The sequence below is a fragment of the Cupriavidus basilensis genome (assembly GCF_029335485.1).
Lineage (GTDB): Bacteria > Pseudomonadota > Gammaproteobacteria > Burkholderiales > Burkholderiaceae > Cupriavidus > Cupriavidus basilensis_E.
Map to the genome: position 1 here is coordinate 1 of NZ_JARJLM010000532.1, position 49,590 is coordinate 49,590.

Below are 49,590 nucleotides of genomic sequence, written 5' to 3' on the forward strand. Positions count from 1 at the left end.
GGCATGCCGATCCTGGAGGCCTACAAGGCCAAGACCATCATCGTCAACAAGCGTTCGATGGCGGCGGGCTACGCCGGGCTGGACAACGAGCTGTTCTACATGGACAAGACCATGATGGTGTTCGGCGACGCCAAGAAGGTGGTCGAGGACATGGGCAAGGCGGTCGACTAGACACGGTGCAGGCCGCGGACGTTATCCGCCTTGGCGGGATTTACGCGGCTCGTAGAAGGTGATACAGCCTGGGACTGTCAGTCGACGGTCGTCCAACCGGCGGCCGAGAGACCAACCGGTGGTGCCCCTTGCAGGCTAGCGGTGCACCGCACGTGGGACAAACGCGCTTTCGCCTCCGCCAGATGCGGCTCTAGTGATCCGGCATCAAAGGCTGTTCATTCGATCGGGAGATCTCCGTGGCGGTGGCGGGCGCGTCCCCTTCGTCCTGCACTACGACTTGCAAGCGCTGATACGCACGGCCGCCCTCCTTCCCTGAACATGCTGCGGCGACCAGTCTACGCCTGGAGCTGTCGCAGCCAATCATTGACGAGGTACGACTCAGCCAGGTAATCAGTGCGCCTCGGATGCGCTGAACCGTCGCCTGTAGTAACCCGGGCTGGTTCCAAGCCGAGTCCTGAAATGATTGCGCAAGGTGGCTGCAGCACCAAAACCGACTTGCACCGCGATTTCATCCACGGACAAACCGGTCTCTTCGAGCAATGCCCTGGCGCGGCCGAGGCGCTCGGAAAGCAGCCACTCCCCTGGCGGCATCCCCATCGTACTGACAAAGTGCCGCTGAAAGGTTCGGGCACTCATCGCCGTTTGCTTTGCCATTTTGACAATCGACCAGCCTTCGTCCAGTGTTGCGCGCACCGCGTCCACCAAGGGTGCCAGCGAAGAGCCGCTACGCTTTGAGACCGGCTCGTCGATATATTGGGCCTGCCCGCCTTCGCGGTGGGGTGGCATGACAAGCCGGCGTGCGACCTGATTGGCTGCGCGCGGCCCAAGGTCCCGGCGAATCAGGTGGAGGCACAAGTCGATTCCCGCCGCACTACCGGCAGACGTGAGGACATCGCCGGCATCGACGTAGAGCACGTCCGCTTCCACTTGGACGTCCGGATATCGCGCCGCGAGCGCTGCGGCATGACGCCAGTGCGTAGTCGCACGCTTTCCGTCGAGCAACCCCGCTGCCGCCAAGACAAAGGCGCCCGTGCAGATCGACATGACGCGCGCCCCGCGTTTGTTCGCCTTCCTCAACGCGCGGCAGAGTTCCGGCGGGACGTCCGCTTCGATACCGCGCCACCCCGGGATAATGATGGTCTTCGCTTTGGCCAGGAGTTCGAGGCCGCCGTCAGCCTGTACCTGGATGCCACCCGAACCGCGCAACCGTCCCGACTCGGCGGAACAGGTCGTGAAGCGATACCAGCTGTCGCCCATTTCAGGTCTTGGCAGACCGAACACTTCAACGGCGCAGCCATATTCAAAGAGGCTCAGGCCGTCATACACGACGACGGCAACCAGTCCGGCGTTGACAGACGATTGTGATTTGGTCTTTGGCACGATAGGGACGGAAACTGGCATTGATGCCACTAGCGATTGATTTTGCTCCATCTGCACTACGTCTCGCAAGACTCTCCCCCATGTCTGTTGCGGGTGCTGCGATCCGGGTCGCCGCCACTCCCCCCCAAGTTGGCACGATCTTAACGCAAATTGTCGTTCGTGCCACTGGTGAGTTTGATTTGCACTGCTTATCCTGTGGTCGGTGGTTCGCGGTACGGCAAGCGACACGCGTCCGCCAGCAAGTTCAACCCACAGAGAGAGTGAAAGTGAAAGACAAACTATTCATGCTTCGCCCCGGCTTTTTTTCAGGCTCGGAAGGTCCGTTCTATTGCGGAGATTCCGTTGCCGTTGAAGGCCTGCTCGGCTTCTTCCCGCAGTTGCGCAATGAAGTTGATGTCGAATACATCGATGCGCCCCGCCCTCGCATGGCAATTGTCGAACTGATTGGCGAGGCGAACCAGTCCGCCCCCGTCCTGGTGCTCGGCGCCGGGCGCGCGCCGGTCGATGACGGTGTGGAGATTCACGTACACGGCCAGGCGCGTTTTATCGACTCGCCCGACCATATCCGTCGATACCTGTCGTCGCAGTACGGTGTGGCGCGTCCCGCCTCCTGACTACAGCCCAACCCGGCTCATGCGTGAAGAGGCCTTCCATGCACCCCCGGCGGGCCATCGCAACCATTGCGATCGGCGGCATCGTCTACCGCAACATTGCGGCACCCATGCGTGGCGGGCCTCGACTTCGGCTCTGCTCGGTAATCGCTTCAGGCAATCGCCCGAAGTCCCTTGAATAAGCTATGGATTCTCCAATGTCTTCGCCCAAGCACGCCAAGGTCCTGATTCTCGGCTCCGGCCCTGCCGGCTATACCGCCGCCGTCTATGCGGCGCGCGCCAACTTGTCGCCGGTGCTCGTCACGGGCCTGGCGCAAGGCGGCCAGCTGATGACCACGACCGATGTCGAAAACTGGCCGGCGGACGCTACGGGGGTGCAGGGCCCAGAGCTGATGCAGCGCTTTCTCGACCATGCGGAGCGCTTCAACACCGAGATCGTGTTCGACCACATCCACACGGCAAAGCTCGACGGCAAGCCGATTCGCCTGATCGGCGAATCCGGCGAGTACACCTGCGACGCGCTGATCATCGCGACCGGCGCATCCGCACAGTATCTCGGCCTGCCGTCCGAGGACGCCTTCATGGGCCGCGGCGTGTCCGCCTGCGCGACCTGCGATGGCTTCTTCTACCAGCAGCAGCATGTGGCCGTGGTTGGCGGGGGCAATACGGCAGTCGAGGAAGCACTGTATCTGGCCGGCATCGCGAAAAAAGTCACGGTGATCCATCGCCGCGACAAGTTCCGTGCCGAGCCGATCCTGGTCGACCGTCTGCTCGAGAAGGAGAGGCAAGGCGCCATCGAGATCAAATGGAACCACGTGCTCGACGAAGTGAATGGCGACGCGGCCGGCGTGACCGGCCTGCGCCTCAGGCATGCGCAAACCGGCGAGATCGCTGACCTCGCGGTGCAAGGCGTCTTCATCGCCATCGGCCACAAGCCGAACACCGATCTCTTCAAGGGCCAGCTCGAGATGGCGAACGGCTACATCATCACCAACGGCGGCCTCTGCGGCAACGCCACGGGCACGAGTGTGCCGGGCGTGTTCGCGGCAGGCGACGTGCAGGACCATATCTATCGGCAGGCGATCACCAGCGCCGGCACGGGCTGCATGGCCGCGCTCGATGCGCAGCGCTATCTGGATCTCGCGGCTGCATGAGCATGGTCACCCATCGCAACAGCATGGCGTCGCGTCACCGATAAGCAAGCTCCCCTTCGACAACAACATGACAAGCTCACTAGCCTCTTCCCTGCTACGCCCGGTCCCCTACATGGGCGTGATCCACGTCGTTCACGAAGCCGTCAAGCTCGGCTTCCGGAACGGTCATCCCGACTGGTGCAATCTCGGCCAGGGGCAGCCTGAAATCGGGCCCATGGCAGGCGCGCCGGAACGGCTGGCTTCGCTGCAGTTCGACGTGGCCGATTGCGCCTACGGGCCGGTCGGCGGCATCGATGCGCTGCGTCAGGCGGTTGCGGACGATTACAACCGTCGCTATCGTCGCGGCAAGGCATCGCAGTACACGAAGGACAATGTCGCAATCGCCTCCGGTGGGCGGCTTGCGCTGTCGCGCCTGCTCGCCACCCTGGGAGAAATTCGTCTGGGCCACGTCGTGCCCGACTACACCGCCTACGAAGATCTGATCGCTTACCACCGCCACCGCTTCACGCCGGTCACGCTGCCGGTGGGGCCCGAAGACGGCTTTGCCATCCCGGCGCAGGCGCTCGAGGGATTGATCGCCAGGGAAAAACTGAACGCGCTGCTGTGGAGCAATCCCAACAACCCCACGGGCGCCGTGGTGCGTGGTGAAGCACTGGCGCAGTATGTGGCGGCGGCGCGCAACACGGGCTGCTGGATGCTGCTCGACGAATTCTATTCGCACTTCGTGTTCGAAGATGGCCACGCCCCCGCTGACCAGCCGGTCTCTGCCGCCGAATTCGTCGAGGACGTGGAGACGGACCCGGTCGTCATCGTCGACGGCCTGACGAAGAATCACCGTTACCCCGGCCTGCGCGTAGGCTGGGTGGTGGGGCCGACCGACGTGATCGACATGATCAGCCGTGCGGCAAGCGCCATCGACGGCGGCCCGCCGACGATCGTGCAACGGCTTGCCGTGCAGGCGCTGCAACACGACCGTGCGGATCAGGAAACGTCCGCATTGCGGGAAATGTTCGCCAGGAAGCGCCGCATCATGCTCGACGCGCTGACCGAAATGGGCGTCGAAATCCCCTGCCCCGGCAACGGCACGTTCTATCTGTGGGGCCGGGTGCATCGGCTGCCCGCGCCGCTGAACACCGCGGACACCTTCTTTACCGAGGGTCTCAAGCGCAAGGTCATGACCGTGCCCGGCAGGTTCTTCGACGTCAATCCGGGCAAGCAGCGAACGACCGGGTATATCGACGCAAGCTGGGTGCGCTTCTCGTTCGGCCCGCCCGAGCCCAATCTCCGCATGGGACTGGAGCGCCTGGGCGACATGGTCAACAGCGCCAGACGAGGGTAATCCAGATGTCCCCCGATACCTACCTCTCGCACGGCGTCATCGATCCCGACGATTTCGGCGGCGCCGTCAATCCGCCGGTCTTCCACGCGTCGACCGTGACGTTTCGCAATCTCGACGACATGGAAGCGCGCGGGCGCGCCATGTCGGTCGCCGACACGGATGTCATGTGGTACGGCCGCAAAGGCACGCCGACCACCTTCGCGTTGCAGAATGCCTTGGCCCAACTCGAAGGCGGGCACCGCTCGCTGCTGGTGTCGTCGGGCCTGGCGGCGTGTACGAGCGCGATCATGGCGTTCGTCAAAGCCGGCGATCACATCCTGGTGAGCGACAGCGTCTATGGCCCGACGCGCCACTATGTCGAAACGGTACTGGCCCGCTGCAACGTGTCTGCGACGTTCTACGACCCCACGCTTGGGCCCGACATCGCGGCCTTGTTCCGTCCGACCACGACCCTCGTGTTCGCCGAGTCACCGGGTTCGCAAACGTTCGAAATGCAGGACATTCCTGCCATTGCGAAGGTCGCACACCGGCATGGCGCGGTCGTCGTCATCGACAACACGTGGGCCACGCCCTTGTTCTTCAAGCCATTCGAGCACGGCGTGGATGTCTCCGTGCATGCGGGAACGAAATACATCGTTGGGCATTCGGACGCTTTGATGGGTGTGATCACGACCAACCGCGAGTCATGGAACACGGTGCGTGAATATGTCTTCGCCACTGGCCAGCACGCGGGCCCGGACGACGTTTATCTCGCGCAGCGGGGCTTGCGGACGATGGCCGTGCGCCTTGAGCGGCATCAGCGTAGCGGACTGGCCATTGCCGATTGGCTGGCGGGCCGCCCGGAGGTGGCCCAGGTGTTGCACCCCGGGCTCCCAGGTGCGCCGGGCCATGCACTCTGGCGTCGGGATTTCACCGGGGCTTCAGGATTGTTCAGCGTCGTACTCAAGCCTGGATATGGGCGCGAGGCGTTCCGCGCCTTCATCGACGACCTGAAGTTGTTCCGCCTGGGCTTTTCCTGGGGCGGATTCGAGAGCCTGGTGATGCCCTTCGATCCCAGCGAGAAGCGTCCCGCAGCCGCCTGGCCGTATGCCGGCCAGGCATTCCGATTGCACGTGGGCCTTGAGGCCAAGGAGGACTTGATCGCCGATCTGGAAGCCGCGTTCCGCCGACTTGTCGGGCAATAGCGTTGCCCTTCAAAAAAAATATCTATTCCTACATTGGAGACAAGGCATGAAATCCCTGAAGTTGCTGTTGCAAAGCGCGTGCATCGCGACCCTCCTGAATGTCATGGCGCCTGCCGTGCACGCTGAAGATCTGCTGGATTCGGTCAAAGCCAGCGGTGTCCTGAAAGTCGGCATGGAGGGCACTTACCCACCCTTTGGCTATCGCAATGGCGACGGTCAGCTCGACGGCTTTGACGTGGCCGTAGCCAAAGCCGTGGCCGACAAGATGGGGCTCAAGATCCAGTTCATCACCACCGAGTGGAGTGGCATCATTGCCGGCCTGCAAGCCGGCAAGTTCGACGTCATCGTCAACCAGGTGAGCATCACGCCGGCGCGCCGCCAGGCTCTGGATTTCACCCAGCCATACGTCTATTCCGCGGTCCAGGTACTTCAGCGCAGCGATGACAAGCGCGAGTTCCAATCGCTGGAAGAACTGAAGGGGAAATCCGTCGGCGTCACCCTGGGCAGCAATTATGCCGAACTGGCGAAATCTGTGCCGGGTATCCTGGTGCAAACCTATCCGGGTACGTCGGAAAACCTGCGTGACCTGGCGGCCGGGCGCATCGATGCCGCCCTCAATGACCGCCTGATGCTGCCGTACCTGATCAAGAACTCCAAGATGCCGCTACGCACCGGCGCGCTGCTCGCTGGCACGAAGCTAGAGATGGGCATCCCGTTCCGCAAGGGCAATCCCAAGTTTGCCAAAGCCATTGACGACGCGCTGAACGCGTTGCAGCAGGATGGCACATTGCGCAAGCTGTCCATCCAGTGGCTGGCTACCGACGCCAGCAGACCCATCGCCCAGTAATCGCTGCCACGCCGGCCGGCTCGTTCCATTGCTGCAGGCATGGGCCTGGCCGGCCACGCGGCCACTGCTACGGATTGAATCATGGAATCTCTTGATCTAGTTATTCATGCATCGCCTGTACTCCTGCACGGAGCGGCGATCACCGTGAAATTTGCCTTGGCGTCGATGGTGTTCGGCCTGCTGGTCGGGATCGTGGTCGCCATCATGGGTATCAGCACCAGTCCAATCCTGGGCGGCATTGCTCGCACCTATGTCAGTGTCATGCGCGGCACGCCCCTGCTGGTGCAGATGTTCGTCGTCTACTATGGCCTGCCAGACCTCGGCATTTCCCTGGATCCCACCAGCGCCGGCATTCTTACCCTTACGGCCAATGCCGGCGCGTACCTGTCGGAGAGCATGCGCGGCGCGATTCTCGGTATCGGCAGAGGGCAATGGAGCGCAGCGCACAGCCTCGGGCTGAGCCATCTGCAGACACTGCGCTACATCGTCTGCCCGCAGGCCTTGCGGCTTGCCGTGCCAAGTCTCGGCAACACGCTCATCAGCCTGATCAAGGATACGTCGCTGGTGTCAGTCATCACCGTGACAGAGTTGCTCAGGTCGTCCCAGGAGATCATCGCATCCACGTTCCAGCCGCTTCCCCTGTATCTGTCGGTAGCGGCGATCTACTGGCTGCTCAGCACCGGATTGTCATGGGTGCAGCGTCGCCTCGAGGCGCGTCTGACACTGCCCGTGACGCGTTGATTTAACGGGTCGGAACCCCGAAGAAAGCAATCTGCAAGTAGGAGACAAAACAATGATCGCGCTCGAAGGCGTATCGAAGTGGTACGGTCAGTTCAAGGTGCTTGATGCGTGCAGCACCCAGGTAGAAAAAGGCGAGGTCGTGGTCATCTGCGGCCCTTCCGGATCAGGAAAATCCACGCTGATCAAAACGGTCAACGGCCTCGAGCCGTTTCAGCAGGGCCGGATCAGTGTGGACGGTGTGATGCTCGGCGATCCGAAGATCAAACTCGCCCAGTTGCGTGCGCGGGTTGGCATGGTGTTTCAGCATTTTGAGCTGTTCCCGCATCTGTCCATTCTCGACAACCTGTCCCTGGCGCAGGTCAAAGTGTTGAAACGCCGCAAGGAGGAGGCACAGGAGAACGGCATGCGGCTGCTCGAACGCGTCGGCCTGAAAGCGCATGCGCGGAAATACCCCGGGCAACTTTCGGGCGGGCAACAGCAGCGCGTTGCGATTGCGCGCGCGCTGTCGATGGATCCGATCGCCATGCTGTTCGACGAACCGACATCGGCGCTCGATCCCGAAATGATCAATGAGGTGCTGGACGTCATGGTCGAACTGGCACGCGAGGGCATGACGATGATCTGCGTCACCCATGAAATGGGGTTCGCGAAGAAGGTCGCCAGCCGCGTGATTTTCATGGATGGCGGCGCCATCGTCGAAGATGCCGGCAAGGAAGCCTTCTTTGGCGACCCGAAGTCGGCCCGTGCGAAGGAATTCCTCGCAAAGATTCTGCATTGACTCACACCAGCTTGCATGAAGGCGGGGGAAGTCGAGGGCGATCAAGGTCCCCGCTGACAACACCCGCCGCCTCCCCATCTTGGTCCACCTCCCCAAAACTCGAAATCATGAAGATCACGGATCGCCTTGCCTCTTTCTCCCGCCTCGATCTGGTCGGCGCGGCCACGCCCCTGCAAAAGCTTGATCGCCTGTCCGGGATGCTCGGGCGCGACATCTACATCAAGCGGGATGACACCACGCCACTTGCGTTTGGCGGAAACAAACTGCGCAAGCTTGAGTTCCTGGCGGCTGACGCCTTGCGCCAGGGCGCCGATACGCTGGTAACGGCCGGAGCCATACAGTCGAATCATGTCCGGCAGACGGCCGCGCTGGCGGCCCTTCTTGGGCTACGCTGCAGCGCTTTGCTGGAAAACCCGACCGGCACGGCAGACAGCGACTACCTGCACAGCGGCAACCGCCTGCTGCTCGATCTGTTCGACGCGCAGGCCGAGCCGGTTGCCAGTCTCGACAACGCCGACGCACAGTTGCAAGCCCTTGCGGAACGGCTGCGTGGCGAGGGGCACAAGCCTTATGTCATCCCAATCGGCGGGTCCAATCCGCTGGGGGCATTGGGGTATGTACGTGCCGGCCTGGAACTGGCCCAGCAAGCCGAAGCGATGGGTCTTGCATTCTCGGCGGTCGTGCTGGCGTCCGGCAGTGCCGGAACCCATGGCGGGCTTGCGTTAGCGCTCGCACACGCGATGCCGGGTACACCGGTCGTCGGCGTTACCGTGTCGCGCAGCGTCGCGGCGCAAACGCCGAAGGTGGCTGGGCTGATCGAGGGTACTGCTGCGCTGCTCGATGTCGAGGTGCCGGCAGGGCTGAAAGTCGAGCTGTGGGACGAGTACTTCGCACCTCGCTATGGTGAACCCAACCAGGCTGGGCTGGAGGCCATCCGCATCCTGGCCGGTACCGAAGGGGTGTTGCTCGATCCCGTTTATACGGGGAAGGCGATGGCCGGCCTGCTCGATGGTGTCGCGCGCCGGCGCTTTACCGGCGATGGCCCGGTGTTGTTCCTGCATACCGGCGGTGCGCCGGCGTTGTTTGCGTATCGCAATGCAATCAACATGGAAATACGGACAGCGGCTACGACGATCCCAACGACGTCCGCGTTCTGACCCATGGCGCATTAGATCTCGTTGGCGTTGCAAACGACCAGAACGACCTTCCTTTCGATACCGAATGGGGGCTCGACTGGGCGTACATCGGGCGAATGTTGCGACACGTCGATCAAGCTATGACGCCTCTGGCGTATGGGCGGCTCACGGCCAACCGATCGGCATTCGAACCGTGGGATCCGTTCGTCCGCTTTTGACGATCAGCAAGGGGAAAAAGGCCCCGTCACCAAGATGGGTGAGGCCTTTGCGTTGCAGGCCGCCGAGGCAGCTCAAAGAGCATGTGATGGATGCATGCGAGCATTCTGCAAGACTGCCTGCACCACTGCGCAAGAAGGCCTTTGTTACATACCGTTGGACTGTCTTTAGAACTTGTGGCGAATACCTGCGGCGACACCAAGCATATTGCTTTGACCGCTGGCAAGCGTGTAGCTATTGCCAAGGGACAGGCAGATGGCAAAGCCGATCATCGCAGAATCCAGTCCCAGACCCGCATTCTTTGAATATGCCATGATCAGGTAGACATCAGTCCGCTGGTCGACGCCGGCAACCCGCTCTCGCTGGCGCGCAGCCGGCGCGGCGCGGCCACGCCGCGCATCTCGCGCTACCTGAGCCACGACCTGAAGCAACTCACGCAGCACTTGTTTGGCGCCGATACCCGTACCACCACATCCGCGCCAATTTATGGCGCAGTTAGACAAACTGCGCCATAATCGCGCCACCGTTTAAACGAACTGCGCCACAGCCCACATGTCCACCGCCAATGCACTGCTAGAAAGCGTTCGGAAAGCCTCCGCGGGATTGATGCTCGCGGAGTTGCTTGCACAGCATCCCGACGTTGCGCGACGGACAGCACAACGCTGGATCAGCCAATTGATCGATAGTGGACAGATCAGAGCGATCGGCGAAGGGCGCGCCCGCCGTTATCTTCCAGTGAAATCGGCAGCGATTGCCCCGGCTGCCACTGAGGAAGACCGCCTCCCAAGTTACATCCCGCTTTCCGCCGACAGCCGCGATATCGTGGCGTATATCGACCAGCCGCCGGAGGCGCGGAAGCCCGTGGGTTACCAACGCGAATTTCTTGACGTCTATCGGCCCAATGTCACTTGGTATCTGTCGGAATCGCTGCGGCGTCAGCTACACAAGATGGGCAAGACCGCGCAGGCTGATGCACCCGCTGGAACCTATAGCAGGGCAATTCTGAACCGGCTCCTGATCGACCTATCATGGGCATCGAGCCAATTGGAGGGGAACACCTATTCCCGGCTGGACACCCGTGAGTTGATCGAGCACGGGAAAGTCGCGCAAGGCAAGGCGGCCATTGAGACCCAGATGATCCTCAACCACAAGACTGCCATCGAGTTGCTGGTGGAGAACATCGGTACGGTCGGTTTTGACCGCTACACCTTGATGAACCTGCATAGCGCCTTGTCGGAGAACCTGTTGCCTAACCCTGCCGATGAAGGCCGGATTCGCCAGCACGCCGTGGACATTGGCCAAAGTGTTTACCGTCCCCTGTCCGCACCACAACAGATCGACGAGGCGCTGAATGTCCTGCTCGAGAAGGCGAATCAGATTGCCGATCCCTTCGAACAGTCATTCTTCGTGATGGTGCATCTGCCATACCTGCAGCCATTCGCCGATATCAACAAACGCACCTCGCGCCTGGTGGCCAATTTGCCGCTGTTCCGCGCCAACCTTTGTCCGCTCACTTTCCTCGATGTGCCGGAGCACGCTTACAGCCGCGCCATCCTCGGCATGTATGAGATGGCCCGCGTCGAGTTGCTGCGCGATCTCTATGTTTGGGCCTACGAGCGGTCGACGCAAGAGTATCTGGCCATCAAGCAGGATCTGGCGGAACCAGATCCGCTGCGACTTGCCTGGCGTGATCTGATCAAACAAGCGATCCGGGACGTCGTGATGCAACCCAATCAGGATGCACTAACAGTGATTCGGCAGGCGGTCATGGCAAGAGTGCCGGAAGCCGAGCGCGACAATGTGCAAGCGCTGATCGTGGAAGAGCTCCGGCGCCTGCACGAGGGTGTGCTGGCACGCTACGGCTTGCGCCCCTCGGAGCTCACCGTTTGGAAAGCAGTCCAAATGGCGGGGCCGCCCAACTGATCGCATTGCCGCGGCGCGAGATGGGAAGCACTCAGCTTTGTCTCCCCGGCGCATGGCGCAAGATCCTGCCCCGCAACGGGTAGCAATCCGGGCCGAGCACAACTACGAGCCTACGAGCCCAACTACGATGCCCTCCGTTCTCCTACACGCCGTCCCGTCGACCAGCCTTGGGCAGGCACTTTTCCCAGGCACCGACCTGCGTTCTCGGCAACTCGAAGGTAAGCGTTCAGCGAACACATCTTGACCGACGCGTGGAGTAGGTCTCGCATGGTGATGCGCGGAGCCGAGGTTCGGCAGAATTCCCCTACAATACGCCCGTCGCTCGTTGCTGCGGGAGTCGACGAGGCGGCCATCAGGAAACGTGGGCGCTTCGACTACAAGCAAAATATCCGTGATCGCCATATGGAACTTCCGACACAAATTGCTGAGGTGAGTCTCCGCCAAGATTGGCGACACGGCTCGCCCTATCCACCGCTTGGATTCCAACCCTTCGCCGAAGGTGAGTTGGGAAACGGTGACACGTTCGGGTTGTATTGGCCGATCGGCGAAGAAGGATACGAACCTCTCGTTGTGGAAACGTGACATGACAGTTGGCAGATTCAGCCGACCTATTCATCTCTTGCGTCATTCTTGGCCGCGCATGCGAAGGCAGAGGACGAGTATCCAGATCCGCCGACAATCGAGGAAGACCGGCGCTCTCCACGTGCACTGTTTAAAGCACCCGCAGCGTGTATCCTCTGCACTCACTGGACAACAAGGACATAAATACAGTGAACGGGGAAATCACCTTAATGCGCCATGGCCAACCGAATCTGGCCGCGTTCGGCAAGGTTTCAGCACGCGATATGAAGCGCTGGATTGAGCAATATGATCTATCCGAAATCATTGACCGGCCCGCTCCAGAAGCTAGTGTGGGGCTAGCCGCTACCGCCAAAGTGATCGTGTCGAGCAGTGCTCCCCGAGCGCTGACATCCGTTCGGGCGCTGGGTCTTCAGCCCACCCTGGTAGATGAGATGTTCTGCGAGGCGCAACTGCCCTATGGGCGATGGACACTACCGCGGCTTTCACCGTTTACATGGGCATTTATTCTCCGGATCCTATGGCTGTGCGGTTTCTCAGGGAAGGTCGAGTCTGCCCGTAAGGCCAGGATGCGGGCCAATACGGCAGCGCAACGACTTCAATCCCTTGCTGGCGAAGGGCCGGTTCTGCTGCTCGGTCATGGATTCATGAATCGAATGATCGCCAAGCAGTTAAAGGCAGCCGGATGGACTCAGGAGAAAAGCGATGGCAACCGGTACTGGAGCGCCAAGACTTATCGGATGAATCAGAGTTAAGGCTACGCTGAACAAGTCGGGGGAATGGAAGCGTTCGGACTGACAAGAACGTGTTTGCCGGGAAAATGGCTCCGACGATGAGGTTTTGCCCTACCGCGCCTCAATATGGGGGGCGTTGGCGAGGCAAGCGCCCTGCATTCGCCCTTTACGGGCGGACTGCTCTCCTCAGATGGTCTCGACTCAGGCAAAGATTGGCCAGCGCCGTACACTCGCTATGATGGTTTCCTGTATTTCCACGGGCGGTGGCCGCCCCGTGTCGAACATCTGCTTTGCAATTCAGTCGGCATCCATGCCTGCTCTCGCACGGGACGATCTAGAAGAACGCGCCGGTGGGCAGCAGCGTGCCATTCAGGTAGTGGTCCCCGAGCACGCGCTCCTTGTAGAGACGCGGATTATGCGAAGCAATGACCTTGATGTTGCGCCAGTGCCGGTCGAGCGCCGCCTGGGTGGAAACGCCGCTGCCGCTGGACACGTCGATCAGCAGGCTGGCCGGGTTGGCGGCCACCTCGTCGGTGACCACCTTGGCCTCGGAGGCAGCCACCGTGGCGGCCAGCGACAGCCGATGCGCGTCGGCGCCATGAGCGCCCTGCCAGGCAAGGTCCAGCGCTTGCACGGCGCGTTCTGTGATGGCGTGCAGGGCGCTGCGGTAAGCCGCGATACGCCCGATCGTCGCCTGGATTTCCGGTTCGTCGCACGGCCGCTGCGCCAGCGCGTGGTAATAGCTGCGGTGCCGCGCACGCACCAGGACAATGGCATCCGCCAGTATCCGGTTAACGATGCCGGTGATGACGGTGGTCAGGTAGATCTGGTGGAAGGTGAAGCCATACAGCACGGGCCGCCCGTCATTCGCCTGGGCGGGCAGATCGTGAAGGCCCGCCTCGCTCACGTACCCGTTGTCGAACACCGTGGTGCCCGAGCCCGTGAGCCTTTGCCCGAATCCGTCTGAAACCGTCCGCGGCCCGGCTGTCGACCCAGTGCAGGATGTCGCCGGCAACCTGCTCCGGCGTGCCTGCGATGAGCCGGTGTCCGCCGGTGATATTGCAGACCAGCGTCTGGCGCACGGTCCAATCGTTCGCGCGCGCCTCGCTGAGGATTTCCTGCCGATGCCATCGCGAGGCCACGGGCACCCGGCTTTCCGCCTGCCCGATCTTGTCGAAGGGCAGCTTTTCGCCCAGCAGCAGATCGTCTGGATCGAGCGCCAGGTGGTGCGCCAGTTCCTCGCGCAAGAATGCGTGATCGAGTTGCTCGTCCAGTTCCCGCTTGCGCCTGTGCGCCTCGGCCTCGGTGCCGCCCAGAATGGGGAACAGGCCGGGCATCACCAGCAGGTGGTCCGGATTGCGCCCGTAGCCGCGCGCCAGGGACTTCACGTCGGCGTAGAACGCCGCCCCTTTTCGATGCGGCGCTGCCCGGTGAAGAGCGCATCGGCGAAGTGCGCGCCGAAGGCCTTGCTGTCACCGGACTGCCCTGCCTGAAAGATCACGGGGCGGCCCTGCGGGGTGGCCGGGGTGGACAGCGTACCCTCGCTGCGGAAATGCGCTCCCCGGTAGCGGATCGGCCTCAGTTGTGCTGCGTTGGTACTTCCGGTTCAACCTGAGCCTGCGTGACATCAAGGCGTTGCTGTTCAAGCGCGGCGTGATCGTCAGCTACGAGAAGATCCGCCGCTCGTCACACCACGTACGCGGGCACTCGGCGACATCGGACTGTTGCGGCCTGCCAGGCAGGCGAGCCTTGCAGAGGTAATGACGTTTATCGAAGATGAGAAATTGTATGGATTGGTTGCGACCTGGTCGAAGTGGTGCTCCCCGCCCGCGACGGGACTCCAAGATGCCCGAAGATCGATTATCGGCATAGCATTTTGCCCAACATTATTGGCCGGTAGATTGATGGAGCATATAGTTGATGTTGAAAATCAAAGACTTACACTCCACAGGCGGTGCCGGTACGCATGCGCCGGGCGTTCTTAGCGCCGTGAGGTGTACGTCCGGAAGCCGGGCATGGGATCTGTGTTTGCTATTGGTCTGCCGTTCCCCTTGCTGGATTCGGGTTCTTTGGGGGTCCGCGGTAGCCTTCAGGTTTTCGCCCCGCCGTGAATAGTTGCGCCGCGTGGAGAGAATTTGTAGCCAACGGTCCGTGTTGAGCGGCGTGACAAAGGTCGGCAGCATTTGCCGCGGCGAGGCGTATGGAATCCGAATCCACCCAACGATATCCGGTAGCTATCCGATAGCTTTCTCAGCTGCAAATGGAACGCTCCAGATGATCCCTGCTGAAGCCTGTCTCGCGATGCGCTCTGCAGACGCGCTGCACTCTAAATCCACTGACAAGCAGGACTGCCCTGCTCCAATGTGTGCATTCATGGACGGGACGATCGCTCGTCTGGGCCTGCTACGAAAGACGCGCTTCCAGGGCATGCGTTGTCCTGCAAAGGAGTCCTTAAAGGCCCACTCGTCAGGGGATGCCTGGGCATGGCTATCTGGTAGCTAGCTGGTACCATTGTTGCGCATTCTCGCCGCTGGCCGATGGCTATCTAGTAGCTACTCGATAGCTATCGACCAGAACATCGAACAGCAATCACACAATCTGCGGAGGCTAGCTAGTAGCTATCCGATACTGCTACTCCTGGATCAAAATATTAACTGGTAGCTACCATTCACAGAATCGTACGGCACACGGTGTTCTTGCGCTTTCCTAGTGACGCAAGCTAGCTCCCAGCTATCGTGCCTGTGCCATGAACAGCTGATCGCTTGTCTCACGAAGGATATCTGGTAGCTACCAAGCGCCCTATCCTCACGAACGCTAGGATTTTCGCTCCACTGAAATTAGTCAGCAGCCATCTGATAGGTCCGCGAGACATATTCCGGCGGCCACTCCCATTGGATCTTGCCCCCTAGTGATCAGCCCCCCGCCCACCAAAACGTGGCGACGAGCGCGTCCACTATTTTGCATCATGGCGAGCCGGTGCAATTGGTAGCTACCCGCTATAACCAACAAGCCCCTCAAAATGGTAGCTACCAGATAGCCTGATGATAGCTAGTTCAATAGCAAGCGCGTTCCTGTTTCGCCCGGCAGTGCGTTCATTCGAAGTCATCGTCTAGATAGCTATCAGATACCGCCCCGTCGTCTTGGTTACGATAGTAGCACTTTGGTATCCATATAGTACCATTGGCTATCCGGTAGCTATCAGTTACGCTGCCGGGATTCCGATTGGTAGGATATCGGCTAGCTACCAGATAGCCGATGGTTAGAGGGAATCGTGGATGTCGAGAATCGAGTTTGTGAGCCCGTGGGAAGCCACCATCATCCTGGTCCGGACCCAGATTGCAGGACTGCAAAAGCGACGCCACCATCAACGCTGGCTCGAAGCACCCTATGGAGCTCTGCCCCTCCCGCGGTGCACGTCCCAGTTCTATCAAGATCGGAGCCAGCGGCTATCCCGTACCACCGTCACTCGATCCGGCGAACGAATTATTCCAGCGGTTTAGCTAGTAGCTATCCGATAGCCACCTGAGATGCGCTCCGCCTGCCCATCATGCTGTCCTGCCTTATCGGTGAGCGCAGAGAGAGGCTTGCGATACCGCGCTCTGTGGCACGTTGTCTCGATTCATCGCTACGTGGGATTCGCAGCTGAATGGTAGCCGCTAGCTACCATGACGGTAGCTAGTTGATCGCATTGGCCGCAACGAACACGCCTGTATTCTGAGTGGTCGAGTTCGCTCCGTGGCCGCGATGGGATAGCTTTCAGCTAGCCATGAGATAGCTGGAAGCTATCATGAGGCAGTTTGGTGACGTCGGTGACAGGGCATCATCGGCAGCTACCATTCGGGTATCATGGTAGCTATCTAGTAGCTATTGATATCTAGTAGCTATCCGCTATACTTAGGCATCTAGTTAGCCAGGCTATCCGCTAGCTACCAGATATCTAATAGCAAAAAGGAATCTCGATGCCGACTATCGTGTTCGTAAGCCCTAAGGGCGGAGCGGGGAAAACGACATCATCCCTAGTCCTGGCAACCCAAATCGCGGAGCGCGGCAAGAGCGTCACTGTCATCGACGCAGACCCGAATCATCCTGTGAAGACATGGGCCGCCGAAGGTGCGGCTCCGAAGTCCATGGCGGTGATCTCGGATGTCACGGAGGAAGACATCGCCGATAGGATCGATGCAGCGGCGAAAGAGTCCGCCTTTGTGATCGTCGACCTAGAGGGAACCGCCGCAACCATCGTCGCACACGCGATCAGCGAAGCAGACTTTGTTGTAGTGCCGACACAAGGGTCGCAACTGGACGCAGAACAGGCTGGCAGAGCATTCCGCCTCATCCGCGCACACGAGCGCGGCATCCAAAAACACAAGCCCGACTACAAGCTTCCCTATGCTGTCTTGTTCACCAGAACATCCGTAGCCATCCAGAGCCGCGAAACGACTCACATCCGGCGATCCTTCGCGAATGCAGGTATTCCGGTATTCAAGACCGAGTTGAACGAGCGTGCGGCCTTCAAGGCAATGTTCGCATACCGTCAGTCGCTCTCGGGCCTTAGCCGATCTGAGGTGTCAAACGTCGACAAGGCGATCGAGAACGCAGAAATGTTCGCAGGTGAGCTCCTTCAGTTCCTGCGCAAGGGCCATATGGAAGAGAAGAAGGAGGCTGCACAATGAGCAGAGCGAACCCACTTGACGCCGCGCTCGATGATTTCGAGCCGCGGCCGCGAGAAGACAAGCCCCGGCCCGACCGGCAGGCGATTGAGCAAGTCGCCAAGGAAAACGGCTTTGTCAGTCGTGATGCCCGCAAGCTGGAGACGGCGGCGGCCGCGCCACCTTTGCGGCGCCAGCGTCGATTCACTACTGGCCGCAATCAGCAGATCAATATCAAGGCAACGCCCGATACGATTGCACGCTTCAATGCTCTGGCCGAAGCTCTGAATATCCCGGCCGGCGCGCTGCTCGAGCGCGCAGTGGAAGCGCTGGAAGACAAATATAAGCGCTGATAGTTATCTGGTAGCTATCAGATACCATCTGAATCGCAAGAAAAGGGGGCGCGCCCCCTTTTCTTGCGCCTGCCGCGGGTACCGCAATCACTTTGGCGTTGCAGGCTGTCCTCGGGTCCTGCTCATAAAGAGGCCAAGTTCCGTCTTCAGGGCCTTCCGCCCGAGAATGGCTGCTTCATCTGGCTCGGATTTAATCTTTGCGCGCCGTGTGGCCATCTTGAAGGTAGTTTCACGATACAGCGACGCAAGCACTTCGTCTCGTGCCGACTTGTCCAACGTCTGAAAAGACGCCAGGCCTGCGTCGACGTCCCGCTCAAGTGAACTGGCGAACTCGAGTTCGGCAGGGGCGATCAGGATCGGCTGACCAGGCTCCACCTTTTTACCAGCGGCAATCTCTCGCTCGATTTCGCTAAGCTCCCAGCCTTCCTTGATCGCGCGCATCAGGTAGGCGCCAGGCGACTTTACTCCGCCGACACGCACACGATGTTTCACCAACTCAATAGCCTTGCGAATGCGATCGTCCGTGTTGACTTCCCGGTTGCCGATGATTTCATTGAGTTGCCGCTTGCTTAGCCCGAAGCCCTTCACCAGGGTTTCGTAGAGATCCTTAAGCTCGTGCGGATGAGCGAAATCCAGGACCAGTTTGCCCTTCGCGTTATCGCGCAGCTTGAAGCGGAGAGCAGCTACACGACGCGATCCAGGCGTGGTCTTTGTCTCGAACTCTACATACAGGTCAGTCAATTCGTTGATTTGCTCCGTGCTCTTATCAAGCACGAGGCGCTTGAACTGCTTGTACTCCGTGAGCGACTTGACGGAGTCAGCATTGACCCACTTTCGCACCACATCAAGCGGAATCCAATCCGTCGTCCCCATGAAGCGAAGCGAGCTCAACCTCTCGTACAGAATGTAGGCATAGTTGCTCAACGCAGCCGACATGCGCAACGACAGATAGGTGTAGCGCTGTGGGTCCTTGAGTTGACGCCTGATCATCTCGTCGACCTTGAATACCACGCGTCCGCCGGAGATCCCGACCGACCCAAGCAGTGGAACGGAGGCCCACTGCGGATCGCCATCGGTCTCGTCAACAGAGACCTGTACCGATGCACTTTGGCATTCGCGCAATGCCTTCTTTAGGTGCGCCAGGTTGTTAGATGTCTCAAACTTGGCGAGCCATTTGAAATAACCCAGTTCAATATCGTAGTGCGGCAGGTCAGGATTCTCGGAGACGGTCAACCATAGCGCATTGATTGCTCTGCGAGCGAGGAGGGTGAGCGGCGAAACGTCGATCAGAACGTTAGTCTTGCGGTAGCCTATCTCACGGCTCGACTCGGTGATCGCCGTTGCAGCACCCATCTCCCCACGGACTGCGTTGAAAATGTCGAAGCCCAGTTGTTCCTGGAGGTTACGTGGGACGTCAGCCATAGGGGAGGGGTGCACTAGCGATAGTGCCGGTACTATCTATCTAAAGGTGCAATGAGTCAAGTATACGATTGCACCTTGGCGCGGAGGCGATGTCCACGCCGCACCAAAAATCTGCACCTCCGCACCAATGTATTACACCATCCGCGATGGAGCATGGCCTGCGAAGCCTTGCCTGCTAGGCAATCCAAGCGATTCGGGGGCCCATAACCCAATAGTTAACACCATAGGCCAATGAATTGCACTTTGAGGCCAATGAATAACACCATCAAGCACCAATAGTTAACACTTTTGCGGCCCAAGAAATGACACCTTCGAACCAACGAATCACACCTTGCCACCAAAAGATTACACTTTGCTCGTCGCAACCTACTGATTTCAAACAAAAAAAACGGTCTCGTATACGTTAGCTGGTTTACAAACAAAGAAGCTGCTTGCTCTCCGCGCAGAAGTGCGGAAGGTCAAAACCGAACAGGTTATCCACAGCAACTGTGGATGGACAACTAAATCTCCACGCATGCAGAGGCAATCCATTGGTCCGCAACCTAAGTTGCTCTTTAACGTGCAATCTATTGGCCCGCAAATCTAGCAACCTATCTGAAGGTGTACTCCATTGGTCCGCACTTTGAGCGATTCATCCGAAGGTGCAGTCCATTGGTCCGCAACACCATGCACCCAGGCAAAGTGCAATCTATTGGTGCGCAGTCCGCCGAGTTCGTAGAAGGTGCATCCCATTGGTCCGCAACGCCACTCACCCAGGCAAAGTGCAATTTATTGGTGCGCAGTCCTCCGAGCCTGTAGAAGGTGCAGTCCATTGGTCCGCAATACCATGCACCCAGGCAAGGTGCAGTTTATTGGTGCGCAGTCCTCCGAGCCTGTAGAAGGTGCAGTCCATTGGTCCGCAACACCATGCACCCAGGCAAGGTGCAGTTTATTGGTGCGCAGTCCTCCAAACCTGTAGAAGGTGCAGTCCATTGGTCCGCAACACCATGCACCCAGGCAAAGTGCAATTCATTGGTGCGCAATTCTCGTAGCCGAAGCAAAACGGTGTCATTCATTGGTCCGCAATATAGTAAGCGCCCGGCTCAACGTGCAATCTATTGGTCCGCAACTGTAGCCTCGCACTTGCTAGCGGCATGGCCTGCCACCAAGATCCGCTGCACTCACGGACCATATAGTCCATGGGTGTAGCGTATTGGTCCGCAAAAAATGCTGCTTAGACGCCACTTCCGCAAAGGCGCAATCCATTGGTCCGAACAGCATCGGGAGGGGGAGCGGAAAAGCCTATAGAGGCCCTTTCCCTGGCAGTTCAGCTGGAAAGGTGTATCTCTTTGGTCCGCAAAGCCCTCCCGATTTCCAAAACTCAGTGGTTTTAATGATAGGAAGCACTTACTATTTGTTGCTCTTCCTTAAAAGCGGCCCAAAACGATGCACCTTTCACCGGCAACCTTTGATTTGCGGCCCAATTCATTGCACCAAGCCCGAGCGATAGGAAACTGCGGCCCAACCCATTGCACCAGTGAACCGTGCCGGGAAGGCTTCGTGCCGGCGGCCTCCGCTGAAGACCATGGGATCACACCAGACCCTGTGGGTGCCGATCTCGAAGGATATGTCTGGCCAGGCGTAGCTAAGGGCTCACACCAGGACAGATCACGAGGGGCAGGGGTCACTTTTTGGCGAGCGTCCAGCTCTTCCACCTAGAATCGGCCGAAGCGATCCAGCGTGCTCCCTCACGAAGGGAGATCGTGGGGACGATGGTGCGGGTTCGCTGCCGCGGCACGGTTGCAGCACAGTTCGACCCCCGCCCAGGCAAGACTGGGTGCTTGCGTCTGAGCCTATGCGCGCGGTCCCTGCGACCCGCAGCCTGATCGGTCGCGCGGTGCATGACCCGATTGCCCTCGTGGGAGCAACCAGCGAATACGGTAATGACCGATGTTGGAAGGAAAGAGCCGAATCCGTGGCATCTGACGGTATGCTGCAGGCTCCACCCGGAGCGCGTGGCCACGGGATGCCTTGCCCATGTCAGACCCAAGCTCGAGGAGTGGCTATGGGGTCTGGGCAGGACAGTCGCGTCATAGTCACTGCGTCGTCGCGCAGATTTCTCCATTGGAACGGGATTTGGCCTTGACCAGTAAGTGAAGGCTAGTCACGAGGAGCAGCGACGCGACCGCCACCGCGGAGCAACCGCACGCCAGGCCGCAATTGAGATGCTCTCTCGTGTCCGAGAGCAGCGTCACGGGCCAAGGTGCTGGAGTACATCCAAAGACGCTGCGCGACGCTGTCGCGCAACGGCTCGATGGCGAGGCGAGAGGCTGGGTGCCTCAATCTGAATCGAAGCGGGGGGCCACAAGGCTCAGGGCAGAGCGCACGGAGCGCCAGTTCAGCGGCCATCGGTCCGGTAGGTAGGGGCTCCTGAACCAGCAGGCCCGCTCCGGCCAGGTATGGCGAGAATGGCGGCGATTGGACTCAATGTCACAGAGGGCGGCATCGCCACTAGAAGAATTCTCAACTGCCACCGCACACCGCCAGACAACTACGTTTGGAGCAACCCGGCTTCAAAGACGAAGCGTGAGGTGGGATTCTTCTTTGCCGTGCTGATGAAAAGCGAGTCACGTGCTCTTGTCATACCAACGTAAAAGAGCCTTCGCTCTTCAGCTTCGGAAGTCCCTTTCTCGTCAGGCAGCACGGTCTCCTCGACCCGAATTAGAACCACTGCGTCCCATTCCAAGCCTTTGGCAGAGTAAAGGGTGGTAAGAACAACGGCATCGTCAGGGCTTGCCCCGGCTGTTCAGCGCCGTGGGCCTCGCCCGCGAAACCTTGCGTCAGGAAGCGCCAGAACTCGCCAGGCGGGCCGATCACGTCATCATCGACGGCCCGCGCGCATCGCTGCACTGGCGCGCTCCGCGTTGCTGGCGGCCGAGCGCGTGCTGATTCCGGTACAGCCCAGCCCATACGACCTTGGGACCAGTGCCGAGATGGTGGCGCTGATCCGTGAGGCGCAGGTGTTCCAGCCTGCGCTGCGCGCAGCCTTCGTCATCGACCGGCGCGTGAGCACTACCATCATCGGCCGGAAAGCGCGGCAGTCGTTGGCCGAGCAGCCACTGCCGGCACCGCACGCCTGACCCTCGACGTCACGCCCGCCAGACGGGCACGCATCAAGGTGTCGGCCTTCACGCAGGGCGTGACCGTGCCCGACCTGTTGCGCGCGCTGCTGGAGCCCGCCGCATCCGCTGGCAAGCCAACGACTACGGCACGATCCGCCGGCAGCTCATGGCGGTGCAGGCTTGCACGCCGTTGGACCCCGTGCAGCGCATCCCCAGCGTGCAGCCGGGCGCGCGCCTGTTGCTGCACACCGAGGGAGAGAATCAGGTACGCGCCGTGATGGAACGCATCGACGGCATCGAGGCTGCACGTTGCCGTGCGTCTCATCGTGCCATCGGGCATGTCGTCTTGTTGCATGTCGCGGTATGGTTTGCCGCGCTCAGAGACGGCGCTTTTCGAGGCGAATATCGCCCTCACCAACATCTCGCTCATGTCCCCATCCGAGATGGCGATAGAAGCCAGCGGCACGACTTGTCTCGGCAGTTTCGAGCCACGCGAGAGCGTGCTTCGAGAACAAGACTTCCTCAGCCGCTTGCACCAGTTTTTTGCCAATCCCTTTGCCTTCGTGCGATGGCAGCACGAACGCTGCGAACAGCGATCCTTCGTTGGAATCAATCATCGAAAATCCAACGACTTGTGCGTTCTCGCACGCCACCCAGGCGCAGGGAGCACTGCGAATCATGTCCGTCACCGATGCCTCGGTGATTCCCATATCGGCCATCTCGGTTACGCTCAAGACGTTTTCATTGACCGAGGTCCGAACACGAAATATGTCCCCGACATCGGATGGTCGGGCCAATCTGATTTGAATAGGCATAGCAGTCTCCGAAACGCTGATCATAGCAGCGCAATCTCCGCAGAGATTGCGATCACCGTGACTGTCTTCGCCGCCGACTCGCTGTATGTTGCCGTGCATTGCATCGTGCTATCGGGCGTGTGGTGGGATTGCGCATGGCCGTGTCGTCGCGCGTGCAGCCCAGGTGTGTTCACGTTGCCTTCTCCTGTGCAGGCGCTTGCCTCGGACGCGCCCGGCCTGCGCCCGGAGCCACAGCGAAGGGCAAAGGCGGAAGGCAAGACAAAAGGGGGCGGCACCCGGTCGTCCGCAAAGCCAGTCGGCACGTGGGGGTGGTACGGCACGGAGCGGCTTGGCCACTGTGCCGCGTGGGGCGCGAGGCCCGCGCCAATGCAGGCATGTCCGCGTGCTTCGCACGACCGACTACGCTGCAACTTGGGCCAGAGCTTGCAGGGAGCGCAGCGATGATCGACCGCCGCGACGACGAATTCCGCATCCGCCACTGCGCCTCGAAGAACCGAGGCCAGGGCTTTATCTTCAAGGTGCTCAAACAGGCCGGCAAGGCCAGCAGCGGCAAGTCCTCGGTGTGCCGCCCTGCAGTTGCTGGCAGCCAGGGTGCTCCCGGTGGTCAGCGCCCTGGCTCACGCCTGGGGCGCTGCCACTCGGCGGCGCGCTTCGCGGGCGCGAAGCTGACGCCCACGTCGCTGCGCTGGCAAGCGATGGGCTGTACCGCGCCGACCACCACCTGGCCGTGGCGCAAGGCCAAGCCGTACCCGGCCGCGATCTGCAGAAGAAGGTTGTCGCCGCCCATGCCCGCCGACTCGAAGTCCTGCGCCGGGCCGGCATCGTGGAGCGAGTGGCCGAGGGGCTATGGAAGGTGCCGGTCGACCTGCCCGAGCGTGGCCGCCAGTACAACGCGCAGCGCCTGGCCGGTGTGGCCGTGGAGCTGAAATCGCATCTTCCTATCGAGCGGCAGGTCCGTGTGATCGGCGCCACCTGGCTCGACCAGCAGTTGATCGACGGTTGCCCGCTACATGCCTTTCCAGTGCATGGTTCGAGGGGGGACGCGGGGTGTTAATGTTCGAACCATTGACCGCTTCCTTGTTTCCTATTGTGCTTGGTCACAAGGGTGCACTGGTGATTCGTGACATCGCCTCACTTTGGGCTGTCCCTCTAGCTTTTTTTACCTGCCAGCAGCAGCCTTGAGTAGCCGCTGAAAAGTCGGACATTGCGCATGGTTAGCAGCGGGGCATTCTGCGGCATGACGCAAGCCTTGGCTCATGGTCCTTAGGCGCTTGATGGTCGCGTCAATGTTGTCGGCCTTGGCCAACAGCACCTCTCCGTCCACCCGCGGAGCACCATCGGAGGGGGGCATGGCGCGGATCTCGGCCAGCGAGAGGCCGCCGGCCTGCCAGGGTGCAATCAACGCTAACTGATCGAGCACGCCCGATGCAAAGCGCCGCCGCTCGCCCGCGGACCTGGTCGCCGTGATCAAGCCCTTCTTCTCATAGAACCGCACTGTCGCGGATGGCAGGCCCGTGCGTCGGGCAACTTCTGAAATATCCGTGTTGCATCCCTTGACTTGAAGTTGACTTCAACTTCTAGCATGCCTGCAGACGATGCTCTCATCAATGGAAAGGACAGAAAATGATATCGATGGGCGAGTTGATAAGGCTGGTTCTGATCGGGGTCGGCGCGACAGCCGTGATGGACGTGTGGTCAATGATCCAGAAGAGCTTGGGCATTCCTACGCTCGACTACGCAATGGTTGGCCGGTGGGCAGGCCATCTTTGTCGGGGCAGGTTCGCGCACGCCAGCATCGGCAAGGCCGCGCCGATACCGGGCGAGTTGTCCCTGGGGTGGGCGATTCACTACGCCGTTGGCATCGCGTTCGCGGTGTTGCTGGTAGGCATCTATGGCGCGGAATGGCTGCATGATCCCGTGTGGCTGCCCGCCCTGGCCGTGGGCACGGTGACTGTTGTTATCCCCTTCTTCGTGATGCAGCCCGCAATGGGCGCAGGAATTGCGGCATCTCGCACACCAACCCCTTGGAAAAATCGTCTGCGCAGCCTGCTGACGCATGCGATCTTTGGGGGCGGTCTTTATCTATCCGCAGCAGTGCTCAAGCTGGTGTGGGAATGAGTGGGGCACTTGGAAAAATTGTCATGAACGAAAACAAGAACGACGGGATTATTCCTGCTGCCGTCTATCTTCTTGCCCTTAGCCTTTTTGCGATGGGTACCGCCGAATTCTTGATGGGAGGCATTCTCCCAATGATCGCGGCTGATCTGCGCATCACGCTACCCACAGCAGGCACCCTAATTTCCGCGTTTGCGGTTGGCGCACTGATTGGTGGGCCGCCGTTCGCCGTCCTGGCGCTGCGCTGGCCTAGTCGCAGCACACTGTTCATCAGCCAAGTGGCTTTCATCGTCGCGACGGCACTCAGCCTGCTTGCACAAGGGTATTGGTCAATTCTTGTCGCGCGCTTCGCTATGGGTTTGGCGTACGCCTGCTTCTGGGCAGTTGCGGCGGCGACAGCCGTGCAACTCTCGCCTCCTGATCGCCGCGCCAAGGCGCTTTCCATTGTCGTCAGCGGCCTAACCGCTGCCATGGTTCTAGGTGGGCCAGTGGGCACGTTCATTAGCGATTCCACGGGCTGGCGCGGGGGATTCTGGGCTGTCGTGGCGGTGACTGCCGTGTCGGCGGTCTCCGGCCTCCTTGCGCTGCCAAAAAAAACACCTGGGGATGTTGTGGTGCCAGACCTCAAGACCGAGTTACGTGCAATGAAGCGCCCTGTTCTTTGGGTGGCATATGCCACGACGATGGTCACCACGGCCGCCTATATGGGCACGTTCGGCTATCTGGGGGCCTTGCTGCTCGACGTGAGCGGGTTGCCTGCTGAGTGGCTACCTGCCGTGCTGACATTGTTCGGCGTCGGCGCATTCATCGGGCTTACGATCGGCGGTCGAACCGCCGATCGTCATCAGTTCGCCACGCTTGTTACCGGCATCATTTGCCTCATTCTTGCCTCTGCGGCAATAGCGCTCTTGGCCTCACATTGGGTGGCGACAGTCACTTTGGTGCTCGTTCTTGGCTTCGCGGGCTTCCTGCTAAATCCGGCGGTATGGGGCCGCGTCTATGCGGTGGCACCGGATGCGCCAATGCTCGCGGGAGCAACGAATTCATCCGCATTTCAAGCCGGCCTAACGCTTGCCCCGCTGCTTGCGGGGCTTCCTATCAGTTTCGGCTATGGACTGTCGTCAGTTGGCTGGGTGGGGGCGGCAATAGGTGCTATTGCCCTTGGGTTGGCCGCTCTCGACACACGATTGAGCCACGCACATGAATCTGCTGGTGAACTTGCATAGATTTTCAATCAAGCGCGAGTTGGCAGGTCCTGCTTATGAATCCTTCCACGCCGAGTAGGTCAGCTCCTACTTCCTGGGAAGCGAAATCGAACCAGTTAATTAAATTAAACAGAATGCGAACTAGGTCAATATTTCATTACGCCACCCCGAATATATTTCATGTCATATTTGCATTTGCAATCATCTTATTTGGTGGGGTGGCGCGCGCTGATACTCATAAATTACCCGAAACCATCAAGTCGTCAGATACATCAAGGAATGTGGCGATGACTAAAAAGAAAATTGGAATTGTATTATTTAATGAGTTCGAGACACTTGATGTCTTCGGTCCAGTGGAGATGTGGGGTGATCTGCCAGATTATCAGGTCTTCATGGTTTCTCAGAATGGTGGCCTCGTAAAGTCAGCACAAGGCGTCGAAACGAACGCAACTTACTCATTCGACAATGCGCCTCAATTCGACATTCTTATGGTCCCCGGTGGAATGGGTGCCCGTAGAGAGGTTAACAATTCCGCCTTGCTAGAGTTCCTTCGTAGGCAAGACAAAAAAACTGAATGGACTACCTCCGTATGTACAGGATCGGCTATTCTGGCAAAGGCAGGAGTTCTTAAGGGCCGCCGTGCAACATCCAACAAATTGGCATATGAGTTCGCAACAAGCCAAGATCGTAGCGTGCTTTGGCAGGGAAGTGCACGTTGGGTTGTTGATGGAAAATACGTCACATCTTCGGGCGTCTCGGCCGGAACCGACATGGCTCTTGGTCTCGTAGAAATAATATATAACCGCCAGGTTGCCGAGAAAATCGCTCATGAAACTGAGTACATATGGAACGACAACGCGGCCACGGATCTCTTCTCGGTTGGGAAAAGCGATTGACATCCAGGGAGGGCCTCGCCAATGATGTGTTCTATCGTGCTCAATTGCGCGCCGTAGTACTGACGGGGTGCTTATCTAGGAAACATTGATCGAATGAAAGAAAATGACACTATTTGCCGAGTCCGTTCATCGATACTGGCGAGCGCTCTTTGTGGGTCGCACAATCTATCGAGACGACAAGTTGAGCATCGTCATCAACCCGCAGCTGGAGGATGACGAAGGCGTCACTATCCTCCACACGGTGAGCGACATGCACACTGCCGTGGCGTTGCTACCTGAAGCGGCGCAGTCTCTTGGCGCTATCGGAATTCCAGGTGAGGCCGGCGCGTTGACTGAGGCAAGGCTGCGTGAGGGTCTGGTGGAAATCGGCATTGTTATGCATGGCGCCGACAATCTCTACTATCTACCCAACGCAGCTCGTGATGCATGGCTGGCCGAACCGGAGCCCGATGATGTTCGCAGGTTGCGCGCTAACGATGCCTCGCTGTTTGCCGCATTCGAAAGTCGCGCCAGCGAGCAAGATCTTGAAGCTGCGCAGGTTGGCATTGATGACTGGGCTGTGTTTGGAGTGGTCGGCGAGGACAGCCGTCTTCTCAGCGCTGCGAGCATCTACCCCTGGGATGGCGCAGCCCTGGCCGACGTTGGCGTGCTGACCCTTGCTTCGGCACGCGGCAATGGGTATGCCACGCGTGTGCTACGAACCGTGGGCCGTCATGCCATGACCAACCGGCATGAACTTCAGTACCGTAGCCAGCTTGACAACCCGGCTTCCATTGCACTTGCCCAGGCGGCTGGGCTGGAACTGTTCGGGCGCTGGGAAGTACCTTCTCCAGATAGCCAGGAGTGAAAGGGATGAGGAGGGGCAGATGACCTCATCCATCGCGCTGAAACATCGTGTCGCGGTCTCCCCCGAAGTCTGCCTACCGGCGACGATCGCCGGTATTTCTTGGTGCCACGCCCACCGCGACGATATAGCGCTGCTTGTGGAAGTGGCTGCGGCAGATAGCTTTGAGTTCGACTTCGATGAGCCGGGAATCGATCCAGTGCAGGCCATTGCCTTTGACCTCCAGGGGCGCGCTGTGGCCTATGGACTGGTCGCCGCCAGCCGGAAATACGAAACGCTGGCCTGGGTCTCTCTTGAAGGAATGGTGCACTCTGAACACCGAGGAAAAGGCATAGGCTCAGTGTTGCTCAATTGGCAGCAGCGGCGCGGGCTTCGGATTCTGTCGGCAATCGACGCCGGTCTTCCCGCATTGCTGCAGTGAATGTCCGGGAAGGCATTGAGTCGGCCGGCCGGCTTCTGAAGTGAAAGGCCCGGGCGCCGACGGTGCCGAGGATGTGCTGGCATACGTCGTCTGCGCCGTGCCGCACAAAGACTGGCTGGCACGAGGCCGCGGCTTTGGCTACATCGAGGTCTTGGGCGTGCACCCGCGGGTGCGCGGCTTGGGTCTTGCTAGCGCCTTACTTGCGCGCACAATGCAGACCTTTCGCGACGAAGGCCTGGAGCTGGCGGTGCGCAATGTGGATGCCGAAAGCCTTACCGATGCCGGGGTGCTCTACGAGCGCCTGGGTTTTACAACCGTGCGCCGGTCGGTAACGCTGGCGAAGGAGTTTTGAACGTGGCGGCGACAGGAATGGACAGACTGGCGATTCGTCGTGCCAGCGAAGTTGATGCCCCAGCAGTGTTGCGGATCTTCGATGAAGTGATTGCTTGGTTTGTTGAAATGAGCAATGAGGGGCAATGGGGTAGCGAACCATGGTCGACTTTGCCCCAGCGGATTGCGCGAGTGACTGAAGCCTGTGCGCAGCCTGAGGCATGGGTAGCGGAAGACCAGGACGGCGGCATTCAGGCCGTATTAGTCTTGGGCGAGTCCATGCCCTATGTGCCTTCCGCGACCGAGCCGGAGGTCTATGTGAGAGTGCTGGTTGCCTCGCGTGATGCGCGGGTGCGCGGTGTCGGCCGGCGTCTGTTGGCCTTTGCCGATGACCGCGCCCGGGTTGCCGGGGTGAAGCGCTTGCGCGTGGATTGCTACGGCGGCGGGACAGGGGCTCTGGTGCGTTTCTATGAGTCCTGTGGATATGAGCGAATTTCAGCCTTCAACGTGGATGGTTGGCCAGGTCAATTGTTGGGACGTAGTCTGTGATGCGGTGCACCGTGGCGTTTTCCTGCGCAAGTGCCACCGCTCCCAAGCCAGGTCGGGCACATGATCGGCCATCTATTTCAGTGCTTCTTCTGCATAAGCCACTGGGTAGTGCTCCTTGGCATAGCTATCTACCGCCCCGCCGTCACAGATAGCGGCTTTGCGTTGCTGGACTGGATTGTTGCCGCGTTCTTCAGCCTGACGCTTTCCACGCTGGTCAGTGGGCTGCTCTTTAAGGTGCTGCTCACGAGCATGGCTAAGAAGATCCGTGACAAGGAACTCAAGGACATGTTTGCACCAAAGTGAGCGGCCTCCATATCCAAATCTCGCCCACCCGTCCGTTCAGTAGCCGTGCAACGAGGAGCACTACACACGCTTTCCACACCGGCGACGCTCGTCATTCCTTCCCACTCTGGAGTCTCATCTCGTGCTTCACGAACTAAACAAAGACAATTTCGATACCGCACTCAGCCGATCGCCTGGCGTATATGCCGTCCGCTTCTGGGCGGAATGGTGCGGCCCATGCCGAGTCATGGCCCCTGTCTTCAAAACGGTCGCCCAAGATATGCAAGGCAGAGCACAGTTTGGCGAGGTCGATCTTGACCGGTCGCCAGAGCTGGCGGTGCGCTATGGAGTGCAGAGCATTCCGACCGTGTTGCTGTTCAAAGAAGGTCAGGTGATCGATCGGATGACTGGAGCAGTCCCAAAGCACAACGTCGTGAATTTCATCAATAAGCACCTCGCCTGAGCATGGCACTGCATCGTCAACTCATCATTCTTGGTTCCGGCCCGGCTGGCTGGACCACCGAGGCGACAGGCTTGTTCGTGGCCATCGGCCATACCCCGAATGCAGGCCTGTTCGAGGGCCAGTTAGCCATGCATAACGGCTACCTACAGATTCGCTCTGGCCTGGCCGGAAATGCCACGCAGACCTCAGTGGAAGGTGTGTTCGCTGCGGGCGACGTGGCTGACCAAAACTACCGCCAGGCCATTACCTCGGCTGGCTTCGGCTGCATGGCGGCTCTGGATGCCGAGCGCTATCTGGATGCCTTGGGCACCGGATCCTGAAGCAAGAACAACTTCCAACCTTCTAAAAACCGCTCACGTCGGTGACCTCAAATGGCAGCAATTCCAGAACCAGCGTTCCTTACCCGTTACTTCGACCGTATCGGCTATCACGGCCTCGCGGAGCCTACACTCGACGTGCTACAGCGACTCCACCTACTGCATCCGCAATCTATTCCGTTTGAGAACATCGCGGCCTACACTGGCCAGGGCGTTCAGTTGGATCTGGACGCCATTTCCGAAAAATTGATCACGCGGCGGCGTGGCGGATACTGCTTTGAGCACAACACGCTGTTCCTTGCCGTATTGCGGAAGATTGGCTTTCATGTCACACCGCTCATCGCGCGTGTGCGCTGGCAAGTGCCGACGGAAGTGGAGACCGGATTGACACACATGCTACTACGCGTGGAACTGGAGGGCCGCAGTTGGTTCGTCGACGTGGCATTTGGATCAACGACGCAGACTGCTCCGCTCGAATTTCTGCTCGATATACCTCAAGCTACTCCACACGGTGTGTTTCGTATTGTCCAGGCAGGAGACGAACTGGGCCTAGAGTTCCAAACGCTCACGGGATGGCAGACTGTATATCTCTATACGCTCTCGCCCACAGCGGATATAGATTTCGAAATCGGCAACTGGTACACATCCACCCATCCTAAATCCGTCTTCCTCAATAATCTGCTTGTCAGCCGAACCCAGCCCAATGCTCGCGAACTGATGGTGAACGATACCTACACGCACCGTGACAATGAAGGCGAGCACCAGAAACATCGGTATACCGATGCCGGGGATTGGGCAGACTGTCTGCACAAACGCTTCGACCTCTACCTCCCCCCCGGTGAAGCGGCTAGCTTGTTCCAGCGCGTCACCGCGCACAGCCACGAGGCTGCCGCCGCCGAGCTTACTCCGCGCTGATCCTGTCGAATGATTTTTATTGCATAAATAGCGTTGGCAACTGGAGGCTCCTGGTAACAATTCGAACTGAATGTGCACGTTGTCGATACTTGGATGAACGAGCTAGCTGCATACCTGCTCAGACTTGCAGAAAAAGCCTTCGAAGCTGCCATAGAATTAAGCGATACATGGATTGCATGTTTGATGACTGCTGCGCCATTGATAGCCAAATTTGATGGTTGACCGAGCATGGGTGCATGGCTTCATCAGCCGAAAACACCCGCACTCAAGCAGTCGATGAAGGCGCGCAGCTTGGGTGACAAGTCTCGGCTGGCTGGCCAGACCACCCATATTTCGCCACTCTTGTCGGTGCAGCCATCCAAAATGGTTTGCAACTCTCCGGTGCGTAGATGCTCTGCCACCATAAAGTCCGCCAGACAGGCGATGCCCTGGCCGCGCAAGGCCAAATGGATTCGCATTTCCACACTGTTGCAGATCAGTGTGCGCGGAGGGTCAGGCAGGTCGTCGTCCGCTGTGCGTGGCAGCGGCCATTTCTCAAGCCGGCCTGTACTTGGAAAGCGGTAGTGCAGGCAGGCATGGGCTTGCAGGTCGGCAGGTTGCTGAGGCCGTCCGTGTGTCTCGAGATACTTAGGGCCGGCGACCAGTACTCGCCGGAACGTCCCTAGACGGCGCCGCTTAAGTCCTGAATCGGCCAGGGTGCCGGCTCGCACGGCGGCATCGAAGCCGTCGCCGATGACATCCACCAGGCGATCCGAGAAGTCCAGATCGAGTTCCACCGCCGGATAGCGCTGCATGAAGTCAGCAATGACCGGCTCGAACAGGCCACTGTAGCGAGGCAGGCTGATGCGTAGCTTGCCGTGTGGCATTTCACTGGCTTGGGACATCTCCAGTTCTGCCGCCTCGACTTCACTCAGGATACGCCGGCAGCGTTCGAGAAATCTCTTTCCTTCGGCGGTCAGCGCTAATGTGCGTGTGCTGCGGTGGAGCAAGCGCACGCCTAGGCGTTCTTCCAGGCGCGCCATGGCTTTACCCACGGCCGATGGCGAAACACCTAGTTCGCGCGCCACGGCCGAGAAGCCAAGGCGTTCTGCCACGCGCACGAATACGCCAATACTTCCAAGGTTATCCATCATGGTGTCGATTCACTTGAGAAATTTTTTCCAAAGTATTAATAACTGTAGCGTGTTTTTCTTTTTGTCGCCTCAGCTTAAGCTGCTGAAAACCCCCGTTGCATCGCATGTCGTCCCCCGTCTGCAGGTGTCCATCGGGCACCTGTAACCCGTGTGAGAGAAGAGAACCATGCCTTCGATTGCCTCTTCGCCCGCGACGCGCTGGCTTCAGTTACTTTCCGCGTGCCTGACGGGCCTCTTGATTCCGCTTTGCTTTACCGGCCCTGCCGTCGTGCTGCCCGCGATCAGCCATGAACTGGGCGGCAGCGCTGCGCAACTGAGTTGGATCATGAATTCCTACATCCTCAGTTATGGCGGAGCCATGATGGTGTCGGGCAGCCTGACCGACATTTATGGACAGCGGCGCATCTGGTTGATCGGGCTAGCGTGGTTCTGTGCGTTCACTTTCGCCATCCCGTTTATGCCGTCTGTGGTGTGGATGGACGTGCTGCGCCTGTTCCAAGGAGTGGGCGGTGCAGCGGCGTTCGCTGCAGCCATGTCGTCGCTGGCGCCGCTTTTTGACGGTCAGGCACGTGCCCGCGCTTTCAGTCTGCTGGGAACGACTTTTGGTCTGGGACTGTCTTTCGGCCCCTGGTTTTTTGGCTGGATGGTCGAAGTCAGTACTTGGCAGGGTGTCTTCTATGTGACCGGGGCCCTCGGCGTACTAGGCCTTGGGCTGGTGGCGATCAGCACCCCACACGCACGGGCAGCGGCTAATGGTTCCCTGGATTGGCCTGGCGCGATCAGTTTTACGCTGGCTCTCGGCCTGTTTACCTATGGCATGTTGCTGATACCGGAGAGGGGCTGGCTAGATACAGTCGTCATCGGCGCATTGTTGGCTTCGGGGGGCACATTTGTCGGATTCATCCACATCGAACGACGAGTCGCACGGCCCATGATTGATTTGCGCTTTTTCCGCGATCCCGGATTCATCGGCGTGCAGGCGCTGGCCGCGTCGCCTGCCTTCCTATTCATTGTGCTGATCGTGATGTTGCCAGGGCGCTTCATCGGCACCGACGGCTATGGCGCATTGCAGGCAGGACAGATGATGGTCTGGCTGGCAGCCCCTTTGCTCGTCGTGCCGTTTCTGGCGGCGCTGCTCACGCGCTGGTTTACGCCCGGCACCCTGTCCAGTGCAGGTCTGTTGCTTGTGGCCGGCGGTTTGATCTGGCTGGCGCATGGGTTCTCCGTGGGCGGTGGTCAGGAGGTGCGCTTGCCTTTACTGCTCATCGGCATCGGTATCGGTCTGCCGTGGGGCCTGATGGACGGGATGGCCGTCAGTGTGGTGTCACCGGAACGGGTTGGCATGGCGACGGGCATTTTCAACACCGTGCGCGTATCCGCCGACGGTGTCGCGATCGCCATCGTTAGCGTCTTGCTCGCGACCTTGATCCAGCACAGTTTGGCCCTGGAGGCCGCGATCTTCCCGCAGACGGTGGTGCTGGAAGCCGCAGGCCGGGCTGCGCTCGGTGAGTTGCACGCGGCAGCATCGCTCTTGCCAGGCTTGGAAGGACAGTTGGCGCAAAGCTATGCGACCTCGTTCGTGACTGTTTTGCATGCTCTGGCCACGCTGGCAGCCGTGACCGCTGGCGCCGTATTCGTATTGTTGAGAAGGCAACGTGCCACCACCCACACAACCTCAGCGGAGCCGTGAAATGGAGCTTTGCCATCTTCGCTGCTTCCTCGTCGTTGCCGAAGAGTTTCACTTCGCCCGTGCCGCAGGCGTAGGCGCAACGAACCTTACTAGTTTTCAAGGCTGAATATAAGACACGCCGCAGCGCGCTCGCGCCTGCGGCGTTTTTACTGAGTTCTTCACAGCCTGAAATGATGCTTCTTTCATCATCTCTTAGATAGCTCCAGCCATTCCCTGTAAGTGATGCGGCTAATATGCTCTCTCCGATAGTCCTGCAGGAATTGGTTATATTTATTTTCTTCAGTGTGATGATGGCGGAAGCCGCATTTCGACTGGGCGGAATAGGACTGGATGTTGCTATCAAAGTAACCACACCAGAGCGCCTTGAGATTCAGGGTATCAAAGGCGTGCCGCATCACTTCACGCACTGCTTCCGGGATAAGGCCTTTGCCCCAATATGGCACGCCGATCCAGTATGCGATTTCCCCTTCCTGCTCACTGATCTCGAAATTGCTGTTGCCACCTATGAGAATTCCGATGCAACCAACTGCACGACGATTCTCCTTTAGCTCGACCGCGTAGACCTCAGGGTGATTGAAGATCGTTCGGATGATATCGGCACTTTCCTCAACGCTGGTGTGCGGCGGCCAACCGGCGATGGGGCCAACTCGGTCGTCTTTGGCATATTCGTACAGATCAGCGGCATCTGTGTCTTGCCAGGGGCGAAGTAGTAGTCGGTTTGTCTCAAGTCTCATGTCTTGTACTCATTTTCGGGTGTTTCGATGGGACAGAGTACTGGGAAATACGTCACCGATACATGTCAGTACCTCGGCATTTTCGGTACTTTTCGAAACCTCCATCGTGAACTGCGGTACGCTTACTGCTTTTGTATGTTGCAGCGCAGAGACACTATGCATCACATTCCGAAACTGCTTGCTTCTGACGATTCGATACGGACGGGGGAAACCACGCTAGCCGAAGGGCTAGGGGTACCGCTTTCTTTCGGCAGTGCGTACTTGACACTGCTAATCTGCCTATCCGGGAGCGCCTATTTCACCCTTAACTTCAAAGAGCATGCGGTCAGGCGCGATGATGTGATGGTGCTGGCTGAAGACTCCATCGCCTTGCTCAAGCGCCGCTCGCGTCGCTTCAAGATATTTTTCTGCCTGATGCGGAAAGACTTTGCCGCGGAAGTCGCCTACCAACTGCCTAACCCCTTGTTCGTATTTCTTCATGACCATCCTCATTGCGTTCCAGCCACGGACGACAAACCGCTGATAGGGGGGTGGATGGCGCAGGTGCGGGATATCGCGCAGTGCTGCCCGACCTACCAGCGCATCATGCTGCGCAATCAGTTGCAGAACTTCTTTCTAAAGATTGCAGAGAAGATTCCAGCCGAACACAAAGGAAGCAGGGAGTACAGCCGCAAGGAAATTCTCAGTTGGCGTTTCTGGGAATTGGTAGGCAAGCAGTGCGCGCAGTACCGGGATGTGAAGTTCTATGCCGATTCGCTCAATATCACGCCGTTCTACTTGTCACAGCTAACTAAAGAGTTTTTCAATGACACACCCAAAGGTCTGATAGATCGACAGGTGACCTTGGAGATCAAGGCTCTTCTCTCTTACAGTGATCTAGCGATCGGTCAGATAGCGGACGAGCTTCACTTCGCGGACCCATCCTATTTATGTCGCTATTTCAAGCGTCAAACGGGAGTTTCGCTTTCCCGCTATCGCAGACATGAGCAGGAGAAGATCGGTCAGGATTGACCGGTACTTGTAATTAGAATGGCTCATCGCACCCTGTCGGAATGGTCAGGTCTCGCACTCGCATTCAAGCTTGGAGTGGAATGAGGAAGGCACCCAAGAGAGTCGCCAATGCGGCGGCCATCAGTAGCCACCTGAAATCCGTCACCAAATTCCCCGTACTCTCCGCCATAAGGTTCTTCTCCACACGCTTGGCCAAAAATGGGCCGAGGAAGGAGTTGGAAGTACGAGAAACGAGCATCATCACGCTGAACAGCGCAAAGGAGACTGCGATCCTCCCTGTACGAACGCCGGCAATTCGGATGGAGTAAGCCAACGTCCCGATCAGGTGGATCACAAAAGTGAGAAAGCAGATGAAGAAGAGCTGGATATCCATCGGTATGGCCTTCTTTTGCTTGTCTGCGGGGGCGGCGTCGTTGCGAATCCAAGCCTGTTGCGTCACTTTACCAGAAGCTCTCCCATGGATTCCGCCCCTAACCACAGACTTGCCAGAACGCCTGGCGGCATCCGATCCAACGGCCATTCCTGGCCGAGAGCGGAAGTCCGGGTCCGCAGGCCAGGCCGGTCACTTCTCGGCCCCGCTCGGCGGCGTCCCTTGCGGTGCCGGCGGCGGGGAGTAAGGCTTGTAGTCAGAGTTCGTGAGTTTTGTTACCAAGCAGATATTTTTCAATGCGGGAATCAGGAAAGAACCATACGCCAGCCATTAAGGTCAGTATAAAAAACGAAGCTGCGCTGCTGAAAAAACTGGCCAGAATCGCTAATGCGTAGATAGGGATGGATAGCTTCCCTTTTAGGTCGTTTCCGATGGCCTGTCTAAGTGCGGAATGTTCGCCATCATAGTTCATGATGAGTCTTGTGAGCAGTGAGTAAGAGACAGCGCACATGAATAGGACAAATGCATACATTGCCGTCGGTGTCTCCGCAAAGGCAGATTTTCCAGTCCAGGTGGTGGTGAATGGAATCATGCTTAGCCAAAACAGCAAGTGGAGGTTGGCCCACATAATTTTGCCGTTAATACCACGGGCAACTTGAAAGAGATGATGATGGTTGTTCCAGTATATTCCGACGTAAACAAAGCTTAGTACGTATCCGAAAAAATTAGAGGCGTTATTAAGGATATCTTTAAGAGAAAAGCCTTCAGGAACCTGTAATTGAAACAACATGAGTGTCAAGCTTACGGAAATGACGCCATCGCTAAATGATTCAAGCCTGTTTTTGCTGATGCTCATGATGTCATCCACTCATCTGAATTGGTTGCGAAATGCCATGCGCGCCATATATGCGACCGGGATCGTAAATGGAAGGACACTCCAGAATCCGATCGTCACATAGAGGGATGCACCCAGGAAAGCCCCGATCACAAAGCCGATCACAACACTTGCGCTTTTGAGAAGATCCTGGAAATTGGTGCGCGTCCTGGCACGCAAGTAGTTCGACAGATCGATACCCAGTTGCGTGGTGTTTCCGGTCATCATGGTGCTGGGACTGATGTACTTGATCAGTGTCTTGCTGGCAGTATTCCGGACGGCAAGCGCGACGAGGCCGAGGCCTCCAGTCAAAGCAAGGCCCGCGCCATCCGGATGATCGAACGGTTCGAGATGCACGCCGGCGACCATGAAACCCAGCAAGAAGGTCGCTTCAGCAACAAACAGCCAACCTAAGGTCTGGTGGGTCTGGTGGGTCCGCTGATTGCGGTCAATCAGCATCTTGCTGATGACGACCGTGACAATGAACAGTGGTATGGCGCCGAGCTTGATCCATAAGCCAGCCCCACCTTTGACGAATGCCGCTCCCGCGAGCACCAGGTTTCCGGTGACGTGTGCGGTGAAGAAGCCCAGCAGCGCAATGAAGCCAATCGTGTCGATGGCGCCGCCCACAATAGTGAGAAGGATTGGCGCTTTGCATATTTCCCAGAGGCTGAGATTTTCGTTTTTTTCTGTATTGTTTGATGCGTTGACGTTTGCGTTCATGGTTGAGATCCATCCTGTAAATGGGTGCAGCGGGCCTTGCACTCGCCCAACTCCAGGCGCTCGGCCGATCCGGGAATGCTGAACGGTGGCAAACGCTCGCCGGCAGCATTGTCTTCGCTTGTTTGTCTCGCAGGGGCATGCCCGCGGGGGAGGGTTTCCCCCGCGGAAAGGGAGCGATCATGCAATCAGCGTCTTGGCGACGATCGCTGCCGCCACTACGCTGGACGCGCTGATGGACAGCCGGCATCCCAGCAGGAGGGCGCCGTTGGCCACGCTTCGACCTGGCATCATCTTGTGCGCTCCGAGGGATGACTGGTGGCGGACATGCATCAGCGCTCGACGACCGGCGCGTGCACGGGAGCCAGCGATGCGTGAGGGGTTGCCGTGCGCTGCGCGGCCTTGTGGACCATCGTGTAGGCATAGTCGACCCCCATGCCATAGGCGCCCGAGTGTTCCTTGGCCACGGCCATCACCTCGTCGTACGTTTCGCGGTTCTTCCAGTCGCGTTGCCATTCCAGCATGACCTGTTGCCAGGTCACGGGCACCACGCCTGCCTGGACCATGCGCTGCATGGCGTAGTCATGCGCTTCCTTGGTCGTGCCGCCCGATGCGTCGGCCACCATATAGATCTCGTAGTCGCCCTCAAGCATCGCGCACAACGCGAAGGTGGTGTTGCAGACCTCGGTCCACAGGCCGGCCACGACGATCTTCTTGCGGCCATTGGCGGCCAGCGCGTCGCGCACCTTCTGGTCGTCCCAGGAGTTCATCGAGGTGCGCTCCAAGGTTTGCTTGCCGGGGAAGACGTCGAGCAGTTCCGGATAGGTATAGCCCGAGAACGAATCGCTTTCGACGGTGGTGATGGTGGTCGGCACGTCGAAGATCTTCGCCGCCTTGGCCAGGCCCACGACGTTGTTCTTCATGGTCTGGCGGTCCATTGACTGCACGCCGAAGGCCATCTGCGGCTGGTGGTCGATGATGATGAGCTGGCTGTTGCGGGGGGTCAGGACTTCAAGCTTGGCGTTCGACATGGTGTTCTCCGGTGGAATAATGTTCAATGATTTTGATGTTCTGTCCGGCAACCCTGTTCTCGCTCTGTTGCGGTGTAGCGCCGTCCATGTGCAGAACTATAGCGTCGGCAAGTGCACGAACAGTCAATCTGGATTGACAATGTTGTTCAATAAATTTGATATTTGTGGAGTTGTGCTAGGCCGCGGCGATCAACGCGCGAATCAGTCATTCGCAACTGAAAGGAGCGGCCACGGCCCGAAATCATGAGCGCAGCCTTAGGGGGCGCGGTGCATTTCCAGCGGCGGGTCTGACGCAAGGCCGTCGTTTCTGTCTACGAATTGGGGCTCTTGGTGATCCCGTCCCCAGCTCGCTGCGCACAGCTGGCCCGCGCGAGCACGACCCAGGCCCCTAGCCAAGCGCATACGGGATGAGCGAGAACTGCTCCAGATGATAGGGAGGCGGGCATTCAGAAAGAAGCGCTCAGACGGGAGGCGGGCATTGCCGCCATATCCGATATGACTGTGCACGGGGCGCATTGCCTACGGGCGGCGATATGCAACCACCGAACCCGCCGCGACGACTTAAATTTTCTGGTCTGGCTGGAATGGCCGATCACGAAGGACTCGTCTTTTGCGTCCCAGTGACCGATTCTAGTGCGGAGCCGACGTCTGAACGTCCGGCCGACCGGATGGGCGAATGTCGCCTCTCTCGGTTAGGGACGACCGCTGCTGCCGGGCGGGGATCCGAGCGGGACCGGCCAGAAGGCGACGTTATTGTTCAAACAGTGCGCTCGCGCGCCAGCATGGAAGGCACCAGCCAGGAAGATGATCGTCGTCTTCTTCATGCACTCCTTATTGTCCGCCGTGGAAAATGAGGCGGACCTGCCTAGCTTAGATCTATCGGCATTTGTGCCCGCTACTTTACATCCAGGCGTCGCCCAACGCGGCCAGTTCTGGGGCACTTCAATCGTGACGCTCTTTCCGGGTATGCCAATACCTCAGTCCGCGCCAGCGTAACGACTGACGGACGCGGCATTTCCGGACCACGACTTCGCACCTGGAAGCTGCCGTTAAGCTTGGAACAGACGGGTAGCCGGGATGGGTCAGTATCGGCCTCTCGGTTCGGGAAAGGTCGCCCGTTCGATAATCGGCTGCAGGCGGCCGTTCACGGCCAGGGGCTGTCATTCACCGCTATGTTCGCTGGCCCCGCAGCCGGAGCACCCCGTGCGCCAGGGGCCGCCTTGCTTTATGGCCGGTGGGCGCCGCAAAGCGCAAGCGGCTCTTCACGCGTGCGGCCAGAAAAGCGACAGCCCTGCACGTCCGATCGGCTATCATGCCAATCCTCTCCGAAGTAGCTCCCTATGATCTCCGTCCGTAATGTTACGCTGCGTCGTGGCGTCAATGTCGTGCTCGACCGCGCGTCCGTCACCTTCAACCCCGGCGAAAAGATTGGTCTTGTCGGCCGCAATGGCGCCGGCAAGTCGTCCTTCTTCAGCCTTCTCAACGGCACGCTGCACGAAGACAGCGGCGAGTTCTCGATTCCCGCTGCATGGAAGATGGGCCAGGTCGCGCAGGAAATGCCGGAGACCGAGCAGAGCGCGACCGACTTCGTAGTCGAGGGTGACACCGCGCTGTTGGCCGCGCAGGCCGAAGTGGCCGCCGCCGAGGCCAGCGACGACGGCATGCGCATGGCGCACGCCTACATGGCCCTGCACGACGCCGGCGCACACGATGCCCCCGCACGTGCCCAAGCGCTGATCCTGGGCCTTGGCTTCAGTGCTGCGCAGCTTAGTCAGCCGGTCAACAGTTTCTCCGGCGGCTGGCGCATGCGACTGCAACTGGCGCGCGCGCTCATGTGCCCGTCCGACCTGCTGCTGCTCGACGAGCCGACCAATCACCTCGACCTCGACGCGCTGGTCTGGCTGGAAGCCTGGCTCAAGCGCTATCAAGGAACCCTGGTAGTGATCAGCCACGACCGCGAATTCCTCGACGCGGTGACGCAGGTGACGGTGCACGTCGACAACGCCAAGCTCGTGCGTTATGGCGGCAACTACAGCAAGTTCGAAGACATGCGCGCCGAGCAACTCATATTGCAGCAGGCCGCGGTGGCCAAGCAGGCAGACAAGATCGCCCACCTGCAGAAATTCATCGACCGTTTCAAGGCCAAGGCCTCGAAGGCGAAGCAGGCGCAGAGCCGGGTCAAGGCGCTCGAACGCATGGAAAAGATCGCACCGGTGCTTGCCGACGCAGAGTTCAACTTCGAGTTCAAGGAGCCACTCAACGTCCCGAACCCGCTGTTGTCAATGCTGGACGCGAGCTTCGGCTACCCGGCGCCGACCGGCGCACTGCCGGGCACGCCGCCCACGGTCATCGTGCGGGGCATCAACCGTTCCGTGCTGGCCGGGCAGCGCATCGGCATTCTCGGTGCCAACGGCCAAGGCAAGTCCACGCTGGTGAAGACGGTGGCGCATGCGCTGGCGCCGATTTCCGGCGAAATCAGCGAAGGCAAAGGCCTGAATATCGGCTACTTCGCACAGCAGGAACTCGACGTGCTGCGCCCGCTCGACACGCCGATGGAACACATGATCCGCCTCGCCAAGGACACGCCGGCGCACATGCGCGCCCCCGGCCAGAGTGGCACCGAACAATCCCTTCGCACCTTCCTCGGCACCTTCAACTTCAGCGGCGACATGGTCCATCAGCCGGTTGGCACCATGAGCGGCGGCGAAAAGGCGCGGCTCGTGTTGTGCATGATCGTGTGGCAGCGCCCCAACCTGCTGCTGCTCGACGAGCCGACCAACCACCTCGACCTGGCCACGCGCGAAGCGCTGGGCATGGCGCTCAACGAATTCGAAGGCACAGTGATGCTGGTCAGTCACGACCGGGCCCTGCTGCGCGCCGTATGCGACGAGTTCTGGCTGGTCACCAAGGGCGGCGTCGAACCCTTCGACGGGGATCTGGACGATTACCAGCAGTTCCTGCGCGACGAAGCCCGCCGCATGCGCGAGCAGCCTGCCGCAGAGTAGAAGGTCATCGCCTGAAATGGCGAGACAAAGGGCAGGCGTGAGCTTCACGGGATTCAGCGTGAAGGTCGCCATTGAGCGCATCGAGACTGATACGAACTTCGGCGTCGAGATCGTTCTCGGGCTTACTTCGGCCGCTTTGTTTTGCTGGATCGAACAGCAGAAACGGGGCGGTCAGAGACGGTCGTGGTTTCGTGGCGGCTATCGGACCGGGATCGGGCATGAGCGGACGTTCGACCGCCGTTCGGGAACGTCCGCTTCCGAGCGTGAAACCATCCTTCAACGTGGCAGCAACGGCTTCCGGGTCGGCCGCCGAAGCTGCCGGGTCGCGTTTCAATGTAAGCGCGCATACCACCAACGGTGGAACTCCGGTTGAACTTCGTCGTCCGCTACCCGAGACCATCACGTTTCCCTGACGCGCGTTGTTTAGTAATTCGTTTAGTAATTCGATATGTTGACTCAACCTCTGCGACTTTCGGATTTGCTAATCGAAGGTGCCGCTCGACTCCCGTTGCGCACCGTCCGGCAGGGACACGCGCGCAAATCGCTGTTGATATTCGCGCGGGGAGAGTCCGGTCTTGCGCCTGAACAGCTGTCGAAACGTGCTGAGGTCTCCGTAGCCGACGCGCTGGCTGACAACTTCGAGACCGATGCGCCTTGATTCCAGCAACTGTTTGGCGACTTCGATGCGTAGATTCTGGAGATACACCAATGGCGCAAGACCTACTGCTTGCTTGAAACGCCGGTTGAGCGTCCGTTCGCTGACGGCGAGATGGGCGGCGAGCTCGTTCAATCGAAACCCCTGCTGAAGAGTCGCCTCCATGCGCTGTTGAGCTCGTGCGACGAGCGGGTCGGCATGTCCATGCTCGTCGAGAAGTGTGGCATAGGAAGCCTGAGAAATCCGGTTCATATCGATTAAAAGCGACTTGGCGGTCATCGCGGCAAGCTTCTCGCCAGCGAACATTTCGACCAGCCGTACGGCAAGGTTGAGGTATGACGTCACCGCACCGCTTGAGAGAATACCGTCTTGCCCAGTCATGACTTCCTGGGCCCGAAGTTCGACACCCGGATAGCGCCGTGCGAAGTCCGTCGCCTTGGCCCAGTGTGTTGTGGCGATTCGGCCGTCCAGCAACCCCGCCTCGGCAAGCAGATAGTTGCCAGTGCAGTAGGCTGCCAGCACTGCGCCGGCCTTGCGTTGGCGCCGGAGTGCAGACGACAGGGCATTCAACTGCTCACGGCGAGCAACGAACTCATCCATGTCGGCGACGAAAGGAGCCGTCAACAGAATGGCATCCGCACGTCTGCGGGCGTCGATCTTGCCATCCACGGCAATGCTCTGGCCCGAAGCGGCTCGGACCGGCTGGCCGTCAAGCGATTCCACGCACCACGCCAGCTTGGGTAACGGGTTGCGCACGCGCATGGCCTCCCCGGCACCCAGGTGGTTGGCGGCGTTGAAGACGTCGATCGGTCCAGCGACGCCCGACGCCAGAATCCCGTCATAGACCCAGATTCGGATCATGATCATATGTGTCTGAAATTCCTCGAATAATGGCAATTCTGCCACTTCCAGGCAGGCCCGGGAAGACCGATGATCGTCACGTCAAAACACGTGATGAAGGAGTAGCACTATGCCAATGATCGACGCCATGATTCCAGAAGGTGCCTTGAATCCCGAGGCAGAAACGCGTCTGCTCAAGGAATTGACCGACATTCTGCTCAGAGCGGAAGGGTTCGACCCGGGTAATCAGATTGCGCAGAGCGTATCTGTGATTTTTCTCCATCGACCTATCGCGATATTCGTCGCAGGGGTCCCCGCCAAGTCACCGCGCTACCGGATCATTCCTTCGGTGCCTGAGGGACAATACACCGACGAGTCACGCAAGATGCTGGTTAAAGAGGTGACGGAAGCGGTGGCCCGCGCCGAGAACGGAGCGTTCGAAGATGTCGCACCGCGCGTTTGGGTCTTCCCGACGGAGATCCCGGATGGCCAGTGGGGTGGTCGTGGCGTGATTCGGAGGCTGCCTGACATTCAGGCATTCATTGCCGGTGAGCCGGAACGGAGAGTCGGCGAGGAACGACTTGCGCGGCGGCGGCGCGATAAGGCACGCATGATCCTGGAAGGCGCTCTCGATGCCATATGCCGGGAGAGTGACAAAGCGTAGCAGCATCCGCGGTGGTTTGTGGGCGGCCACTTATGATGGAGTAGCAGACGTTGGCTTGTTGAGTCTGAATGGCGCCGACCCAGAGCGGTCTTTCATGCGTTGTAATAGCCGTCATTGAAGAGGATGCCGGGCAAGGCGCGCTACCTGTTTCATGGCAACGCCTGGAATTGCACGCTCGAGTCGCTCAAGAATCGTTTTGCTAGCTTTGTTATTTGTTCGGGCTCGGTCGACGTGTAGAAGGTGACACTTGACTCGCGACCGCACGCAAATTCTGGATGACGTGCCAGGTAATCGGCAAGGCTACTCGCGGTCACTTTGGGTTGAGAATAAATCTCGACATCGCGTGGCATGACCTCTGCGAATAGGTCCTCAACCAACGGATAGTGGGTGCACCCGAGCAATACCGCGTCCAGGCGTTTCTCGCCCAATCGCCGCTTCAACAATGTCACATAGCGTCTGACAGCGCGCCTGAGATCCTCTACAGAGGCGTTTGCCTCGATGAGGCGAACGAGACTTGGGCATGCTTGCTGCACGAGATTGACATTGGGCGCTCGCTTCGCGGTTTCTTCGACAAATACTCGGCTTTCCACGGTATAGCGTGTAGCAAAGACGGCGACGGTCTCCTTTGTGTGCGCTTGTAAACTGTTATCGGATCCGACTGACCAAGGGACGCCCGTCATCGCCTCTATCATCGGGACGATAACACCAATCACTCGTTTGTCCGGGTAGCGATCTGGAAGCCACGTTTGCTGAAGACGACGGAGACCAGTTGCGGCTGCCGTGTTACAAGCGACAACGATCAGAGAACAACCCAATTCAAACAGTCGCTCCAATGACGACACTGTGAGCGCATAGATCGTATCGGCATCTCGATTGCCATAAGGTGCGTTGCCGTGGTCACCGTAGTAGACGAAATGCTGATCAGGAAAGGTCTCCCGTAGTGCCTTGAAGACCGTCAACCCGCCGCTACCAGAATCAAATACTCCGATCATTTTCTCTCCATCGCGGGATAAAATCGCTCCGTCGATCCGCTATTCTTGCAACCCGTTATTGAGCCAACGAACACATGACTTTCATCGCGCAAACGCCGGATCGCGAATCACCCTGCGGCGCAACACCTGATTGAGTGGATCAGACCACAGCCGCGCCACGCACGCGCCCACCGCGCCAGACAGCATCAAGTAGGCGATCAGCAAGCCCGTCTTTTCATCCCCGGCCGTCAAGGCTGGCGGCATCGCCGTACGCATCAACCCCAGCACCAGGAGGTGGAAGAGATAGATCTCGTAGCTCCTGCGCCCAAAGGCTGTCAGCACCAGGATGATTTTCGACGTTGGCGGGTGGGTGCCACCCAGCAGCAGCAAGGCCGTGGCCAGCGCCATCGCACTCAGGCCCAGCACGTTGCTTTGCGCGATCGGCCAGGCCAAGTACAGCAGCACCATCAAGGCCACGATCCCCGCCCGGGCCGAGCGTCGCTGCAGCGTGGGATACGGCCCGCGCCGCGCCAGCAAGGCGGCGCAACAGCCGATGACGATGGCATCGAAGCAGGCCGGATAGGCGTAGAGATACGCGCTTTGTTCCCCGGGGGTCGCATAGCGGTACAGCGGCCCTGCGCAAGCTGCCAGCACCGCGAGAGCCAGCAGGTGCGATGGACGCCGCAGCCACAGGAATGCCAGGGGAAAGAGCAGGTAGAACACCACTTCGACTGACAACGACCACAGCACGCCCAGCGGATAGTTGATCCAGCCGTGCCGTGTGATCAGGACGTTCATCCAGAAGGTTGCGCCAGCAAGGTTGGCGGTCCACAGCGACACGGGCGCGCCCACGCGGTTGTCGAAGATCCGCACGCCCGCCAAGGCCAGTGCGTCCACCATCAGCAGCATCAGCAACAGCGTGGGCAGGATGCGCGCCGCGCGCAGCGCATAGAAGTCCGGTAGCCGGATCCGCTCCAGGCGGCCCCAGCGCTCGAGCGCATTGGATGTGATGAGGAAACCGGAGATGACAAAGAACATCGTCACGCCGTAGTTGCCGTTGCGGGCAATAGCGTGCACGGCGGGCCAGCCCAGCGCTGCCGCCAGGGCGGTGTCCTTGAGCGGGTAGGCGATACTGAAATGGTGAAACAGCACCAGCAGGATCGACACGCCACGCAGCATGTCGATCTGCCCATTGCGCGGATCGGTGTGCACGGCGGCGTCAGTCCTTCGTGTTGGCGTTGACCAGACCGGGGAACGCCTGGATGAAAGCGTCGCGCGCCCGCATGCCCGCGTTCGGCGTAGTGGCCTGCTCGTCCTGGATCAGGCGCGCGAACACCAGTTTCCGCTCACCTTTCTCCGCCCACCCCACGAACCAGCCATAAGCATGGTTGCGGTCATAGACGCCGTTGGTACCGGGCGATCCAGTCCCGGTCTTGCCGTAGAGCCGCCATCCGTCCGGCGCCTGCTCCTGCTCGAAGATGCGCGCCGTCATGTCGTAGGCGTGCGCGCTCACTGGCAACTGCCGGTTGACGACCTTGCGCAGGAATGCGAGTTGTTCCAGCGGCGAGATACGTAGCGATGAGATGTTCCAGGCGCCCTGCGTGCCGTTGTGCTTGCCGGGGTCGCCCGAGACGTCCTGGTTGCCGTAGCCGAAGGCCGACGTGTATCGCTGGAAGCGATCCTCGCCCAGGCGCTCGGCAACCTGCTGCGAATACCAGACCACCGAGTATCGGATCCAGCGGGCCGGGTCCGTTGGCTGGCGCCATGTTTCGCCGCCCCAGTCCGGATAGCCGGGCTGGAACGGCCACGAGGGCGTGTGTTCGTCCTTCAGGATGCCCGAGTCGAACCCCATCAAGCTGAGCGCGATCTTGAAGGATGAGGCCGGCGTATATCGCTCGTTGCATTCCCCCTGCAGCAGCAGAGGGTGGCCATTCGCCGCGTCCGCGACAACGGTGCAGATCGTCCGGGCGGAGGCCGGGAAGGCGCATAGTCCGCTCAGCAGCAGAGCAGCGGGCATCCCGCGCCAGTTCTGGCTTGGATTCATATCGGATGGTAAGTGGTGGAAGGGCCGGGCAACACAGGGGCAACACAGGCGCCGGAGCCCGGCGAAACGGCGCCAAGACAGTGGCGGCTACGCCGGCTGCTGGCGCGCGTTGAGAAGCACCAGGGTCAGCTCGCGCCCTTGAACCCGCACGCGCATGACCAGACAACGGCCCGCCAAGGCGGACATGCCCGTTTTGGACAGTTGAATGTCCCATCCCTGTCGGCCGACCAGCGGGTTGGTATTGCGATAGTGGACAGGCCCACCCTTGAGGTTCACGGTCTCAGTGAGCTGGGTACTGTCGTGCGCAATCTCCGGATAACGGGCCGCCGCGTTCACGATGCGCCCCACGTCCGCGGCCGTCGAGCGATTCGCTGCGGACAGGCCCGTCGGCTCTTTCAGGGTCGTATGGTCGAGGCCGAGCGCCGCCATCTTGCTGCGCAGCGCTCGCTCGAAAGCTAAAGCGCCGCCGGGATAGCTCCGGGCCAGCGCGTGGGCCGCCCGGTTGTCCGAGGACATGAGCGCCAGTCGCAGCAGCGTGCCCAGCGTCATGCTTGCACCGACCGGCAATTGCGACACGCTGCCCCGGGTCGCCGCGGCATCCTGAGCCACGATCCGGATACGCCGAGCCAGGTCCGGTGCCGTGTCCAGCACCACCATGGCCGTCATCAGTTTGGTCAGCGATGCGATAGGGACGGTCTTGTGCTCCGCCCGTCCGATCAACTGGGCTCCCGACGTCGAATCCGCCACCAGGACATGGGCGGCACCGCTGGCATTCACCAGCGCTTCGATATCCGACAACGCCGGCGCGGCGCCGGCCACCGTATCGAGCTTGCGGCCGAGCGGCGCATCGGTAGCGCCCAGGCCGGTCCATGCCCCAAGGCTGGCGATCGCCAGGGCCAGCCCCACGGCAAGCACGGGCACGGCCAGCACGGAACGCGAGGGTGCCGGCGCCGGACGCATCAAGCGGCGAATGCGATGGAGCAGCTCCCCGTCTCTCGCCCTTTGTGCCAGCCCAAGACCGGCGGGCTCGGGCTGCGCGAGGCGGCTCAGGCCGTCGAGCGCAAGCGCCAGCGTGCGCGGTTCGCCTACGATGGCTGCGGCAAGATCATCCGCGATGTGCTCGCGTTCCTCGCGGATGCGACGGGACAACCACCAGACCGACGGGTGGAAGAACAGCAGTGCCTCGATCACTCGCTGCAAGAGGTTGACCAGGTAATCCAGCCGCTGGACATGCGCGAGTTCGTGGGCCAACAGTGCCTCCAGCAGATTGGCCGGCATGCCCGTCACCAGGCTGGCGGGCACGAGTACCACGGGCCGCCACCAGCCTGCGGTCACCGGACTGGACAGGCCATAGGTCAGACGGAGCGCAACCCCGCGCGGCAGCCGTAGCCGACGCGACATCACAGCCACGCGCGCTATCCAGGCCGTGTCTGTCCAGGGCTGGCTGGCATGGACGGTGCGACGCAGCCAGGCCAGGCCGAGTAGCAGCCGGAGCGTCATCAGCACCACGCCGATCAGCCAAGCCGTCGCCAGCCAGGCTTGCCACGGCACGTCCGGATCGGGGGCGCTTATCAGGTCTGGCATCAGATCTGGCATCAGGCCGGGCATTGCGACTTCGCCCGGAGGGCCATCCGCCAAGACATCCGAGGTCCGCCAGGCATTCAGGGACGCGGCTGCATCCATCGCGGGTACCGCCACACACAGGAACAGGGCGGCGCACAGTACCGCATAGCGAGCCCTGGCGTCGGTCGCTCGAAACACCCACATCAGGCAAGCCGCGGCAGCCTGGATGCACAGGCCCTTCCACAAGAAGGCCAGCAGCGTCTCGCCCACCACCCAGGCGAACCCAGACAACTGACCGCTCATTTGCTGTCTCCGCGCAGCAGATCCTCGATCTCGGCGCGCTCCTGCTTGCTCACATGCCTGCCGCGCAACGCCGCTAGCACCAGCGCTTTGCCGGACCCGGCGAACGCCTTGCTGATCAGGTCTTCCAGCAAACTGGCCTGCATCGACTTCTGGCTTTGGGCAGGCGCATACACGTGGGAGCGCTCGCTTTCATCTCGCGCCAGCAGGCCCTTGGCGTGCATGATCTGCATCAGCCGCAGCACGTTCGCGTAGGTCAGGTCGGGCCGATTGGCCGACATGGTCTGGTGGACCACCTTGACCGAAGCTGGTCCCGTTTCCCACAAGGCTTGCAGTACGTCGATTTCGGCGCTGGTGGGTTTGGCGAAGGTGGCGGGCGAACGGCTCATGGCTTGGGTACGTGAAATGCTGTCCAAGGATCGATGGATCCGGCCTGGCGAATCAGTCTTCGTAGACTAATCTTTCTAGAAACATTTGTCTAGAAATGTTTTTCTAGGTTGGGGCAGCGGGCTTGAGAA

General features: G+C 59.7%; 48 protein-coding genes and 9 pseudogenes. 36 read left to right on the forward strand and 21 right to left on the reverse strand.

All coding sequences use genetic code 11. The annotated features are described in order from the left end of the window. Window positions 1-171 (forward strand): NAD(P)(+) transhydrogenase (Re/Si-specific) subunit beta (locus P3W85_RS32885; RefSeq protein ID WP_276267871.1); only part of this gene is annotated, 171 nt, incomplete at its 5' end. A 390-nt stretch (window positions 172-561) separates the two neighbouring features. Here the strand turns inward: P3W85_RS32885 and ftrA are convergent. Continuing rightward, window positions 562-1,572 carry a transcriptional regulator FtrA gene (ftrA, locus tag P3W85_RS32890; protein ID WP_017224758.1) on the reverse strand — a complete coding sequence of 337 codons (1,011 nt, stop codon included), beginning with the start codon at window positions 1,570-1,572 and terminating at the stop codon, window positions 562-564. A 245-nt stretch (window positions 1,573-1,817) separates the two neighbouring features. Between ftrA and P3W85_RS32895 the strand changes: the two genes are divergently transcribed. The 9 genes and pseudogenes from P3W85_RS32895 to P3W85_RS32935 all read left to right on the forward strand — a co-directional run. Further along, the gene (locus P3W85_RS32895; RefSeq protein ID WP_276267839.1) at window positions 1,818-2,165 is read left to right on the forward strand and encodes a DUF3088 domain-containing protein; all 348 of its coding nucleotides are present in this window, start codon (window positions 1,818-1,820) and stop codon (window positions 2,163-2,165) included. Window positions 2,166-2,359: 194 nt separating this feature from the next. After that, window positions 2,360-3,316: a thioredoxin-disulfide reductase gene (gene trxB, locus P3W85_RS32900; protein ID WP_276267840.1), complete on the forward strand. Its 957-nt coding sequence runs from the start codon at window positions 2,360-2,362 to the stop codon at window positions 3,314-3,316. 112 nt (window positions 3,317-3,428) lie between these two features. Then, window positions 3,429-4,655, forward strand: a complete 1,227-nt coding sequence (locus P3W85_RS32905) for a pyridoxal phosphate-dependent aminotransferase (RefSeq protein WP_276267841.1) — start codon at window positions 3,429-3,431, stop codon at window positions 4,653-4,655. A 5-nt stretch (window positions 4,656-4,660) separates the two neighbouring features. Further along, window positions 4,661-5,839 carry a cystathionine beta-lyase gene (gene metC / locus P3W85_RS32910; RefSeq protein ID WP_276267842.1) on the forward strand — a complete coding sequence of 393 codons (1,179 nt, stop codon included), beginning with the start codon at window positions 4,661-4,663 and terminating at the stop codon, window positions 5,837-5,839. 46 nt (window positions 5,840-5,885) lie between these two features. Further along, window positions 5,886-6,686 carry a transporter substrate-binding domain-containing protein gene (locus P3W85_RS32915; RefSeq protein WP_276267872.1) on the forward strand — a complete coding sequence of 267 codons (801 nt, stop codon included), beginning with the start codon at window positions 5,886-5,888 and terminating at the stop codon, window positions 6,684-6,686. Between the two features lie 81 nt (window positions 6,687-6,767). Next, complete coding sequence (locus P3W85_RS32920; RefSeq protein WP_035806877.1) at window positions 6,768-7,427, forward strand: amino acid ABC transporter permease; 660 nt, start codon at window positions 6,768-6,770, stop codon at window positions 7,425-7,427. 52 nt (window positions 7,428-7,479) lie between these two features. After that, the gene (locus P3W85_RS32925; RefSeq protein ID WP_276267843.1) at window positions 7,480-8,205 is read left to right on the forward strand and encodes an amino acid ABC transporter ATP-binding protein; all 726 of its coding nucleotides are present in this window, start codon (window positions 7,480-7,482) and stop codon (window positions 8,203-8,205) included. Between the two features lie 107 nt (window positions 8,206-8,312). Then, window positions 8,313-9,362: a D-cysteine desulfhydrase gene (locus tag P3W85_RS32930; RefSeq protein ID WP_276267844.1), complete on the forward strand. Its 1,050-nt coding sequence runs from the start codon at window positions 8,313-8,315 to the stop codon at window positions 9,360-9,362. Continuing rightward, window positions 9,320-9,556: pseudogene (locus tag P3W85_RS32935) on the forward strand (ISKra4-like element ISBusp5 family transposase); the annotation flags it as partial. The gene P3W85_RS32930 and the pseudogene P3W85_RS32935, both read left to right, overlap by 43 nt. A gap of 168 nt (window positions 9,557-9,724) precedes the next feature. On the opposite strand, the gene P3W85_RS45665 reads toward P3W85_RS32935, so the two are convergent. Continuing rightward, the gene (locus P3W85_RS45665; protein ID WP_430869668.1) at window positions 9,725-10,000 is read right to left on the reverse strand and encodes a hypothetical protein; all 276 of its coding nucleotides are present in this window, start codon (window positions 9,998-10,000) and stop codon (window positions 9,725-9,727) included. Between the two features lie 109 nt (window positions 10,001-10,109). Between P3W85_RS45665 and P3W85_RS32945 the strand changes: the two genes are divergently transcribed. From P3W85_RS32945 to P3W85_RS32955, 3 genes are all read left to right on the forward strand, one after another. Beyond that, window positions 10,110-11,480 carry a Fic family protein gene (locus tag P3W85_RS32945; RefSeq protein WP_276267845.1) on the forward strand — a complete coding sequence of 457 codons (1,371 nt, stop codon included), beginning with the start codon at window positions 10,110-10,112 and terminating at the stop codon, window positions 11,478-11,480. Between the two features lie 267 nt (window positions 11,481-11,747). Further along, the gene (locus tag P3W85_RS32950) at window positions 11,748-12,062 is read left to right on the forward strand and encodes a hypothetical protein (RefSeq protein ID WP_276267846.1); all 315 of its coding nucleotides are present in this window, start codon (window positions 11,748-11,750) and stop codon (window positions 12,060-12,062) included. 188 nt (window positions 12,063-12,250) lie between these two features. Continuing rightward, window positions 12,251-12,814 (forward strand): histidine phosphatase family protein, encoded by a 564-nt coding sequence (locus P3W85_RS32955; RefSeq protein WP_276267847.1) that lies wholly within the window; start codon window positions 12,251-12,253, stop codon window positions 12,812-12,814. 313 nt (window positions 12,815-13,127) lie between these two features. Here P3W85_RS32955 and P3W85_RS32960 read toward each other — a convergent pair whose 3' ends face one another. After that, entirely contained in the window at window positions 13,128-13,718 is a 591-nt protein-coding gene (locus P3W85_RS32960; protein ID WP_276267848.1) for an acyl-CoA dehydrogenase family protein, read from the reverse strand. Further along, window positions 13,657-14,181 (reverse strand): hypothetical protein, encoded by a 525-nt coding sequence (locus tag P3W85_RS32965; protein WP_276267849.1) that lies wholly within the window; start codon window positions 14,179-14,181, stop codon window positions 13,657-13,659. The genes P3W85_RS32960 and P3W85_RS32965 overlap by 62 nt, the downstream gene beginning before the upstream one ends. Before the next feature lie 196 nt (window positions 14,182-14,377). On the opposite strand from P3W85_RS32965, the pseudogene P3W85_RS32970 reads away from it, so the two are divergent. The 3 genes and pseudogenes from P3W85_RS32970 to P3W85_RS32980 all read left to right on the forward strand — a co-directional run. Beyond that, window positions 14,378-14,476, forward strand: a pseudogene (locus tag P3W85_RS32970) (IS6 family transposase); the annotation flags it as partial. A 2,276-nt stretch (window positions 14,477-16,752) separates the two neighbouring features. Beyond that, window positions 16,753-17,463, forward strand: coding sequence for a ParA family protein (locus P3W85_RS32975; protein ID WP_017229110.1), 711 nt, complete (start codon window positions 16,753-16,755; stop codon window positions 17,461-17,463). Then, entirely contained in the window at window positions 17,460-17,792 is a 333-nt protein-coding gene (locus P3W85_RS32980; RefSeq protein ID WP_017229109.1) for a hypothetical protein, read from the forward strand. Before P3W85_RS32975 ends, P3W85_RS32980 begins: the two co-directional genes overlap by 4 nt. An 87-nt stretch (window positions 17,793-17,879) precedes the next feature. On the opposite strand, the gene P3W85_RS32985 is transcribed toward P3W85_RS32980, so the two are convergent. Further along, a complete protein-coding gene (locus tag P3W85_RS32985; protein WP_276267850.1) occupies window positions 17,880-19,214 on the reverse strand; it encodes a replication initiation protein in 1,335 nt (444 codons plus the stop codon). A gap of 2,530 nt (window positions 19,215-21,744) precedes the next feature. Then, window positions 21,745-21,978, reverse strand: a pseudogene (locus tag P3W85_RS32990) (3'-5' exonuclease); the annotation flags it as partial. On the opposite strand from P3W85_RS32990, the pseudogene P3W85_RS32995 reads away from it, so the two are divergent. The 3 pseudogenes from P3W85_RS32995 to P3W85_RS33005 form a co-directional block, all read left to right on the forward strand. Next, a pseudogene (locus P3W85_RS32995) lies at window positions 21,966-22,330 on the forward strand (AAA family ATPase); the annotation flags it as partial. The pseudogenes P3W85_RS32990 and P3W85_RS32995 sit on opposite strands and share 13 nt — an antisense overlap. Next, window positions 22,321-22,428, forward strand: a pseudogene (locus P3W85_RS33000) (chromosome partitioning protein ParB); the annotation flags it as partial. The pseudogenes P3W85_RS32995 and P3W85_RS33000, both read left to right, overlap by 10 nt. Window positions 22,429-22,433: 5 nt before the next feature. Continuing rightward, window positions 22,434-22,619: pseudogene (locus tag P3W85_RS33005) on the forward strand (DUF2840 domain-containing protein); the annotation flags it as partial. Window positions 22,620-22,692: 73 nt separating this feature from the next. Here P3W85_RS33005 and P3W85_RS33010 read toward each other — a convergent pair. Continuing rightward, window positions 22,693-23,130, reverse strand: coding sequence for a GNAT family N-acetyltransferase (locus P3W85_RS33010; protein WP_276267851.1), 438 nt, complete (start codon window positions 23,128-23,130; stop codon window positions 22,693-22,695). A gap of 658 nt (window positions 23,131-23,788) precedes the next feature. Between P3W85_RS33010 and P3W85_RS33015 the strand changes: the two are divergent. Beyond that, window positions 23,789-24,130: pseudogene (locus P3W85_RS33015) on the forward strand (DUF3363 domain-containing protein); the annotation flags it as partial. A gap of 159 nt (window positions 24,131-24,289) precedes the next feature. On the opposite strand, the gene P3W85_RS33020 reads toward P3W85_RS33015, so the two are convergent. After that, window positions 24,290-24,625 (reverse strand): MerR family DNA-binding protein, encoded by a 336-nt coding sequence (locus tag P3W85_RS33020; RefSeq protein ID WP_346430308.1) that lies wholly within the window; start codon window positions 24,623-24,625, stop codon window positions 24,290-24,292. A gap of 128 nt (window positions 24,626-24,753) precedes the next feature. On the opposite strand from P3W85_RS33020, the gene P3W85_RS33025 reads away from it, so the two are divergent. The 12 genes and pseudogenes from P3W85_RS33025 (at window position 24,754) to P3W85_RS33080 (ending at window position 31,689) form a co-directional block, all read left to right on the forward strand. Beyond that, window positions 24,754-25,248 (forward strand): DUF2938 domain-containing protein, encoded by a 495-nt coding sequence (locus tag P3W85_RS33025; RefSeq protein ID WP_276267852.1) that lies wholly within the window; start codon window positions 24,754-24,756, stop codon window positions 25,246-25,248. A gap of 23 nt (window positions 25,249-25,271) precedes the next feature. Beyond that, window positions 25,272-26,471: an MFS transporter gene (locus P3W85_RS33030; protein ID WP_276267853.1), complete on the forward strand. Its 1,200-nt coding sequence runs from the start codon at window positions 25,272-25,274 to the stop codon at window positions 26,469-26,471. A gap of 266 nt (window positions 26,472-26,737) precedes the next feature. After that, complete coding sequence (locus P3W85_RS33035) at window positions 26,738-27,346, forward strand: DJ-1/PfpI family protein (RefSeq protein ID WP_276267854.1); 609 nt, start codon at window positions 26,738-26,740, stop codon at window positions 27,344-27,346. A 103-nt stretch (window positions 27,347-27,449) separates the two neighbouring features. Further along, a complete protein-coding gene (locus P3W85_RS33040) occupies window positions 27,450-28,193 on the forward strand; it encodes a GNAT family N-acetyltransferase (protein ID WP_017229102.1) in 744 nt (247 codons plus the stop codon). A gap of 19 nt (window positions 28,194-28,212) precedes the next feature. Continuing rightward, window positions 28,213-28,611: a GNAT family N-acetyltransferase gene (locus P3W85_RS33045; protein ID WP_276267855.1), complete on the forward strand. Its 399-nt coding sequence runs from the start codon at window positions 28,213-28,215 to the stop codon at window positions 28,609-28,611. Window positions 28,612-28,651: 40 nt separating this feature from the next. Beyond that, a complete protein-coding gene (locus P3W85_RS33050; protein ID WP_276267856.1) occupies window positions 28,652-28,963 on the forward strand; it encodes a GNAT family N-acetyltransferase in 312 nt (103 codons plus the stop codon). A gap of 17 nt (window positions 28,964-28,980) precedes the next feature. Beyond that, a complete protein-coding gene (locus P3W85_RS33055; protein WP_276267857.1) occupies window positions 28,981-29,490 on the forward strand; it encodes a GNAT family N-acetyltransferase in 510 nt (169 codons plus the stop codon). 30 nt (window positions 29,491-29,520) lie between these two features. Beyond that, window positions 29,521-29,793, forward strand: a complete 273-nt coding sequence (locus tag P3W85_RS33060) for a DUF1360 domain-containing protein (RefSeq protein WP_276267858.1) — start codon at window positions 29,521-29,523, stop codon at window positions 29,791-29,793. 121 nt (window positions 29,794-29,914) lie between these two features. After that, a complete protein-coding gene (gene trxA / locus P3W85_RS33065) occupies window positions 29,915-30,235 on the forward strand; it encodes a thioredoxin (RefSeq protein ID WP_276267859.1) in 321 nt (106 codons plus the stop codon). 68 nt (window positions 30,236-30,303) lie between these two features. Next, window positions 30,304-30,555, forward strand: a pseudogene (locus P3W85_RS33070) (FAD-dependent oxidoreductase); the annotation flags it as partial. Between the two features lie 60 nt (window positions 30,556-30,615). Then, a complete protein-coding gene (locus tag P3W85_RS33075) occupies window positions 30,616-31,467 on the forward strand; it encodes an arylamine N-acetyltransferase family protein (protein WP_430869669.1) in 852 nt (283 codons plus the stop codon). Between the two features lie 93 nt (window positions 31,468-31,560). Next, the gene (locus tag P3W85_RS33080) at window positions 31,561-31,689 is read left to right on the forward strand and encodes a hypothetical protein (protein WP_276267861.1); all 129 of its coding nucleotides are present in this window, start codon (window positions 31,561-31,563) and stop codon (window positions 31,687-31,689) included. A gap of 23 nt (window positions 31,690-31,712) precedes the next feature. On the opposite strand, the gene P3W85_RS33085 is transcribed toward P3W85_RS33080, so the two are convergent. Beyond that, complete coding sequence (locus P3W85_RS33085) at window positions 31,713-32,597, reverse strand: LysR family transcriptional regulator (RefSeq protein ID WP_276267874.1); 885 nt, start codon at window positions 32,595-32,597, stop codon at window positions 31,713-31,715. Window positions 32,598-32,766: 169 nt separating this feature from the next. On the opposite strand from P3W85_RS33085, the gene P3W85_RS33090 reads away from it, so the two are divergent. After that, window positions 32,767-34,290 carry an MFS transporter gene (locus P3W85_RS33090; protein WP_276267862.1) on the forward strand — a complete coding sequence of 508 codons (1,524 nt, stop codon included), beginning with the start codon at window positions 32,767-32,769 and terminating at the stop codon, window positions 34,288-34,290. Between the two features lie 185 nt (window positions 34,291-34,475). Here the strand turns inward: P3W85_RS33090 and P3W85_RS33095 are convergent, their stop codons facing one another. Further along, entirely contained in the window at window positions 34,476-35,024 is a 549-nt protein-coding gene (locus tag P3W85_RS33095) for a GNAT family N-acetyltransferase (RefSeq protein ID WP_017229092.1), read from the reverse strand. Between the two features lie 156 nt (window positions 35,025-35,180). Here P3W85_RS33095 and P3W85_RS33100 point away from each other — a divergent pair, with 156 nt between their 5' ends. Then, a complete protein-coding gene (locus tag P3W85_RS33100; RefSeq protein ID WP_017229091.1) occupies window positions 35,181-36,035 on the forward strand; it encodes a helix-turn-helix domain-containing protein in 855 nt (284 codons plus the stop codon). Between the two features lie 76 nt (window positions 36,036-36,111). On the opposite strand, the pseudogene P3W85_RS33105 reads toward P3W85_RS33100, so the two are convergent. The 4 genes and pseudogenes from P3W85_RS33105 to P3W85_RS33120 all read right to left on the reverse strand — a co-directional run. Continuing rightward, a pseudogene (locus tag P3W85_RS33105) lies at window positions 36,112-36,408 on the reverse strand (lipid II flippase family protein); the annotation flags it as partial. A 253-nt stretch (window positions 36,409-36,661) separates the two neighbouring features. Continuing rightward, on the reverse strand, window positions 36,662-37,261 hold the full coding sequence (locus P3W85_RS33110) for a TMEM175 family protein (protein ID WP_035814768.1): 600 nt from the start codon (window positions 37,259-37,261) through the stop codon (window positions 36,662-36,664). A gap of 12 nt (window positions 37,262-37,273) precedes the next feature. Continuing rightward, the gene (locus tag P3W85_RS33115; protein WP_276267863.1) at window positions 37,274-38,002 is read right to left on the reverse strand and encodes a YoaK family protein; all 729 of its coding nucleotides are present in this window, start codon (window positions 38,000-38,002) and stop codon (window positions 37,274-37,276) included. A gap of 329 nt (window positions 38,003-38,331) precedes the next feature. Beyond that, window positions 38,332-39,030 (reverse strand): hydrolase, encoded by a 699-nt coding sequence (locus tag P3W85_RS33120; protein WP_017229084.1) that lies wholly within the window; start codon window positions 39,028-39,030, stop codon window positions 38,332-38,334. A 1,340-nt stretch (window positions 39,031-40,370) separates the two neighbouring features. On the opposite strand from P3W85_RS33120, the gene P3W85_RS33125 reads away from it, so the two are divergent. Further along, entirely contained in the window at window positions 40,371-42,035 is a 1,665-nt protein-coding gene (locus tag P3W85_RS33125) for an ABC-F family ATP-binding cassette domain-containing protein (RefSeq protein ID WP_276267864.1), read from the forward strand. Between the two features lie 4 nt (window positions 42,036-42,039). Here P3W85_RS33125 and P3W85_RS33130 read toward each other — a convergent pair whose 3' ends face one another. Both P3W85_RS33130 and P3W85_RS33135 read right to left on the reverse strand, forming a co-directional pair. Further along, a complete protein-coding gene (locus P3W85_RS33130; protein WP_276267865.1) occupies window positions 42,040-42,369 on the reverse strand; it encodes a hypothetical protein in 330 nt (109 codons plus the stop codon). A 147-nt stretch (window positions 42,370-42,516) separates the two neighbouring features. Next, window positions 42,517-43,557 (reverse strand): GlxA family transcriptional regulator, encoded by a 1,041-nt coding sequence (locus tag P3W85_RS33135; RefSeq protein ID WP_276267866.1) that lies wholly within the window; start codon window positions 43,555-43,557, stop codon window positions 42,517-42,519. Window positions 43,558-43,660: 103 nt separating this feature from the next. Here P3W85_RS33135 and P3W85_RS33140 point away from each other — a divergent pair, with 103 nt between their 5' ends. Further along, window positions 43,661-44,194: a tautomerase family protein gene (locus P3W85_RS33140; RefSeq protein WP_276267867.1), complete on the forward strand. Its 534-nt coding sequence runs from the start codon at window positions 43,661-43,663 to the stop codon at window positions 44,192-44,194. Between the two features lie 149 nt (window positions 44,195-44,343). Here the strand turns inward: P3W85_RS33140 and murI are convergent, their stop codons facing one another. The 5 genes from murI to P3W85_RS33165 all read right to left on the reverse strand — a co-directional run bounded on the left by murI (window position 44,344) and on the right by P3W85_RS33165 (window position 49,461). After that, on the reverse strand, window positions 44,344-45,186 hold the full coding sequence (murI, locus tag P3W85_RS33145) for a glutamate racemase (RefSeq protein WP_276267868.1): 843 nt from the start codon (window positions 45,184-45,186) through the stop codon (window positions 44,344-44,346). Window positions 45,187-45,267: 81 nt separating this feature from the next. Then, entirely contained in the window at window positions 45,268-46,377 is a 1,110-nt protein-coding gene (locus tag P3W85_RS33150) for an acyltransferase family protein (RefSeq protein ID WP_276267869.1), read from the reverse strand. 7 nt (window positions 46,378-46,384) lie between these two features. After that, on the reverse strand, window positions 46,385-47,209 hold the full coding sequence (gene blaOXA, locus P3W85_RS33155) for a class D beta-lactamase (protein WP_051078549.1): 825 nt from the start codon (window positions 47,207-47,209) through the stop codon (window positions 46,385-46,387). A gap of 87 nt (window positions 47,210-47,296) precedes the next feature. Further along, window positions 47,297-49,075 carry a M56 family metallopeptidase gene (locus tag P3W85_RS33160; RefSeq protein WP_276267870.1) on the reverse strand — a complete coding sequence of 593 codons (1,779 nt, stop codon included), beginning with the start codon at window positions 49,073-49,075 and terminating at the stop codon, window positions 47,297-47,299. Next, on the reverse strand, window positions 49,072-49,461 hold the full coding sequence (locus P3W85_RS33165; RefSeq protein WP_017229076.1) for a BlaI/MecI/CopY family transcriptional regulator: 390 nt from the start codon (window positions 49,459-49,461) through the stop codon (window positions 49,072-49,074). Before P3W85_RS33165 ends, P3W85_RS33160 begins: the two co-directional genes overlap by 4 nt. Window positions 49,462-49,590: the final 129 nt, after the last annotated feature.

What these genes read in the sequence shown, in the direction of transcription:
- ftrA (WP_017224758.1), bottom strand. Translation starts at nt 1,572, where the DNA reads ATGCCAGTTTCCGTCCCTATCGTGCCAAAGACCAAATCACAATCGTCT.
- trxB (WP_276267840.1), top strand. Translation starts at nt 2,360, where the DNA reads ATGTCTTCGCCCAAGCACGCCAAGGTCCTGATTCTCGGCTCCGGCCCT.
- P3W85_RS32905 (WP_276267841.1), top strand. Translation starts at nt 3,429, where the DNA reads ATGGGCGTGATCCACGTCGTTCACGAAGCCGTCAAGCTCGGCTTCCGG.
- metC (WP_276267842.1), top strand. Translation starts at nt 4,661, where the DNA reads ATGTCCCCCGATACCTACCTCTCGCACGGCGTCATCGATCCCGACGAT.
- P3W85_RS32915 (WP_276267872.1), top strand. Translation starts at nt 5,886, where the DNA reads ATGAAATCCCTGAAGTTGCTGTTGCAAAGCGCGTGCATCGCGACCCTC.
- P3W85_RS32920 (WP_035806877.1), top strand. Translation starts at nt 6,768, where the DNA reads ATGGAATCTCTTGATCTAGTTATTCATGCATCGCCTGTACTCCTGCAC.
- P3W85_RS32925 (WP_276267843.1), top strand. Translation starts at nt 7,480, where the DNA reads ATGATCGCGCTCGAAGGCGTATCGAAGTGGTACGGTCAGTTCAAGGTG.
- P3W85_RS32930 (WP_276267844.1), top strand. Translation starts at nt 8,313, where the DNA reads ATGAAGATCACGGATCGCCTTGCCTCTTTCTCCCGCCTCGATCTGGTC.
- P3W85_RS32945 (WP_276267845.1), top strand. Translation starts at nt 10,110, where the DNA reads ATGTCCACCGCCAATGCACTGCTAGAAAGCGTTCGGAAAGCCTCCGCG.
- P3W85_RS32950 (WP_276267846.1), top strand. Translation starts at nt 11,748, where the DNA reads ATGGTGATGCGCGGAGCCGAGGTTCGGCAGAATTCCCCTACAATACGC.
- P3W85_RS32975 (WP_017229110.1), top strand. Translation starts at nt 16,753, where the DNA reads ATGCCGACTATCGTGTTCGTAAGCCCTAAGGGCGGAGCGGGGAAAACG.
- P3W85_RS32980 (WP_017229109.1), top strand. Translation starts at nt 17,460, where the DNA reads ATGAGCAGAGCGAACCCACTTGACGCCGCGCTCGATGATTTCGAGCCG.
- P3W85_RS32985 (WP_276267850.1), bottom strand. Translation starts at nt 19,214, where the DNA reads ATGGCTGACGTCCCACGTAACCTCCAGGAACAACTGGGCTTCGACATT.
- P3W85_RS33010 (WP_276267851.1), bottom strand. Translation starts at nt 23,130, where the DNA reads ATGCCTATTCAAATCAGATTGGCCCGACCATCCGATGTCGGGGACATA.
- P3W85_RS33025 (WP_276267852.1), top strand. Translation starts at nt 24,754, where the DNA reads ATGATATCGATGGGCGAGTTGATAAGGCTGGTTCTGATCGGGGTCGGC.
- P3W85_RS33030 (WP_276267853.1), top strand. Translation starts at nt 25,272, where the DNA reads ATGAACGAAAACAAGAACGACGGGATTATTCCTGCTGCCGTCTATCTT.
- P3W85_RS33035 (WP_276267854.1), top strand. Translation starts at nt 26,738, where the DNA reads ATGACTAAAAAGAAAATTGGAATTGTATTATTTAATGAGTTCGAGACA.
- P3W85_RS33040 (WP_017229102.1), top strand. Translation starts at nt 27,450, where the DNA reads ATGACACTATTTGCCGAGTCCGTTCATCGATACTGGCGAGCGCTCTTT.
- P3W85_RS33045 (WP_276267855.1), top strand. Translation starts at nt 28,213, where the DNA reads ATGACCTCATCCATCGCGCTGAAACATCGTGTCGCGGTCTCCCCCGAA.
- P3W85_RS33055 (WP_276267857.1), top strand. Translation starts at nt 28,981, where the DNA reads ATGGACAGACTGGCGATTCGTCGTGCCAGCGAAGTTGATGCCCCAGCA.
- P3W85_RS33080 (WP_276267861.1), top strand. Translation starts at nt 31,561, where the DNA reads ATGAACGAGCTAGCTGCATACCTGCTCAGACTTGCAGAAAAAGCCTTC.
- P3W85_RS33085 (WP_276267874.1), bottom strand. Translation starts at nt 32,597, where the DNA reads ATGGATAACCTTGGAAGTATTGGCGTATTCGTGCGCGTGGCAGAACGC.
- P3W85_RS33090 (WP_276267862.1), top strand. Translation starts at nt 32,767, where the DNA reads ATGCCTTCGATTGCCTCTTCGCCCGCGACGCGCTGGCTTCAGTTACTT.
- P3W85_RS33095 (WP_017229092.1), bottom strand. Translation starts at nt 35,024, where the DNA reads ATGAGACTTGAGACAAACCGACTACTACTTCGCCCCTGGCAAGACACA.
- P3W85_RS33100 (WP_017229091.1), top strand. Translation starts at nt 35,181, where the DNA reads ATGCATCACATTCCGAAACTGCTTGCTTCTGACGATTCGATACGGACG.
- P3W85_RS33110 (WP_035814768.1), bottom strand. Translation starts at nt 37,261, where the DNA reads ATGAGCATCAGCAAAAACAGGCTTGAATCATTTAGCGATGGCGTCATT.
- P3W85_RS33115 (WP_276267863.1), bottom strand. Translation starts at nt 38,002, where the DNA reads ATGAACGCAAACGTCAACGCATCAAACAATACAGAAAAAAACGAAAAT.
- P3W85_RS33120 (WP_017229084.1), bottom strand. Translation starts at nt 39,030, where the DNA reads ATGTCGAACGCCAAGCTTGAAGTCCTGACCCCCCGCAACAGCCAGCTC.
- P3W85_RS33125 (WP_276267864.1), top strand. Translation starts at nt 40,371, where the DNA reads ATGATCTCCGTCCGTAATGTTACGCTGCGTCGTGGCGTCAATGTCGTG.
- P3W85_RS33135 (WP_276267866.1), bottom strand. Translation starts at nt 43,557, where the DNA reads ATGATCATGATCCGAATCTGGGTCTATGACGGGATTCTGGCGTCGGGC.
- P3W85_RS33140 (WP_276267867.1), top strand. Translation starts at nt 43,661, where the DNA reads ATGCCAATGATCGACGCCATGATTCCAGAAGGTGCCTTGAATCCCGAG.
- murI (WP_276267868.1), bottom strand. Translation starts at nt 45,186, where the DNA reads ATGATCGGAGTATTTGATTCTGGTAGCGGCGGGTTGACGGTCTTCAAG.
- blaOXA (WP_051078549.1), bottom strand. Translation starts at nt 47,209, where the DNA reads ATGAATCCAAGCCAGAACTGGCGCGGGATGCCCGCTGCTCTGCTGCTG.
- P3W85_RS33160 (WP_276267870.1), bottom strand. Translation starts at nt 49,075, where the DNA reads ATGAGCGGTCAGTTGTCTGGGTTCGCCTGGGTGGTGGGCGAGACGCTG.
- P3W85_RS33165 (WP_017229076.1), bottom strand. Translation starts at nt 49,461, where the DNA reads ATGAGCCGTTCGCCCGCCACCTTCGCCAAACCCACCAGCGCCGAAATC.